Raw genomic sequence first — 57007 nt, forward strand, 5'->3', positions numbered from 1 at the left:
AGTCCTTTTAGTTTTACCTTAATTCGTTTGTTGTTGTAATAATCAATATAGTCTACAATGGCTTGTTCCAATTGCTTAAGCGACTGAAACGACTCCTCATAACTGTAAAACATCTCCGACTTCAAAATACCAAAGAACGACTCCATCATGCCGTTGTCTGGGCTGTTGCCCTTGCGTGACATGGAGGCTTGAATTCCCTTACTCTCTAGGAACCGATGATAAGAATCATGTTGGTATTGCCAGCCCTGGTCGCTGTGTAAAATGGTATTTTCATAGTGTTTCTCTGTGAATGCCTGTTCTAACATACTCTTCACTTGTTCTAAGTTTGGTGAAGTTGAAAGATTATAGGCGATAATTTCGCTATTAAAGCCATCTAAAACTGGTGATAAGTAAAGCTTTTGAGTACTTGCTGGAATGGCAAACTCCGTTACATATGTATAGCACTTTTCCATTGGTTTGGTTGCTTCAAACTGGAGTTGAATGAGATTATCTGCTTTCTTGCCAATCTCTCCTCGGTAGGAAGAATACTTCCGTTTCCGACGAATTCGAGCCGTTAAACCAAGAATTCTCATCAACCGTTGAACTTTCTTATGATTCACTACAAAACCACGATTTCTGAGTTCGAGAGTAACTCGGCGATAGCCATAATTTCCTTTATGTTCATTATAAATGGCCTGAATTTCGGTTTTAAGCTCTTTATCTTTATCAACCCCATCCAGTTGTTTCAACTGATAATAGTAAGTTGGGCGAGCTAAACGTGCTGTTTCAAGAAGTAAATCTAGTCGAAATCCTCCTGAAGCCATTTCTCTAACTGTTTCTGCCTTTCTCGCTCTAGGGCTTCGTCCCTTTCCTCTAACTCTTTTAACTTTTTTAGGTAGGCCACCTCAGTCCGTAAGCGTTCATTCTCCTCCTGGAGTCGTTCTAATTCTGTCATTTCTTCCCAAGTTTTCTTTCGTTTACGTCCCATTTTAGCTGGTCTCCCTCTTGTTTTCTCAACAATAGTATACCCGTTTTTCTTGTATTGCGCCAGCCAATTTGGAAGCATACCACGATTTGGGAGAGCATATTTGAGAGAAACTCTATCTTGAGACCAGTTTTCATGTAAAACTTTATCAATCATTTCTTGTTTTAATTCTGGGGAATAGTATCGATTCTTCCCCTTTTTAACGAACTCTATTCCGTAACGATCAATCAATTTAATCATGTACCTAAGATTAGAATTGTTTATCCCAAATTTATTTGAAAGCTGCTCTAAGCTATATCCTTGTTTTCTAAGTTCATAGATCTGAACTTTATCATCATAACTCAATTTCATAGTAAAAACACCCCAAAAGTTAGATTTTTTCTGTCTAACTTTTGGGATGCAGTTCAATCTCAGTCTCTTTTAGTATTGGAAAATCCTCTGACAAGGACCAGAGGATTAGAGTTTATTTCATTGTTGGGAAAAGCAATACATCACGGATAGTAGTTGTGTCTGTGAGGAGCATGCAGAGACGGTCGATACCGATTCCCAAACCACCTGTTGGTGGCATACCGTATTCAAGAGCCTCGATGTAATCGTAATCGATGCCAGTTGCTTCATCGTCCCCAAGTTCTTTAGCTTTTGCTTGAGCTTCAAAACGGCTAAGCTGATCGATTGGGTCGTTCAACTCGGTAAAGGCATTACCGTATTCCTTAGTCATGATAAAGAGCTCGAAACGGTCAGTAAAGCGTTCGTCTTCAGGATTTTTCTTAGCGAGTGGAGAGACAGCTACTGGATGTCCATAGACAAAGGTTGGTTGGATCAAGGTTTCTTCGACAAATTCTTCAAAGAAGGCATTAATGATGTGACCAACTTCAGTGTAATGTTTTTCAACTGGAACCTTCTTCTCAGCAGCGATAGCTTTAGCTTCCTCGAAAGTCATGTCTTGCCAGAAGTCTACACCAGTAATTTCCTTGATAGCATCTACCATGTGAACACGTTTAAATGGTTCATTGATCTTAATTTCAGTACCTTGATAGTTAACTGGACCATCACCCTTAACTGCCTTAGCAGCGTGTTGGATAATACCTTCCGTCAAGTCCATGATATCTTGGAAGTCTGCATAAGCTTGGTAAACTTCGATAGAAGTGAATTCAGGGTTGTGAGTAGCGTCCATTCCTTCGTTACGGAAGATACGGCCAATTTCATAGACACGTTCCATACCCCCAACGATAAGACGTTTCAAGTGAAGCTCAGTAGCGATACGGAGCACCATGTCAATGTTTTGGGTATTGTGGTGAGTGATAAATGGACGGGCAGCAGCACCACCGGCTTCATTATGAAGAACAGGTGTTTCCACTTCAAGGAAACCTTTTTGGTCTAGATAACGACGGATTTCAGAGATGATTTTTGAACGAGTGACAAAGCGTTCAAAGCTTTCACGGTTAGAAATCAAGTCAAGGTAACGTTTACGGTAAATCGTTTCAACGTCTGTCAAACCGTGGAATTTCTCTGGAAGCGGACGAAGTGCTTTAGACAAGTGTGTAATGTGAGTTGCCTTGATAGAGAGCTCTCCCATATCTGTACGCATGACTTCACCTTCGACACCAAGGAAGTCACCAAGGTCAGCCTTTTTGAAGATTTCGTAGTTTTCTTCACCAACTTCATCTTTACGAACGTAGATTTGGATTTGACCTTCTCGGTCTTGAAGATGGGCAAAGCCGACTTTCCCTTTTCCACGTTTAGTTACTAAGCGTCCAGCGATAGTAGCAGTTTCGTTTAATTCATGTAATTGTTCTTTATCAAGTTCTGCAAATTTGTCTTTTAGTTCTTGAGAGTTAGCAGTACGTTCAAAACGTTTTCCGAAGGGATCGATTCCTTGTTCACGGAGCGCAGCCATTTTTTCACGGCGAACGATCTGCTGGTCATTTAGTTCTTCCATATGTTCTGTAGACATGGGTTCCTCCTAATTTTACTCAAAATTTGATACGATGAGTCATTTTTTGCGATACTCCCATTTTATCATAAATAGCAGAGAAATTCACGGATATTCTTTGAAAACTAAAAAGAACTTGACCGCTGGGATCAAGTTTCATTATTTTCTTTGATAAGAAGTGTCATTCCATCTTTCCAGAGTGAAGGTTTCAAAATCATCGGTCTCTAAAACTGTCAGACTAGCATTGGCCAAGCCTCCATCTTTGCGAAGGTGAGTCTCTTTATAGCCTAAGAGAGTACGTAGACTAGCAGTGAGATTTGCACCATGACCAACGATTAGAATGTTTTCAGCTGGACTTCCTTTCAGAGATTTGATAAATTGAATGGTTCGCTGAGTCGTAGAGTAGAGGGACTCGGCTTCAAACATCTTCGTATCAAACTGGGCCAGATTAGAGCGAAAGGCCTTTATTTGTTGTGGGTAAATGGCATTGAGCGTAGCGATTTTTAATCCCTCTAGTTTGCCAAGTTGCCATTCACGTAGGTCAGGAATGCTCTTCAAAGGACAAGGGGATTGGAGTTGACTTTGGATAATTTCAGCAGATTTGACCGCTCTGGGTAAATCACTAGAATAAATCGTATCAAAAGGAATTTCCTTGAGATACTGACCAAGTTGCTTTAGGGTGTCAATGGATTCTGGAAGAAGGGGAGAGTCACCGCTAGCACCTTGAAAACGTCCTTCAAGATTCCAGAGGGTGCGCCCATGGCGAACAAAATAGAGTTTCATCAGTTGTTTTCCTCCAAGATATCTGCAAAATCTGCTTTCACAAAGCTAGCCAAATCTTGTGGAGCAATAATGATACTATGCCCGACTTCCCCAGCAGAGACGATCATTTTGTCTAAATCTAAAGCTGTTTTATCAATAAAAATAGGATAGTTGTGTTTTTGGCGAATGCCGACGGGGTTATTAGCTCCATGAATGTAGCCTGTCGTTTTTTCTAGGTCTTTTTGTGGAATCATACTCACTTTTTTATTAGCAGAAACCTTTGCTAATTTTTTTTCAGCGAGGTGTTCTGTTATGGGGACGATTCCGATAATTGGGCCTGTCTTGTCCCCCAGCAGAGCCAAGGTTTTAAAGATATGTGTTCGATCATATTCCGAAGGAAGTTCACCCTCAAGCGCATTGATTTGAATCCCTGTATGCTCAATTCCTGCTTTGGTTAAGATTTGCTCGACAAGAGTTTTTTTAATTTTTACTTTTTTTGCCATTATTTATACTTATCCTCCAATTGACTCATCCAGATACCAAGCCAAATGCCAAGTGCAAAGAAGAAGGCGATGAGAACATAGCTCACGATAGAAAGTCCAGTGTATTGGATACTTTCAGCACTTCCAGCATTTGGAATCAAAATCAAGAGAGTGCTTGATAGCACAATCCCAATAATAAAGTGATAAACACGGGAGTGGTAATTGTTCAAGGCATGGTCCATTAATTTTGAAAAGATAATGAGAGTTGCTCCTGCACCAATCCCGATAGGAAGGAAGGTACCAAATAAATCAAAGGTCTTAAAGCCAGTTAGCATTGGAGCGTACAGTCCTAAAATCAAGAGTAGATTTGATGGACTTAAACCAGGCACCAAGACACCAAGAGCTAAAAGAACACCTGCCAAGATGAAACTAGCGAAACTGGCGCTGAGAGAACCAAGAACAAAGTTTAGCGCGTAGAGCCCTAGACCTGAAAGGATAAAGGTAGTCCAGAACCAGACTAGGTCAATCTTGTCACGATCAGATTCTCGAGTAGATTCTCTAAGGAGGCTAGGAACTGTACCGATGATAGCTCCAGCAAAGCTCCATAAAACATAGACTTGGTAATTTTCTAGCAAATACTCAATTGGATAGGAAAACAAACCAATACCTAGCAACATCCCGATGGCTACTGGGATAAAGTATAGGACATTTTCTTTAAAATCTTTAAAGGGATGGGCAAGAAAGCCAATCATTCGCTCGTAGATCCCCAAAATCGCTGCTAGAACACCACCAGAAATTCCAGGTAGGATAAATCCTAAGGCGATGACGATTCCTTTGATAACTCTTGCAATCCATGAAAACATATTAGACTCCTCAATTTCATAAATTTCTTTCTCTATCTTATCAATTATAACACAGACAGCAAAAAAATGAAAAAGCAAGTGAAAAAGTTGCGACTTTCACTTGCTTTATGGTCTTAAAAATAGCTTTCTGAAGGTTTCTTCTTTTTCCTTATCAGTAGAAATGAGATTGATGTCTAGGTGATGTTCAAATCCTGCAATTTTTCCTTTGGAAGTATACTGATGGAGGTCATAGTCTAAATCAGTATTTGGCTTAGTTTCAAAATAACCAGAGTCAGTTCCATAGGAAGGAATCCAAATAGCAGTGAACTTATCTGTATTGATACTGTGTTCTTGCATGAAATAAACACCAATGTAAATCCCGATATTTTTAGCGCCCAGCGATTCAAGTTTAGCTCGAAAAGCTTCGACTCCGTCATTCATATCTGCCATTGTTTTTTTCTCAACGTCAAGCCAGTAATAACTAGGGTTGTATGGAGAAGCAGAATTGTAGAAAACTTCAGCCGCTTTTTCCATTTCTTCTTTGTTCGTACCAGCTAGATAAGCATAGACGGCTACGGGAACATTGCGCTTTTGAAATTCTGAAATGTGATTTTTATAGGCTTTATCGACCCCGTTGATAAAGGCTGCATCATTTGCTTCCGTGTGTTGAGTACCACTGTGTACGCGAACAATAGCTCCAGAAATATTTTGAGATAAAATATCGTAGTTTATCTCCTCCGGTCTTTGCCAACCAGAAATGTCAATAATAGGTTTATCAAGATTATGCAAGGCCTGGTTTTCAACTTGGACAGTGTTACTTTTTGACTTGACCGAATGGTCTTCATAAGCTGGTTTATTAAAGATTAAAATAGCTATAACAATGGTGAATAGACTAAAAATAATAGCTGGATGAATCTCTTTTCTCATATCTAATTAGTTTAACGTAAATAGATAAAAAAATCAAAGAAAACGTTGAAAAGATGAATGAACTAGCATGTTTTCCCCTATTTCTCTGTTTGTTTACTCCTAAGGAAGTAAATTATGGTATAATATAAGGGAATTTTTACAGAAAAGAGAATAGTATGTCAAATTATGCCATTATCTTAGCAGCGGGTAAAGGTACTCGCATGAAATCAGATCTTCCAAAGGTACTTCATAAGGTAGCAGGAATTTCGATGTTGGAACATGTTTTTCGTAGTGTTGGTGCTATTCAACCTAAAAAAACAGTCACTGTTGTGGGACACAAGGCGGAGCTAGTTGAGCAAGTATTGGCTGGTCAGACAGACTTTGTTACCCAATCAGAACAACTAGGAACTGGGCATGCTGTCATGATGGCAGAGCCTATTCTCCAAAATCGTATCGGCCACACCTTGGTTATCGCTGGGGATACTCCTCTGATCACAGGTGAAAGTTTGAAAAATCTCTTGGATTTCCATATCAATCACAAAAATGTGGCGACTATTTTAACGGCTGAAGCAGCAGATCCTTTTGGGTATGGTCGTATCGTCCGTAACGATAATGCTGAAGTTCTTCGCATTGTGGAGCAGAAAGATGCCACAGATTTTGAAAAGCAAATTAAGGAAATCAATACAGGAACATATGTATTCGACAATGAACGTCTTTTTGAGGCCCTTAAAAACATCAACACCAACAATGCCCAAGGTGAATACTATATTACTGATGTGATTGGTATTTTCCGTAACGCAGGTGAGAAGGTTGGCGCCTATACTCTCAAGGATTTTGATGAAAGTCTTGGAGTAAACGACCGTGTGGCTCTTGCCACTGCGGAAGAAGTGATGCGCCGCCGTATCAATCAAAAGCACATGGTTAATGGTGTTAGCTTTGTCAATCCTGAAGCAACTTACATTGATATTGATGTCGAGATTGCACCTGAAGTTCAAATCGAAGCCAACGTTACCTTGAAAGGTCAAACGAAGATTGGGGCGGAAACTGTTTTAACAAATGGAACTTATATCGTGGATAGCGCTATCGGAGCTGGAGCTGTGATTACGAATTCCATGATTGAGGAAAGTACAGTTGCAGATGGTGTGACAGTCGGTCCGTATGCTCATATTCGTCCAGGCTCAAGTCTTGCTTCTCAAGTTCACATTGGAAACTTTGTTGAAGTAAAAGGATCTTCAATCGGTGAAAATACCAAGGCAGGTCATTTAACCTATATCGGAAACTGTGAAGTGGGTAGCCATGTTAACTTTGGTGCAGGTACGATTACAGTTAACTACGACGGGAAGAATAAGTACAAGACTGTCATTGGCAACAATGTCTTTGTTGGATCAAACTCAACCATCATTGCTCCAGTAGAACTTGGTGATAATTCACTAGTTGGAGCTGGTTCAACGATTACAAAAGATGTTCCAGCTGATGCCATTGCTATTGGACGTGGACGTCAAGTTAATAAAGATGAATATGCATTACGTTTGCCTCATCATCCTAAGAATCAGTAGGAGTCTATCATGGAATTTGAAGAAAAAACGATTAGCCGGAAGGAAATCTACCAAGGTCCTATTTTTAAGCTAGTGCAAGATCAGGTGGAACTACCAGAAGGGAAGGGAACTGCCCAACGTGATCTGATTTTTCACAATGGAGGCGTATGTGTTCTAGCTGTAACAGCTGAGGACAAAATCGTCCTTGTTAAGCAATACAGAAAAGCTATTGAAGCTATCTCTTATGAAATTCCTGCTGGTAAACTGGAAATTGGTGAAAATGCAGATCCCATGTCGGCGGCCCTTCGTGAATTGGAGGAGGAGGTTGCCTATACGGGTAAGTTAGAGCTTCTATATGATTTCTACTCTGCTATTGGTTTTTGTAACGAAAAATTAAAACTCTACCTCGCAAGAGATTTAACTAAGGTGGAAAATCCTCGTCCGCAAGATGATGATGAAACCTTGGAAGTTCTAGAGGTCAGCCTTGAAGAAGCAAAAAACTTAATTCAGTCTGGCCATATCTGTGATGCCAAGACGATTATGGCAATCCAGTACTGGGAATTGCAAAAGAAATAGAGGAGTAGCCCATGGGAAAACCTTTGTTAACAGATGAAATAATCGAACGTGCCAATCGTGGGGAGAAAATCTCTGGGCCACCTCTTCAAGATGACGAGGAAACTAAAATTTTATCAACTTCTTCACAAAACTTTGGTTATTCACGTTCTAGAGACTATAATTCTATTCAAGATACTTTAACAATCGAAGTAGAGCCAACGATTCATAAGAGCCGTCGCATTGAGAATACCAAGAGAAATGTTTTTAACTCGAAATTAAATAGAATCTTATTTACAGTCATCCTACTCTTGATTTTACTTGTGTTGGCGATGAAACTTTTGTAATAGAAAAGGAAATAAAATGAAAATTGGAATCATTGCAGCAATGCCAGAAGAACTCGTACACTTGACTCAGAATTTAGACCGAGCACAAGAAGTCCAAGTCCTCGGAAATACTTACTACACTGGCACTGTTGGCAAGACAGAAGTTGTTCTAGTTCAGAGTGGGATTGGAAAGGTCATGTCAGCTATGAGTGTAGCGGTGTTAGCTGACCACTTCCTAGTAGATGCCGTTATCAATACAGGATCAGCAGGTGCTCTTGCAGAAGGGATTGCCGTTGGAGATGTAGTGATTGCGGATAAATTGGCTTACCATGATGTGGATGTAACTGCTTTTGGCTATGCTTATGGTCAGATGGCTGGTCAACCTCTTTACTTTGAATCCGATAAGAAGTTCATCGCTGGGATTAAAGAAAACTTATCTCAATTAGAGCAGACATGGCACCTAGGCTTGATTGCTACAGGGGATAGCTTTATAGCTGGAGATAATAAGATTGCTAGTATCAAATCCCACTTTCCAGATGTTTTAGCAGTTGAAATGGAAGGGGCAGCGATTGCACAGGCAGCTCAGGCTCTTGGCCTACCTTTCTTAGTCATTCGTGCCATGAGCGACAATGCCAATCACGAAGCTTCTATCTCTTTTGATGAGTTTATTATCGAAGCTGGACGCCGTTCTGCCCAAGTATTACTAGCCTTTTTAAAAGCCTTAGATTAAGCGGAAATTTGACAGTTTATCTAGCTTATGATAAGATTTAAGTAAAGAAAAGCTAGAAAACGTTTCAGAGGATATTATGAGTATTGAAATGACCGTCAGTGAGATTGCAGAGGTCCTAGGACTTTCTCGTCAAGCAATCAACAATCGTGTCAAAGAACTTCCAGAAGAGGACACGAAAAAAAATGACAAAGGTGTAACTGTAGTTACTCGAAGTGGCTTGATTAAGCTAGAAGAAATCTACAAAAAAACGATTTTTGAAGATGAACCAGTCAGTGATGATGTCAAACAACGTGAACTGATGGAAATCTTGGTCGATGAGAAAAACGCTGAAATTCTTCGTTTATATGAGCAACTCAAGGCCAAAGACCAGCAGTTGGCAGAAAAAGATGAACAGATGCGTGTTAAAGATCGACAGATTGCTGAAAAGGACAAACAATTGGACCAACAGCAACAATTAACTCTTCAAGCTATGAAGGATCAAGAAAGTTTAAAACTAGAGTTGGACCAAGCAAAAGAAGAAGTTCAAGCTACCAAAAAAGGCTTTTTTGCTCGCTTATTTGGAGGAAAATAAAGAAGCTGTTTGGGTTATTCACTAACCTGATAGCTTCTTTTATTATTTATGGTTTAGGTTTAAATCGAGTCGGAACTGAGGTAAAAAATGGAAAAATTAAGAGATTATATTGCCTTTGATTTGGAGTTCAATCAATACGAAGGGGTTACCCATTTAATTCAAGTATCAGCAGTTCGCTTTCAAAATGGTCAAGAAATAGGTGCCTTTGATTCTTATGTTCATACTACAGCACCTTTGAAGAGTTTTATCAATGGCTTAACTGGAATCACAGCTGAAACCTTGAAAGATGCGCCAATGGTGGAACAAGTTTTAAGGGATTTTCAGACCTTTGCTGGTAATTTACCTATGGTTGGTTACAATGCGGCCAAGAGTGATCTGCCTATTCTCTTGGAGCACGGTATCGATTATCGTGACCAGTATAAGGTTGATCTATATGATGAGGCTTTTGAACGGCGTAGTTCTGACCTACACGGGATAGCTAATCTTAAATTACAAACTGTCGCGAATTTTTTAGGTTTTCACGGGAAGTCTCATAACAGTTTAGAGGATGCCCGCATGACGGCGCGTGTTTACGAAGCCTTTTTAGAATCGGATGAAGGAAAGCTATTAATAGAAGACCAGAGTAGTTTTTCTCTGAATAATCCTTTCGGTGGCTTAGATTTATCTCAATTTTTAGACTAGGAGTGCCTATGAAACCTGAAAAACCTAAAAAGCTAGGTTTTAGGAAGATATACTATAACCTAGATAAAATACTATTTCTATTTTTCTTGATTTTCATGATGGTAGAGTTTGTTTGGTTGCCATTGAATTCATGGATAGCTGCCATACTTCTAAGACAAACAGGTTACTTGTTTATCTCCTACAATAACTTTTGGGCGATTATACAAGGCTCGCCTTTTGTCAGTTTAGCCTTTCTCATTTTAATAGTAATCAATCTTTTAGTGGCTTATTTTCAAATCTGTCTTTTGTTCATTGGGGCGCGTCACCTTCTCTACCATGAAAAGAGAACCCTGATTGAATATAGTCGAAAAGTCTTTCACCAGAGTTTTCTATTTGTCAAACGATTGAGCTTTTGCAAGATGGCCTTTGTCTTCTTTTATGTAGCTCTACTTTTTCCTTTTATTAGGAAAATTTTAAAAATCTACTATCTCAATAAGATTATTATCCCTGATTTTATCGTTACATACCTAGAAGATAAGAACTGGCTGGTAGGGCTGTTGATCATAGCATCCGCTTGGATCTTTCTCTACATTTCTGTTCGCTTCATGTTTGCCCTTCCTAAGATACTCTTTGAAAGAAAGACAGTAAGAGAAAGTGTGAAATATAGTCTCCAAAAGACGAAGAAAAACGTCCTTTTCTTCTCTTGGCATCTTCTACTCATTATCATTAAAACCTATCTCTTCTTCTTTGTCTTGTTAATTCCCTTGCTCTTTGCTCAGGCGGTAATGGATAATTTTACTCAAAAAGAATCCTTGATTCTTGGTGTGATTAATTTTATCTTGATTAAAAACCTCCATTACATGACTCTGACTTATTTCCTAGTGAAGTTTGTTTCCTTCCTGACAGGAGAAGAGTTGGAGATCATGCCAAGGCGAAAGAAAGACCATTTGATGAGGTGGGGAGTCATGGGGTGTGCAAGTATCTTCTTTGCTTTAGAAGGTTACATCTATTTGGAGTCTCCGGATACCAATACACCTTTAGTGATTTCGCACAGAGGAGTAAGTAATAAAAATGGTGTTCAAAATACTGTGCAGTCTTTGGAAAAAACAGCTCAACTAAAACCAGATCTCATTGAAATGGATGTTCAGGAAACGAAAGACGGTCAGTTCGTGATGATGCACGATGCTAACCTTAAATCGCTAGCAAGAATTAATGCTACACCGCAAGACTTAACTCTGGATGAATTAACAAATACAGATATTTACGAGAATGGCTATCAAACAAAGATTTCAAGTTTTGATGATTATTTAGAACGCGCAAATGCTTTAAACCAAAAATTGCTGATTGAGATTAAAACCAGTAAAAAAGATAGTCCACAAATGATGGACCATTTTCTCGAAAAGTATGGAGCGACTATCAAGAAATATGGCCACCAGATGCAGTCACTAGACTATCATGTGATTGATAAGGTCTTGGCTTATGATTCTGAAATTCCAGTATACTTCATTCTGCCATATAATAGTGTGTTTCCGAGAACCAAGGCGACTGGCTATACCATGGAGTATTCAACTTTGGATGAATACTTTGTCAACAAGCTCTGGACAACAGATCAGAAACTATATGTTTGGACTGTGAATAGTTCTGAGTCCTTTGATAAGGCAGTCAGACTTGGAGCAGATGGCATGATAACGGATGATCTTGAAATGGTCCAGTCACAAGTCACAATGGCTCAAGATGATCCGGAATACACGGAATTACTCTTAAAGAAAGCAATGGAATTCTTTGATTTCTAAGAAAAAAAGAGAAACAGATGTTTCTCTTTTTTTGTGGATTAGAAAGGCAATTTTCCAGCGAAAGCACCTAGTTTCTTCTTAGTAGTTTCATCAATTTGTTCAAGAGCAGCGTTAATCGCTTGAACAGTCATGTCAGAAAGGGTTTCGAGATCTTCTGGATCTACAACTGCTGAGTTGAAGTCAATGCTGACAACTTTTTTGTCTCCAGTCAGAGTTGCTTGGACAAGGTCCTGAGCTGATTTTCCAACAAATTCCATGGCAGCGAGTTCTGCTTGACTTTGTTCCATTTGTTTTTGAAGTTTTTGTGCTTGGCGCATCATGTTCTGCATGTTCATCATGACGGTTTACAGTTTCCTTTTTCTATTATTTTCTTTTTATTTTACCAATTTTAGGGGCAAAAGTCTAACAATAGTTTAAAACATCGTAGAGATAAGTGTAAACAATTATATTCTTAAATTTACAAAAATGGATGCCATAATTTTCCTAGCTTTTTCTTGTATTTCAAAAAATATGTTTAAGTTTTCTTTAAGGTTTCTATTATATTCTAAAGAACTCTATATTAACCGAACGTTGAATGAGGTGGTATAGAGAATAACCTAAATTTATTTCTTAATTTGTTATGATTTTTCAGATTTTGTTGAATATTGTTCATTTTTCATCCTAAATAATGAGCCGATTCATATAGTGGCTCTTTATCTTTTCTTCATGATAGGTATATATTGTGATATAATAGTTGGTAATGAGTTTTTTAGAATAAACTAAAGGAGAATATAAATGATCTATGCAGGAATCCTAGCCGGAGGAACTGGCACACGCATGGGAATTAGTAATTTACCAAAACAATTCTTGGAGTTGGGTGATCGACCTATTTTGATCCACACAATCGAAAAATTTGTCTTAGAACCAAGTATTGAAAAAATTGTGGTTGGAGTTCATGGAGACTGGGTGTCACACGCTGAGGACCTAGTTGACAAGTATCTTTCTCTCCACAAGGATCGCATCATCATTACCAAAGGTGGGGCTGATCGCAATACCAGTATCGAGAAGATTATAGAAGCCATTAATGCCTACCGTCCAATCACTCCAGAAGATATCGTGATTACACATGACTCTGTCCGTCCCTTTATCACACTTCGCATGATTCAGGACAATATCAAACTGGCGCAAAATCATGATGCGGTTGACACAGTAGTAGAAGCAGTTGATACCATTGTTGAAAGTACTAATGGTCAGTTTATCACTGATATTCCAAATCGTGCTCACCTCTATCAAGGACAAACGCCTCAGACTTTCCGTTGCAAGGATTTCATGGATTTGTATGGTTCCCTATCTGACCAAGAAAAGGAAATCCTGACGGATGCATGTAAGATTTTTGTTATCAAAGGGAAGGATGTTGCCCTAGCTAAAGGGGAATATTCAAACCTTAAAATCACAACTGTGACAGACTTGAAAATCGCGAAAAGCATGATTGAGAAAGACTAAGGCTATGATTAATCAAATTTATCAACTGACAAAACCAAAGTTTATCAATGTAAAATACCAAGAAGAGGACATTGATCAGGAGAATCATATCCTTATTCGTCCAAATTATATGGCGGTTTGTCATGCAGATCAACGTTATTATCAAGGGAAACGCGATCCAAAGATATTGGCTAAAAAGCTTCCAATGGCCATGATTCACGAGTCTTGTGGAACTGTTATTTCAGATCCAACTGGGACTTATGAAGTCGGTCAAAAGGTAGTTATGATTCCCAATCAACCGCCTATGCAGAGTGACAAGGAGTTCTACGAGAACTACATGACAGGAACTTACTTCCTATCTAGTGGTTATGATGGCTTTATGAGAGAATTTGTCTCTCTTCCAAAAGACCGAGTCGTTTCTTATAATGATATCGAAGATACAGTTGCTGCCATCACCGAGTTTGTAAGTGTCGGTATGCATGCCATGGATCGATTCCTGCATCTTGCTCATAGCAAGCGAGAGCGCATCGCTGTTATTGGAGATGGTAGTTTGGCCTTTGTGGTTGCCAATATTATTAATTACACACTACCGGAAACAGAGATTATCGTTATTGGTCGCCATTGGGAAAAATTGGAGCTCTTCTCTTTTGCAAAAGAGTGCTACATTACTGATAATATTCCAGAAGATTTGACCTTTGATCATGGATTTGAGTGTTGCGGTGGTGATGGTACAGGACCAGCTATCAATGACCTGATTCGCTATATTCGTCCACAGGGAACGATTCTCATGATGGGAGTGAGCGAGTACAAGGTTAATATCAATACACGAGATGCTTTGGAAAAAGGATTGTTATTAGTAGGCTCATCTCGTTCAGGACGCGTCGATTTTGAGAAGGCCATTCAAATGATGGAAGTTAAAAAGTTTGCGAATCGTCTGAAGAATATCCTTTATGTTGAAGAACCTGTGAGAGAAATCAAGGACATTCACCGTGTCTTTGCTACAGACCTTAATACTGCTTTTAAAACAGTATTCAAGTGGGAAGTGTAGAAGATGGAGGTTAATTATGGAGAAACTCATCAAAGAAAAAATTTCTTCTTTACTATCTGATGAAGAGGAAGTACTCAGTGTTGAACAGCTGGGAGGCATGACCAACCAAAACTATTTGGTTAAAACAACCAACAAACAGTATATTGTGAAATTTTTTGGTAAAGGGACTGAAAAACTCATCAATCGTCAAAATGAAAAGTACAATCTTGAACTTTTAGAGGATTTAGATCTAGATGTCAAAAATTATCTCTTTGATATTGAGTCAGGGATCAAAGTAAATGAGTACATCGAATCAGCAGTAACTCTTGATTCAACATCAATTAAGTCCAAGTTTGAAAAGATTGCACCAATTTTACAAACCATCCACGCTTCAGGGAAAGAATTAAGAGGAGAATTTGCTCCTTTTGAGGAAATCAGCAAATATGAATCCTTGATTGAGGGAGCTATCCCTTATGAAAACTATGAAGCTGTAAGAAAAGATGTATTTTCACTAGAAAAGAGATTGGCTGATTTGGGTGTTGATAGAAAATCCTGTCATATCGATTTGGTACCAGAAAACTTTATCGAGTCACCACAAGGTCGTTTGTACTTGATTGACTGGGAATACTCTTCTATGAATGACCCGATGTGGGATTTGGCAGCTCTTTTCTTAGAGTCTGAATTTACAAAGCAAGAGGAAGATGCTTTCCTTTCCTACTATGAAAGTGACAAAACGCCTGTATCACGTGAGAAGATTCGTATCTATAAAATCTTGCAAGATACTATTTGGAGTTTGTGGACAGTGTACAAAGAAGCTCAAGGGGCTGATTTTGGAGATTACGGTGTCAATCGTTACCAAAGAGCTGTCGAAGGTTTGACTTATTATGGAGGTTAGGATGAAGAATAAAAATGGTGTTTCCTTTGGTCTGCTCTCTGGTATCTTCTGGGGATTAGGTCTAACAATTAGTGCTTATATCTTTTCAATTTTTACAAATCTTTCACCTTTTGTGGTGGCTGCTGCTCATGATTTCTTGAGTATCTTTATCTTGTTAGCTTTTCTTTTGGTAAAAGAAAGAAAAGTTCGTCTTTCGATTTTCTTAAATATTCGAAATGTGAGTGTAATTATCGGTGCTTTACTAGCAGGACCTATTGGTATGCAGGCCAATCTTTATGCGGTTAAATATATTGGTAGTTCTCTAGCTTCATCTGTATCGGCTATTTACCCAGCAGTTTCAGTTTTACTAGCCTTCTTCATTTTGAAACACAAGGTTTCAAAGAATACTGTATTCGGTGTTTTCTTGATTATTGCAGCGATCATTGCTCAAACCTACAAGGTTGAACAAGTAAACTCGTTTTACATTGGGATTCTTTGTGCCCTTATCTGTGCCATTGCCTGGGGGAGTGAAAGTGTTCTTAGTTCCTACGCCATGGAAAGTGACTTGAGTGAAATCGAAGCACTATTAATCCGCCAAGTAACCTCATTCTTGTCCTATCTTGTGATTGTGCTCTTTTCTCACCATTCATTTGCAGAAGTGGCAGATGGGCAATTACTAGTCCTTTTGATTGTCTTTGCAGCCTTTGATATGATTTCCTACTTAGCTTATTATATCGCTATTAATCGTTTGCAACCTGCGAAAGCGACAGGTTTGAATGTGAGCTATGTAGTTTGGACTGTCTTATTTGCAGCTATTTTCTTAGGTGCACCGCTAGATATGCTGACAATTATCACTTCACTTATTGTTATGGCTGGTGTTTATATTATTATTAAAGAATGAAGGAGATTCATGTGAAAGCGATTATTTTAGCAGCGGGATTAGGAACTCGTCTGCGCCCTATGACTGAAAATACCCCAAAAGCTTTGGTTAAGGTTAATCAAAAACCTTTGGTAGAATACCAAATCGAGTTTTTGAAAGAGAGAGGAATTGATGAGATTATCATCGTTGTCGGTTACCTCAAAGAACAATTTGACTACCTAAAAGAAAAATATGGTGTCCGTTTAGTCTTTAACGACAAGTATGCTGATTACAATAACTTTTACTCACTTTATCTAGTAAAAGAAGATTTGGCTAACAGCTACGTCATCGATGCAGATAACTATCTTTTCAAAAATATGTTTCGAAACGATCTTAAACGTTCTACCTATTTTAGCGTTTATCGTGAAGACTGTACGAACGAGTGGTTCTTGGTTTACGGTGATGACTACAAGGTTCAAGATATTATTGTTGACAGCAAAGCTGGTCGCATTCTGAGCGGAGTTTCATTCTGGGATGCACCAACTGCTGAGAAGATTGTTGGCTTTATTGACAAAGCATATGCAAGTGGTGAATTTGTAGATCTCTACTGGGACAACATGGTTAAGGATAATATCAAAGAATTAGATGTCTATGTTGAAGAATTAGAAGGTAATAGCATCTATGAAATTGATAGTGTAAAAGATTACCATAAGTTAGAAGAGATTTTATCTACTGTTGAGTAAGGAAAGAGAAGAAGGTTTTAGCCTTCTTTTTTTGTCGATTTTAAAACAGAAATGTTTGATATTGATTGTATTCTTTAAACAAAACAAAAATTACAAAAAATAAACAAAATAAAACAAAAACATATTGACAACGATTTCATATAGTGTTATACTTATAGCATAAAAGATAATTGAAAGAAGGGAAAAGGTTATGGGATTAGATCATTTCTTTGACAAAAACCTAGTGTTTTGCTTAGAAGCGGATAATCAAGAACAACTCTTTGATCAAGTAGCAACCTTATTGGAAGAACGAGAAATCGTCACTCCAACTTATCATGAAGCCTTGATCGCGCGTGAGAAGTCATTTCCAACTGGCTTAGATATGGAATTTCTAGGAAAGGATTTGCCAAATGTAGCGATTCCTCATACAGATATTGTTCATAATCTAGCTGAGAAAGTAGTGGTTGTTCGATTAGAAAAACCAGTAACTTTTCACAATATGATTGCTCCTGATAGAGAGGTTGAAGTTTCATTGCTCTTCTTTATCATTAACAATTCAAGTTCAAGTCAAACGAATATTCTGGCTCAGTTGATGGATTTCTTTACAGGGAAGGATCATCTAGAAGATCTATCAAAAATTTCTAAACCAGAAAAACTTTATGCTTATATTGCTGAAGCAACAGCTTAATCTTGTCTATTAAAATATAAAATCGGAGGAAATCCAAATGATTAAAATTCTTGCTGCCTGCGGTGCAGGTGTTAACTCAAGTCACCAAATTAAAAGTGCTCTAGAAGAAGAACTCTCAAATCGTGGTTATGACGTTCACTGTGATGCAGTCATGGTGAAAGATGTAAACGAAGACCTTATCAAGGGATACGATATCTTCACGCCAATCGCTGCAACTGACCTTGGTTTTGAACCAGGAATTCCAGTAATTGAAGCTGGACCAATCTTGTTCCGTATTCCAGCGATGAGTGCTCCAGTATTTGACAATATTGAAGCAGCTATCAAAGAACATGGACTAAGCTAATTTATCCTTTATTTTGTTAACATTCATATAACTTAGAAAAACGGGAGGAACTATTATGGATGTCATTATCAATCTGGCCAACGATATCTTCAAACCTATCTTGGCTATGGGTGGCCCTATCATCATGCTGATCATTTTGACAGTATTGGCCCTACTTTTTGGAGTGAAATTCTCCAAAGCGCTTGAAGGTGGTATCAAGCTCGCCATCGCCCTTACTGGTATCGGTGCCATCATCGGTATGCTCAATGGAGCTTTCTCAGCATCACTTGCGAAATTCGTTGAAAACACTGGTATCCAATTGAACATCACCGACGTTGGTTGGGCACCACTTGCTACCATCACTTGGGGATCTGCTTGGACACTCTATTTCTTGCTTGTAATGTTGATTGTCAACGTTGTGATGCTTGCAATGAAGAAAACAGACACACTTGACGTTGATATCTTCGATATCTGGCACTTGTCAATCACTGGTCTTTTGATCAAATGGTACGCAGACAACAATGGAGTTAGCCAAGGGGTTTCACTTTTCATCGCAACTGCAGCAGTTGTCCTTGTAGGTATTTTGAAAATCATCAACTCTGACTTGATGAAACCAACATTCGACGACCTTCTTAACGCACCAAGTTCATCTCCAATGACTTCAACTCACATGAACTACATGATGAACCCAGTTATCATGGTTTTGGATAAGATTTTTGATAAAGTATTGCCTGGTCTTGATAAATACGACTTTGACGCTGCAAAATTGAACAAAAAAATCGGTTTCTGGGGATCTAAATTCTTCATCGGTTTCATTCTTGGTATCGTTATCGGTTTGATGGGAACTCCACATCCAGTTGCTGGAGTAGAAGAAGCAGCATCTTGGGAACTTGTTATTAAAGGTTGGTTGAGCCTTGGTTTGACTGCCGGTGTCAGCTTGGAGCTCTTTTCACTTATCGGATCTTGGTTCATCGCAGCCGTAGAACCACTTTCACAAGGTATTACAAACGTTGCTACTAAACGTCTTCAAGGACGTAAATTCAACATCGGTCTTGACTGGCCTTTCATCGCTGGTCGTGCTGAAATCTGGGCTTGTGCCAACGTACTTGCTCCAATCATGCTAGTAGAAGCTGTACTTCTTTCTAAAGTCGGAAATGGTATCTTGCCACTTGCAGGTATCATCGCAATGGGTGTAACTCCAGCTCTCTTGGTAGTTACTCGTGGTAAATTGCTCCGTATGATCATCTTCGGAACACTCTTGTTGCCACTCTTCCTTCTTTCAGGTACACTTATTGCACCATTTGCAACTGAACTTGCTAAAGGTGTGGGTGCCTTCCCAGAAGGTGTGAGTCAAACTCAATTGATTACTCACTCAACTCTTGAAGGACCAATCGAAAAACTTCTTGGTTGGGCAATTGGTAATGCCACAACAGGTGATATTAAAGCAATCCTTGGCGCAGTAGTCTTCCTTGTATTCTATGTAGGTATCTTTGCTTGGTATAGAAAACAAATGATTAAACGTAATGAAGAATACGCAGCAAATGCTAAATAATTCGCTCCTATAAAATGTAAATTGTGAAAACTAGGTTGTCAGTTTCCTAATGGGGAGTGACAGCCTAGTTTTTTATAAACCATCAAGAAATCGGAGAAAATAATGGTAATTGAAATAAAATCAGAGCAATTGACGGTCCAATTTAAAACCTTAGGTGGCGCATTGTCGTCAATTAAAGACCGAGATGGTATTGAATACTTGTGGCAAGGGGATGCCGCCTATTGGAGTGGACAAGCTCCAGTACTTTTTCCAATCTGTGGCTCTTTGAGAGAAGATACAGCCTTCTATAATCATGCTGATGGAACAGAAACAAAAGGAACTATTCCGCGTCATGGTTTGGTCCGTAAAAATGAATTTGAATTAGTTGAACAAACAGAAAATAGCGTAACTTTTGCTATCGAAGATAATGAGAATACCTATCAAAACTATCCTTATCATTTCCGCCTAGAAATCACTTATAGCCTTACTGGCAAGACAGTACGGACTCAATACAAGATTTTCAATAAAGAAACCAGCAAGCTCATGCCATACTTTATTGGTGGACATCCAGGCTTTAATTGTCCTCTACTTGATGATGAAGTCTATGAAGATTACTATTTAGAGTTTGAGAAAGAAGAGATTTGTTCTGTTCCACGTCCTTTCCCAGAAACTGGTATGTTGGATTTCCAAGATAGAAGTCCATGGTTGGATTCTCAAAAGGAAGTGGACCTCAGTTACGATCTGTTCAATGTTGACGCAGTGACACTCGATGAGTTGCAATCTAGAACAATTGCGCTTCGTTCTCGCAAACATGAGAAGGGATTGAAAGTAAACTTCCAAGAGTTTCCAAATCTCATCATTTGGTCTACTCTAAATAAAGGTCCTTTCATCGCTTTTGAACCCTGGTCAGGCTTGTCAACTTCACTTGAAGAAGGAAATCATTTAGAAGATAAGAAGAACGTTCGTCTCTTGGAACCCGGTCAAGTAGACCAAATTGGCTTTGATATTGAAATATTTTAGATAAAAAAACCACAAAAACAAACATTTACTGTTGACTTTCTATAAAAATAGGAGTATATTATGTTTGTAAACAACAAATGATGTTTGTAACAAACAAATAATCTCTTGTTATATTCTTTCTGATTGAGGGAGTATCATTTCTAGGAACTTGATTTCCTAGACTTGGATAAGATGTCGAACAACTTATCCAATTAAATTTGTCAATAAACTGCTAGGAAGCCTTTTGTACTTATCATACTAGTAATAAAAGTCTTTACTGGCCTAGAAAAATAAAAAGGAGTAAACAATATGTCTATTGTTATCGGTGCAGATGCTGCAGGTTTGAGATTGAAAGAAGTTGTGAAAGACTTCTTGGAAAAAGAAAACTTCCACGTTGTGGATGTTACAGCTGAAGGTCAAGACTTTGTTGATGTGACTCTTGCTGTTGCTGCAGAAGTCAACAAAGAAGAACAAAACCTTGGTATCGTGATTGATGCTTATGGTGCTGGTCCATTCATGGTGGCAACTAAAATCAAAGGAATGGTTGCTGCAGAAGTTTCAGATGAACGTTCAGCCTATATGACTCGTGGACACAACAACTCACGTATGATCACTATGGGTGCACAACTTGTTGGTGATGAATTGGCTAAAAATATTGCTAAAGGTTTTGTTAACGGTAAATACGACGGTGGTCGTCACCAAATTCGGGTTGATATGTTGAACAAAATGTGCTAATTAGATTACAGTAAGAAAGGTAAATTAAAAATGAGAATTGCAATTGGATGTGACCACATCGTAACAGATGAAAAAATGGCGGTTTCAGAATTTTTGAAATCAAAAGGATATGAAGTCATCGACTTTGGTACATATGACCACACACGTACTCACTACCCAATCTTTGGTAAAAAAGTTGGTGAAGCCGTTACAAGCGGTCAAGCTGATCTTGGGGTATGTATCTGTGGTACTGGTGTTGGTATCAACAACGCTGTAAATAAAGTTCCAGGAGTTCGTTCTGCCTTGGTTCGTGATATGACAACAGCTCTTTATGCCAAAGAACAATTGAACGCCAACGTTATTGGTTTTGGTGGTAAAATCACTGGTGAATTGCTCATGTGTGATATCATTGAAGCTTTCATCAATGCTGAATACAAACCATCAGAAGAAAACAAAAAATTGATTGCGAAAATTGAGCACGTTGAAACTCACAATGCTCATCAAGCAGATGCAAACTTCTTTACAGAATTCCTTGAAAAATGGGATCGCGGTGAATACCACGACTAAGAGGTGACGCATGATTTTAACAGTCACAATGAATCCATCCATTGATATTTCTTATCCTTTGGATGAATTGAAAATTGATACTGTCAACCGTGTGGTGGACGTGACCAAGACAGCTGGTGGTAAAGGGCTCAATGTTACACGAGTTCTTTCAGAATTTGGTGATTCTGTTGCTGCTACTGGTCTAGTTGGTGGTAAACTTGGTGAGTTTTTAGTAGATCATATTGACGATAAAGTAACGAAACGTTTCTTCTCCATTCAAGGAGAGACTCGTAACTGTATCGCTATTTTGCACGGAGACAACCAAACAGAAATCCTTGAAAAAGGGCCTGAAGTTCTTGAACAAGAAGGGCAAGATTTCTTGGCTCATTTCAAAAATCTCCTTGACACTGTGGAAGTAGTTGCTATCTCTGGTAGTCTTCCAGCTGGCCTTCCAGTTGATTATTATGCGAGATTGGTAGGGCTTGCTAATCAAGCAGGGAAACCAGTTGTTCTGGATTGCTCAGGTGCTGCCCTTCAGGCTGTCCTTGAATCATCGCACAAACCAACAGTTATTAAACCAAATAACGAAGAATTGTCTCAGCTTCTTGGAAAAGAAGTTTCAGAGGATTTGGATGAATTAAAAGAAGTTCTTCAAGAGCCTCTATTCGCAGGGATTGAGTGGATTATCGTTTCACTTGGTGCAAATGGTGCTTTTGCAAAACATGGTGATACTTTCTACAAGGTAGATATTCCAAGAATTCGGGTAGTCAATCCTGTCGGGTCTGGAGATTCTACTGTTGCAGGTATTTCATCAGGACTTCTTCATAAGGAATCGGATGCAGAACTCCTCATCAAGGCAAATGTCCTTGGTATGCTCAATGCTCAAGAAAAGATGACAGGTCATGTCAATATGGCTAACTATCAAGCTCTATATGATCAATTAACAGTAAAAGAGGTATAAAATGGCTTTAACAGAACAAAAACGTGCACGCTTAGAAAAACTTTCAGATGAAAATGGAATCATTTCAGCTCTTGCCTTTGACCAACGTGGTGCTTTGAAACGCCTCATGGCTCAATACCAAACAGAAAAGCCAACAGTGGCTCAAATGGAAGAACTCAAAGTCTTGGTTGCAGATGAATTGACAAAATACGCCTCATCTATGCTCCTTGATCCTGAGTATGGTCTTCCAGCGACAAAAGCGCTTGATGCCAATGCTGGTCTTCTCCTTGCTTATGAAAAAACTGGTTACGACACAACTAGTACTAAACGCTTGCCTGACTGCTTGGATGTTTGGTCTGCAAAACGTATCAAGGAGCAAGGTGCAGACGCTGTTAAGTTCTTGCTTTACTATGACGTAGATAGCTCTGACGAACTCAACCAACAAAAACAAGCCTACATTGAACGAATTGGTTCTGAGTGTGTGGCGGAAGACATTCCATTTTTCCTTGAAATCTTGGCTTACGATGAAAAAATCGCTGACGCAGGTTCTGCAGAATACGCAAAAGTGAAACCACACAAGGTTATCGGTGCTATGAAGGTCTTCTCAGACCCACGCTTCAACATCGATGTCTTGAAAGTGGAAGTTCCAGTCAACGTTAAATATGTTGAAGGATTTGGTGATGGAGAAATCGTTCATACACGTGAAGAAGCAGCAGCCTTCTTCAAAGCTCAAGATGAAGCGACTAACTTGCCATATATCTACTTGAGTGCAGGTGTGTCAGCTAAGCTTTTCCAAGAAACTCTTGTCTTTGCCCACGAATCAGGCGCAAACTTCAACGGCGTTCTTTGCGGTCGTGCAACCTGGGCTGGATCAGTTGAAGCCTACATCAAAGATGGTGAGGCAGCAGCCCGTGAATGGCTTCGCACAACTGGATTTGAGAACATTGACGAACTCAACAAAGTTCTTCAAACAACAGCGACTTCATGGACTGAACGCGTGTAAAATAAGAATTTGACTGTTTGAGCATTTTTGTCTAAAAATGGAATTTTATTGATTGAAAGTGTTTACAATCTTTTATCTTAGTGATATAATTAAACCATAATTTAATAGTAGTGAGTGTTACTAAGTAATATTAGGCATGATCACAGATGGATTAGAAATCAAAAGAATTTCTAGTTCATTTGTGGTCATTTTTTGTACTCGTATACCTTTATGATGCAAAAGGAGGTTATCATGTATCGAATTCTAAACCCAATGAATCACAATGTCTCGCTTGTCAGAAATGACAAGGGAGAAGAAGTGATTGTGATTGGTAAGGGGATTACATTTGGAAAAAAGAAGGGGGATTTGATTGCTGAGGATCAGGTTGAAAAAATCTTTCGGATGAAGACAGAAGAGTCCAGAGAAAACTTTATGGCTCTCCTCAAAGATGTTCCGCTTGATTTTATCACAGTGACCTATGAGATCATTGATAATCTTTCTAAGAAATATCACTATCCGATTCAAGAATATCTCTACGTTACTTTGACTGACCACCTATACTCCGTCTATAAGAAATTATTAAGTGGTTCGTATCAAAAAAGTCATCTTCCTGACATTTCAAGTGAATATGTCACAGAATTTTCAATGGCTCGAGATACAATTAAAATTTTAAATAGAAAATTATCGATTGTGTTTCCTGAAGATGAAATTGCTAGGATTGCCTTGCATTATATCAATGCAAAAGGTGAGTATGAATTATCAGAAGAGTTAGCCGAGAATGTTGCAAAGAGAGTTTTAAGCATAGTTGAAAATGAACTATCAAAATTTCATATTGAGAGAAATACTGAAAATAGTAATTTATATGATCGCTTGATGATCCATTTATCCTATCTAGTAAATCGTCTTCAGAATGATAAACAGGATATGACTCCGTTAATACCATTGGAAGAGCATGTTAAGTTGGATTATCCTAAGGCCTATCAGATTGGACAGAGAATTCACCAAGTGATTGAAAGAGAACTAAACATTGATTTATCGAGAAGTGAGCGTGTATATCTCGTTTTACATATTCAACGCTTGTTAAAATAAGGAGAAAAACATGTACAAATTACCAGAAGATTTTATTTTTGGTGGGGCAACAGCTGCCTACCAAGTTGAAGGTGCTACTAAAGAGGGCGGTAAAGGTCCAGTAGCTTGGGATGATTTCTTAGCAGAACAAGGGCGTTTCAGTCCAGACCCTGCTAGTGATTTTTATCATCAGTATCCAAAAGATATTGAACTTTGTGAAAAGTTTGGTGTCAATGGGCTTCGGTTATCCATTGCTTGGAGCCGTATCTTCCCAAATGGTACTGGTGAAGTAAATCAGGAAGGTGTGGATTATTATCATAGAGTATTTGCAGAATGTAAAAAAAGACAGATTACAGCTTTTGTAACCCTCCATCACTTTGATACGCCAAAAGTATTATTTGATAATGGCGATTTTCTAAATAGGGATACAATTGAAGCATTTGTAGATTATGCGAAGTTCTGCTTTGAAGAATTTACAGAAGTTCTACATTGGAGTACCTTCAATGAAATCTATCCAGTAGCAACAAATCAATACCTTCTCGGTATTTTTCCACCAGGAATTAAATATGACCTTTCAAAAGTAATTCAATGTCTGCACAATATGATGTATGCACATGCCAGAGTAGTTAACTTGTTTAAAGATGGTGGCTATCAAGGAGAGATTGGAGTAGTACATTCTCTTGAAACGAAATATCCTGCGAGTGATAGTGAAGAAGACAAACATGCTGCTTTCTTAGATGACGCTCTTTCTATTCGATTCTTACTGGATGCTACATACTTAGGCTATTACTCAAAAGAGACTCTTGATGCACTAGAGGAGATTTGTCAAGCAAATCAGGCAACATATGAATTCTTAGATAGTGATTTTGAAGAAATGAAAAAAGCCAGTCACCGCAACGATTATCTTGGTATCAATCATTATCAATGCCACTTTGTGAAAGCTTATACAGGTGAAAATGCTATTCACCATAATGGTACTGGTGATAAAGGGACCTCTGTTTATAAAGTAAAAGGAATTGGAGAACGTATATACAAGGAGGAAATTCTAAGAACCGACTGGGATTGGATTATTTATCCGGAAGGACTATATGATTTATTGCTTCGAATCAAATCGGACTATCCTCATTATAATAAGATTTTCATCACTGAAAATGGTATTGGGTATAAAGATCAATTTGATAATGGAATCATCATGGATCAACCTCGGATTGAATATCTTAAAGTTTATCTACAAGCAATTTCAAAAGCAATTAGCGCAGGTGTTAATGTTAAAGGTTACTTCTTATGGTCATTGATGGATCTGTTTTCTTGGTCAAATGGATACAATAAACGTTATGGTCTGTTTTATGTCGATTTTGAAACACAGAAACGGTATCCTAAAGCATCGGCTTATTGGTACAAGCACATTAGTACGACTAAAATTGTAGAATAGAGGAACTGAAACATGAAAAGAAATGAATTACAAATGCTTGGATTTGAAATTGTTGCATACTCGGGTGACGCTCGCAGTACACTGTTGCAACTATTAAAAGAAGCAAGGTCTGGAAACTTTGAAAATGTAGAGCGAGCTATGCGTGATGCTGACGAGAATCTAGCGAAAGCCCATAATGCTCAGACAAAACTATTAGCAGAAGAAGCCGCTGGTGGAGATTTGGATATTGGTTTTATCTTTATCCATGGTCAGGATCATCTGATGACAACCTTGTTGCTTCGTGATTTAATTCAGGATTTTATAGAACTTTATAGAAATCATTAATTTAAAAGAAAGGATATAACCAATGCCTACTAGAATTTTCCTCCCTTTCTACTAGGCATTGATTGTAGGGAGTTTTATCATGAATAAACTCATTCAACAAATTGAAAAAGGAAAACCCTTTTTCGAGAAGATCTCACGTAATATTTATCTAGGCGCTATCCGTGATGGTTTCCTAGCAGCTATGCCAGCGATATTATTTTCAAGTATTTTTATCTTGATTGCTTCCATACCGGATGTTCTTGGTGTTAAATTGCCTGAAGACGTTTCAGCTTGGCTTTGGAAAATATATAACTACTCAATGGGAGTAGTTGCTCTCCTAGTTTCTGCCACAACCGCACGTTGTTTAGCTGAATCTGTCAATAGAAAAATGCCTGCAAATAAAAAGATTAATGCAGTATCCGTGATGCTAGCTTCTATCGTTAGTTTTCTCCTATTAAGTGTTGATCAAATAGAAAGGGTCTTGCTAGTGGTTACATGGGGACAAAGGGAATTCTAGCAGCATTCGTAGCAGCTTTTATCACAGTAAATATGTATAAATTCTGTGTTTTGAAAGATATTACGATTAAGGTGCCTAAAGAAGTGCCAGGGACTATATCCCAAACCTTCCGAGATATCTTCCCATTCTCATTTGCAGTTTTTGCAGCAGTCATTATTGATACGCTTGTCCGCCATTTCTTTGGACATTCATTTGCGGAAGCTGTAATCACTTTAATGCAACCGTTATTCAGCGCCGCTGATGGTTATCTAGGAATTGCCATTATCTGGGGTGCGATGGCTCTCTTCTGGTTTGTAGGTGTACACGGACCATCTATCGTAGAACCAGCGATTGTAGCAGTTATTTATGCAAATGTTGAAACAAACCTTCAATTGGTTAAGGCAGGAGAACAGGCTTCAAATGTTTTGACAGTTGGTTTGGGTAATTTCGTTGGTACCATGGGTGGTACAGGTGCAACGTTAGTTGTTCCCTTCTTATTCCTCCTTTTTGCAAAATCAAAACAATTAAAAGCTGTAGGTAAGGCTTCCTTCATTCCAGTAAGTTTCGCAGTTAATGAACCTTTACTTTTTGCCACACCAATTATTTTAAATCCATATTTCTTTGTACCATTTCTATTTGCACCAATCGCAAATGTTTGGATCTTCAAGTTCTTTGTAGATGTCTTAAAAATGAATAGTTTTATGTACGTTCTACCTTGGGCTACACCTGCTCCAATAGGATTGATCCTCGGTACTGGTGTAAGCGTTCTCACAATTGTCTTAGTATTTGTCTTAATTTTTGTGGATAGTATTATCTATCTTCCATTTATCAAGGCTTATGATGCCTCACTTCTTGAAGAAGAAAAACAAAACACAAGCGAAGAAAGAACAGAACAGTCTAATCCTGAAACAGTATCAACTAAAGAAGTTGTTACCAAATTAGGCAATCAATCAATCAATGTGTTGGTCCTCTGTGCTGGAGCAGGCACGAGCGCTATGCTTGCAAATGCAATCACTGAAGGAGCCAAAGAAACAGGAGCCACTATTTCAGCATCAGCTGGCGCTTATGGATCTCATTATGAAATCATGAAGAACTTTGACATGATTATACTGGCTCCACAGGTAAATTCATTCTATGAAGATATCAAGAAAGACACAGATGCCCTGGGTATAAAACTTGCTGCTACAAAAGGTGCTGAATACATTAAATTAACACGTGATCCTAAAGGAGCCATTTCATTTGTGCTATCCTATTTCGATTAATGTTTAGGTGATGATATGAGATATAATTCTAAATTGGTCAATTTCATCTCGATGACTTTTCTGTTAGCATTTCTCTTTATCTTACCAGTTAAAAATGTCTTTGCAGATGATGATTTTTATGTCGAAAAGGTTGAAAACTTACCCAGTGATTTTATTAAAGGAGCTGATATTTCAACATTAATAGCTCAGGAGGAGAGTGGTGTTCGCTATTATGATGAGAATGGTAACGAGAAAGATTTAATCACTATTCTGGCAGAAAATGGCGTCAATTATGTTCGTGTTCGAATCTAGAATAACCCATATGATGACAAAGGTCATGGGTACGGTGCTGGTAATAGTGACCTCTCTAAGGCGATTGCAATTGGGAAAAGAGCTACTGCTGCAGGGATGAGAGTTCTGGTGGATTTTCACTATTCAGATTTCTGGGCAGATCCGGGTCGTCAGGTCTCTCCAAAAGCTTGGGCCAATATGACGATTGATGAAAAATCTAAAGCTTTATATCAATTTACAAAAGAAAGTTTGAACACACTGCGTACTTCGGGTGTTGATGTTGGTATGGTTCAAGTTGGGAATGAAACAACTAGCAGTGGCATGGCAGGAGAAGCAGGTGACGAACGTTATCAGTTATTTAAAGCGGGTACGCAGGCTGTCAGGGATGTTGATAAATCCATATTGATAACCTTACACTTCACCAATCCAGAAAAGAAATCAACGATCTTGTATTATGCAGAAAAGCTAAAGGAGAATCAGATTGATTATGATGTTTTTGCAACGAGTTACTATTCATTTTGGCATGGAAGTCTTGAAAACTTAAGTTCAGTTTTGACAGAGATCAGAGAAAAATATGGAAAACAAACTTTAATCGCAGAAACAAGTTATGCTTATACACTGGAAGATGGTGATGGTCAGAATAATGTAATCAAATCTGAGCAACAAACGAAGAATGGAGGGTATCCTCCAACTGTGCAAGGCCAGGCCAATAATTTGCGTGATGTGATTGCTACAAGTCAATCTGCAGGTGCTTTAGGAGTGTTCTATTGGGAACCTGCTTGGATACCAGTCGGTAAAGTTGATAGAAATTCGAATCTCCCTATTTGGGAGCAATATGGTTCTGGCTGGGCTTCATCATGTGCCATCTCTTATGATCCTAATGTTGATGAATCAAATTATGGAGGATCTGAATGGGATAATCAAGCACTATTTGATTTCAATGGGAAAGCCCTTCAATCATTAAAGGTATTTAAATTTGTCAATACAGGTTATGGCACAGTACCTGAGAAAAAGGATAATCAAAATAGAGAAAAAGAAGATGAAGATACCACAAATTTACTTTAAAATGGAAGTTTCGAAGAAGAGAACCTAGGAGCCTATAAGATCAGTCAAAGCTATGTTGAGCGTCAGAATGATACCCCTAAAACGGGTCAATATGCCCTTCATTTTTGGTCAGATAAGAGTATTGATTATCAAGTAGAGCAAGCAGTTACTCTTGAACCAGGAACCTATCGTTTCTCAATTCAAATGCAAGGGGACAAAACAGGTAGTCGTGAAAGAATCTTCTCTTATGTGAGGTTCAATGATACAACTTCAGAAGGGAATCAACTACACTTGGAAGGTTATGCTATTTGGAAAGAAAGTGTTATTGAGTTTAAACTTACTGAAAAGACTCAGGTAAATGTGGGTCTATCAGTTACAGCGGATGCGGGAGCTTGGGGAACAACTGACGATTGGAACTTGAAAAAATCAATGCAACCGAAAATTCCCAAACCCCATCGGAACAAACTCAAACTGATGATAGCCATGAAGGAAAGCTAGAACTACCATTATCTCCATCAGAAGATCCAAAGTCTCTAAAACAGAACCATCAACTTCCTCCCAAGAAGTGACTACTAACCAGTCTCAGTCTGTTCGAAAAGATGAAGGTAGTAGAACCCAGAATGATAAACGTAAAAATCTTCCTAAAACGGGAATGAGAGATCAAAAGATATTGTTCATATTGGGATTGGGAGGTATCGTATTAGCTTTAGGAACAAATTTGTATCGTAGGAAAAAATAGTTGAAATTTTAACTTATCGATTAAACATTCATATAAAAATTCCCCGCTGAAAAGCAGGGGAATTTTTATGGTTTTGATAAAAGAATGGTTGTTTGTTTCGACAGATCTTCAAATGTCTCCTGACTCAGTTTGGAATCTGAAACGATGATATCAATCTCTGAGATATTGTAGAAGGTGTAAAAATCAAACTTATTAAACTTGCTGTGGTCTGCCAGTAGGTATTTTTTATTAGCGTTATTCAAGGCGATTCGTTGTACCTCGCCCTCTTCCTCGCTGAAAGTAGCAATAGCCTTATCTTTGATACCATTACAGCTAACAAAAGCCTTAGAGAACTGAAGGTTGGTCAAATCCTGCAAGGTAAGTGTCCCCACAAAAGCACCAGTGATAGAGCGATAATTTCCGCCAATCAAGATCAAATCTGTTAGTTTTCGTTCGTTTAGGATGAGAAAAACAGGAAGACTGTTTGTTACAACACGAATATTATCAATTGGGAGCTCACGAGCAAAACACTCCAAGGTTGTTCCTGGGCCGATAAAAATGGTTTCACCCTCATCAATCAAATGACCTGCAAAACGACTAATTTCTTGTTTTTCAGCAATCTGCAATCCTTGTTTTTCAACGTTTGAGCGTTCGTTGTTTAAGAGAGAACCTGTACGAAGTTTTTCAGCCCCACCATGCACGCGTACCAGCAAATCCTTATCTGCTAGTTCTTGTAAATAGCGGCGAGCTGTCATATCTGACACATCAAGACTCTCCATAATCTCTTTTACAGTAATAGTGCCTTTTGTGTTTACTGCTTCTAGAATACTATCTAGTTTTTCTTGCTTTAGCATCCTTATCACCTCGATTTCTACTATTATTATCTTACCATAAAACGCTCAATCAATCAAATAGAAAAAAACAAAATAAAACAAAAACAAAAACAAAAATCTCACAGTCTGTTTAAACAAACTGTGAGAAGTATAGATTAAAGCTTATTTTTAATCTAAACCGTAGTTGTAGTCATCATCTTGCATGGCTTCAACTTCGCCAAGAAGGTAACCATTTCCGACTTGAGAGAAGAAGTCGTGATTGGATGTTCCAGTTGAGATTCCGTTCATGACGATAGGATTGACATCATCAGCCGAATCTGGGAAGAGTGGATCTTGTCCAAGGTTCATCAGAGCTTTATTGGCATTGTAGCGAAGGAAGGTTTTGACTTCTTCCGTCCAACCAACACCGTCATAGAGACTTTCAGTGTAACCTTCTTCATTCTCGTAAAGGGTGTAGAGTAGGTCGTACATCCATTCTTTGAGTTTTTCTTGCTCTTCTTCAGGTAGTTCATTAAAACCAAGTTGAAATTTGTAACCAATGTAGGTTCCATGAACAGACTCATCACGGATAATCAACTTGATGATTTCCGCAACGTTGGCTAGTTTGTTATTACCGAGATAGTAAAGTGGTGTAAAGAAACCAGAGTAGAAGAGGAAAGTTTCAAGGAAGACACTGGCAACCTTCTTCTCAAGAGGACTACCATTGAGGTAGATTTCATTGATAATTTCCGCTTTTCTTTGTAGGTAAGGGTTGGTGTTAGTCCATTCAAAAATTTCTTCGATCTCAGCCTTGGTGTTTAAGGTAGAGAAGATTGATGAATATGATTTTGCGTGGACAGATTCCATAAATTGGATGTTATTGAAAACAGCTTCCTCATGTGGTGTACGGATGTCTGCACGAAGAGCCTGAACCCCTGTTTCAGATTGCATGGTATCAAGAAGCGTTAAACCACCAAAGACTTTTCCTACTAGGTCTTTTTCTTTGTTTGATAGTTTTCTCCAGTCGTCTAGGTCATTTGACAAGGGGATACGAGTGTCGAGCCAGAATTGCTCTGTTAGCTTTTCCCAAGTTGATTTGTCAATGACATCTTCGATGGCATTCCAGTTAATGGCTTTGTAGTAAGTTTCCATTTGAAATCTCTTTCTGTATGTAATAATGCGATTATAGGATCATCTCTAGTTTATCATAGTCTGAGAAGAGTATCGCACAAAAAGTCGAAAGACCGACTTTTCATTTTTCCTAGTATTTTAGATGCTTATCCAAATTTATTCTAGTGTAATCATTTATTCAGTAGTTTGAGAGAATTTAGTAGGCTTAGAGTAAAACTAGATTACACAGCTTTCACATTGGTTCGCACCAACTTCTCCACCATCGTCTGTAAAAGTACGGACGTAGTAGATAGACTTAATGCCCTTGTTAAAGGCATAGTTACGAAGGATAGACAAGTCACGTGTCGTTTGTTTATTTTCTTTCTTCCATTCGTAAAGACCTTTTGGAATATCACTACGCATGAAGAGGGTGAGTGAAAGTCCTTGGTCCACGTGCTCTGTTGCAGCAGCGTAAACATCAATCACCTTACGCATATCCATATCGTAAGCAGAAGTGTAGTAAGGGATAGTATCTGTTGACAACCCTGCAGCAGGATAGTAGATTTTACCGATTTTCTTCTCTTGGCGTTCTTCAATACGTTGCGTAATCGGGTGGATAGATGCAGAAACATCGTTGATGTAGCTGATCGAACCATTTGGAGCAACAGCTAGACGGTTTTGGTGATAAAGACCATCTGCTTGAACCTTGTCGCGAAGTTCAGCCCAGTCAGCAGCACTTGGGATAAAGACGTCTTTGAATAGTTCTTTAACACGGTCTGATTTTGGAACAAATTCGCCTGTCACATACTTGTCGAAGTAGCTTCCGTTAGCATAGTCTGATTTTTCAAAGTTGTGGAAGGTGATACCACGTTCGCGGGCGATGTTATTAGATTCTACTAAGGTCCAGTAGTTCATAAGCATAAAGTAGATGCTTGTAAACTCAACAGACTCAGGCGACCCATATTCGATCAGTTGTTGCGCTAGATAGCTATGAAGCCCCATGGCACCAAGACCAAAGGTGTGAGCCAAACTGTTTCCGTGGTCGATAGTAGGAACAGCTACGATGTGCGAACTATCTGTAACGAAAGTAAGAGCACGAACCATAGCACGGATTGAACGACCAAAGTCAGGTGAGGTCATCATGTTGACCACGTTGGTTGATCCAAGGTTACATGAAACGTCCGTTCCCATTTGAATGAATTCTTGAGCATCGTTGATCAAGCTTGGTTCTTGAACTTGAAGAATCTCAGAACACAAGTTACTCATGATAATCTTTCCGTCAACCGGATTTGCACGGTTAGCCGTATCAATGTTGACTACATAAGGATAGCCAGACTCTTGTTGCAATTTAGAGATTTCTGTTTCCAAGTCACGCGCTTTGATTTTTGTCTTGCTGATGTTTGGATTTGCGACTAGTTCATCGTATTTTTCAGTGATATCGATGTAGTTGAATGGCACACCATATTCAAGTTCTACAGAGTATGGGCTGAAGAGATACATTTCTTCATTTTTTCGAGCCAATTCGTAGAATTTATCGGGTACTACAACACCGAGTGAAAGAGTCTTAACACGAACTTTTTCATCAGCGTTTTCTTTCTTAGTGGAAAGGAAAGCGATGATATCTGGGTGAAAGACGTTGAGGTAGACAACACCTGCACCTTGACGTTGTCCGAGTTGGTTTGAGTAAGAGAAGCTGTCTTCAAAAAGCTTCATAACTGGTACGACACCAGAAGCGGCACCCTCATAGCCCTTGATAGGAGCTCCAGCTTCACGAAGGTTGCTGAGGGAAATTCCCACGCCACCACCGATACGTGAAAGTTGAAGGGCTGAGTTGATAGAACGTCCGATAGAGTTCATATCATCCGTTACTTGAATCAAGAAACAAGATACCAACTCCCCACGACGAGCACGACCTGCGTTCAAAAAGGAAGGAGTAGCTGGTTGGTAGCGTTGGTGGATGATTTCATTGGCAATATCAGTCGCAATCGCTTCATCCCCGTCAGCAAAATAAAGTGCATTAAAGAAGACACGGTCTTCCATGCTTTCAAGGTAATATTCACCGTCATTAGTCTTCAAGGCATATTGATTGTAAAACTTATAGGCTGCCATAAACGACTTGAATTGGAAGTTTTGGTCCTTGATAAATTGATGCAATTCTTCCAAAAACTCTGGACGGTATTTCTTGAGAAATGCAGTTTCGATGTAGTTATGTTCAATAAGGTAGTTGATTTTATCAGTAATTGAATCAAAAACCATAGTGTTTGGAACTACATTTTCTTTAAAGAAAGCATCCAAGGCTTCCTTATCTTTATGAAGCATGATTTGTCCATTAACAGGACGGTTGATTTCGTTATTGAGACGGAAGTAAGTCACGTCTTCAAGATGTTTTAATCCCATAAAATTTTCCTTATCTAACCTGATTACAAAAGAAAGGCCTCTAAGTTAGCCCTAGAAGCAATTTCTTCTGGATGATGTACTAAGATTATGCTAACTGTTTTAGTTTTCCTGGTTGGAAACCTGAAAAGACTTCAGTTGGTGTTTGGATGACAGGAGCAGCGCTGAAACCGAGCTCTTTAACTTGATCGATATACTCAGGTTGCTCGTCAAGATTGATCTCACGATATGCGATATTATTACTGTCCAAGAAACGCTTGGTCATCTTACATTGGACACAGTTATTTTTAGAATAAACGGTTACCATTTTCGTAACTCCTCTTTCAAAATAGATTACTTTCTTAGTATATCAGAAAAAAAAACTTTGTCAAACTTTTTAAACTAAATCTTGTGCTAAAAAGTTACGGTTTTGAAATAAAAACACAAGATATAGTGTTTTTGAAAACATAAATTTTGATTTCCGTTGAACTGTCAAACTTTCTCAAAATAAAAAAACTACATACTGTATATTGGCAATATAAATAGAAGATTTTCAGCAAGTTATCAGAAAGGAAATAGAAGAAAGTCCATAAAATACTTGAAAAATTATCTAGAAGGTGATATAATACAGTCTTGTAAGGGTTATCACATATAATCCAAAAAAGAAATAACTAAAGGAGAGTCAAACTATGGCTTCTAAAGATTTCCACGTAGTGGCAGAAACAGGTATTCACGCACGTCCAGCAACATTGTTGGTTCAAACAGCTAGCAAATTTGCTTCAGATATCACTCTTGAATACAAAGGTAAATCAGTAAACCTTAAATCTATCATGGGTGTTATGAGTCTTGGTGTTGGCCAAGGTGCTGACGTTACAATTTCAGCTGAAGGTGCAGATGCTGATGACGCAATCGCTGCTATCACTGAAACTATGGAAAAAGAAGGATTGGCATAAGGAAAATGACAGAAATGCTTAAAGGAATCGCAGCATCAGACGGTGTTGCAGTTGCAAAAGCATATCTACTCGTTCAACCGGATTTGTCATTTGAGACTGTTACAGTCGAAGATACAAACGCAGAAGAAGCTCGCCTTGATGCCGCTCTAAAAGCATCACAAGACGAGCTTTCTGTTATTCGTGAGAAAGCAGTAGGTACGCTCGGTGAAGAAGCAGCTCAAGTTTTTGACGCTCACTTAATGGTTCTTGCTGACCCAGAAATGATCAGTCAAATCAAGGAAACAATCCGTGCGAAGAAAGTGAATGCAGAAGCAGGTCTGAAAGAAGTGACAGACATGTTTATCACTATCTTTGAAGGCATGGAAGACAACCCATACATGCAAGAACGTGCAGCGGATATCCGCGACGTGACAAAACGTGTATTGGCAAATCTCCTTGGTAAAAAATTGCCAAACCCAGCTTCTATCAATGAAGAAGTGATCGTGATTGCGCATGACTTGACTCCTTCAGATACAGCTCAATTGGACAAAAACTTTGTAAAAGCTTTTGTAACCAACATTGGTGGACGTACAAGCCACTCAGCTATCATGGCGCGTACACTTGAAATCGCGGCAGTATTAGGTACAAACAACATCACTGAAATTGTTAAAGATGGTGATATCCTTGCTGTTAACGGTATCACTGGTGAAGTGATTATCAACCCAACTGATGAGCAAGCGGCAGAATTCAAGGCTGCTGGTGAAGCTTATGCGAAGCAAAAAGCTGAATGGGCACTTTTGAAAGATGCTCAAACAGTGACTGCTGATGGTAAACACTTTGAATTGGCTGCTAATATCGGTACTCCAAAAGACGTGGAAGGTGTCAATGCCAACGGTGCCGAAGCTGTTGGTCTTTACCGTACAGAGTTCTTGTACATGGATTCTCAAGACTTCCCAACAGAAGACGAGCAGTATGAAGCATACAAGGCTGTTCTTGAGGGAATGAATGGTAAACCAGTAGTTGTTCGTACAATGGATATCGGTGGTGATAAGGAACTTCCTTACTTCGATATGCCACACGAAATGAACCCATTCCTTGGATTCCGTGCCATTCGTATCTCTATTTCTGAAACTGGAGATGCAATGTTCCGTACACAAATCCGTGCCCTTCTTCGTGCTTCTGTTCATGGTCAATTGCGTATCATGTTCCCAATGGTTGCGCTCTTGAAAGAATTCCGTGCAGCTAAAGCAGTTTATGAAGAAGAAAAAGCAAACCTTCTTGCTGAAGGTGTTGCAGTTGCGGATGATATCCAAGTTGGTATCATGATTGAAATCCCTGCAGCAGCTATGCTTGCAGACCAATTTGCAAAAGAAGTAGACTTCATGTCAATTGGTACAAACGACTTGATCCAATACTCAATGGCGGCAGACCGTATGAATGAGCAAGTTTCATACCTTTACCAACCATATAACCCATCAATCCTTCGCTTGATCAACAACGTTATCAAGGCAGCACACGCTGAAGGTAAATGGGCTGGTATGTGTGGTGAGATGGCTGGTGACCAAAAAGCTGTTCCACTTCTTGTCGGAATGGGCTTGGATGAATTCTCTATGTCAGCAACATCTGTACTTCGTACACGTAGCTTGATGAAGAAATTGGACACTGCTAAGATGGAAGAGTACGCTAACCGTGCCCTTACAGAATGCTCAACAATGGAAGAAGTTCTTGAACTTCAAAAAGAATACGTTAATTTTGATTAATCGAAAAGTCCTTGCAACTAAGTTGCAGGGATTTTTTGATTTTTTAAGTTGGGGAAATGAGAGTTAGACTTCATAGCTCGTATCTGAAACAATTATTAAAAAGTAAAAAAATAGTAAAAATACTTAACTGGTTCATAAAATGCTTGACAAGGCGAAAATTTTGGAGTAAACTGTTAACCAGTTAAGTAATAGAGAGGAGTTTCTGCTATTTAGAAATGAATTGCAACTAGAAATAACAAAAAGAAAGAGAGTTTCGATGAAAATTAATAAGAAATACCTTGCTGGTTCTGCGGCAGCTTTGATTTTAAGTGTTTGTTCTTACGAATTGGGACTGTATCAAGCAAGAACGGTTAAGGAAAATAATCGTGTTTCCTATATAGATGGAAAACAAGCGACGCAGAAAACGGAGAATTTGACTCCTGATGAGGTTAGTAAACGTGAAGGCATCAATGCCGAACAAATCGTCATCAAGATAACTGACCAGGGATATGTCACTTCACACGGCGACCACTATCATTATTACAATGGTAAGGTTCCTTATGATGCTATCATCAGTGAAGAGTTGCTGATGAAGGATCCAAACTATACACTAAAAGACGAAGATATTGTCAGTGAAATCAAGGGTGGTTATGTTATCAAGGTAGATGGAAAATACTATGTCTACCTTAAGGATGCAGCCCATGCGGATAATGTCCGTACGAAAGAAGAAATCAATCGACAAAAACAAGAGCATAGTCAGCATCGTGAAGGTGGGACTTCAGCAAATGATGGTGCAGTAGCCTTGGCACGTTCACAAGGACGCTACACCACAGATGATGGTTACATCTTTAATGCCTCTGATATCATTGAAGATACAGGTGATGCTTACATTGTTCCTCATGGCGACCATTACCATTATATTCCTAAAAGTGAGTTATCAGCCAGCGAATTGGCTGCCGCAGAAGCCTTCCTATCTGGTAGAAGTGGTCAATCAAATACGCCTACCTATCGCCGTACCAATAACAACAGTGCTAGTTACGATGTAGATAGATGGACCCCATCCTATAATAACCAAGGCAACAGCTATACGAACACAGCTAACAACAGTAGCGACGATAGCCAAGCAAGTCAAAGTGATGAGGATATTGATAGCCTTCTGAAACAACTTTATGGCTTGCCACTCAGCCAGCGACACGTGGAATCAGATGGCCTTGTTTTCGACCCAGCGCAAATCACAAATCGAACAGCTAGAGGAGTTGCTGTGCCTCATGGGAACCATTACCATTTCATTCCTTATTCACAGATGTCTGAATTGGAAGAACGAATCGCTCGTATTATTCCTCTACAGTACAGTTCGAACCATAGGGTGCCGGATTCAAGACCAGAACAACCAAGTCCACAACCGACTTCGGAACCTAGTCCAAGCCCGCAACCTGCACCAAATCCTCAACCATCTCCAAGCAATCCAATTGACGAAAAATTGGTTAAAAAAGCGGTTCGAAAAGTAGCTGATGGTTATGTCTTTGAAGAGAATGGAGTTTCTCGTTATATCCCAGCCAAGGAACTTTCCACAGAAACAGCAGCAGCCATTGATAGTAAACTGGCCAAGCAGGAAAGTTTGTCTCATAAACTCGGAGCTAAGAAAACCAACCTCCCATCTGGTGATCGAGGATTTTACAATAAGGCTTATGATTTACTAGCAAGAGTTCATCAAGACTTACTTGATAATAAAGGGCGCCAAGCTGATTTTGAGGCTTTGGATAAACTCTTGGAACGACTCAATGATGCTTCAAGTGATAAAGTCAAGTTAGTGGATGATATTCTTGCTTTCTTAGCACCCATTCGTCATCCAGAACGTTTAGGAAAAGCGAATGCGCAAATTGCTTACACAGATGATGAGATTCAAGTAGCCAAGTTGGCAGGCAAGTATACAACAGAAGATGGATATATCTTTGACCCTCGAGATATCACTAGTGATGAGGGGGAGGCCTATGTAACTCCACATATGACCCACAGTCATTGGATTAAGAAAGATAGTTTGTCTGAAGCTGAAAGAGCAGCAGCCCAGGCTTATGCCAAAGAGAAAGGTTTGACGCCTCCTTCGACAGATCATCAGGATTCAGGAAATAGTGAGGCTAAAGGAGCAGAAGCTATCTACAATCGAGTAAAAGCAGCTAAGAAGGTGCCACTTGATCGTATGCCTTACAATCTCCAACATACTGTGGAAGTCAAAAACGGAAGCTTGATTATTCCTCATTATGACCATTACCATAACATCAAATTTGAGTGGTTTGACGAAGGTCTTTATGAGGCTCCTAAGGGCTATACTCTAGAGGATCTCTTTGCGACTGTCAAGTACTATGTCGAACATCCAAACGAACGTCCGCATTCAGATAGTGGTTGGGGCAATGCAAGTGACCATGTTCAAAGAAACCAAAATGGTCAGGCTGATAACAATCATACGGGAAAACCATCAGAGGAGAAACCTCGGCCAGAAAAACCTGAGGAAGAAAAACCTCGCGAAGAGAAGCCGCAAAGCGAGAAACCAGAGTCTCCAAAACCAACTGAGGAGCCAGAAGAAGAATCGCCAGAGGAAGCAGAAGAACCTCAGGTTGAAACTGAAAAGGTTGAAGAAAAACTGAGAGAGGCTGAGGATTTACTTGCAAAAATCCAGAATCCAATTATCAAGTCCAATGCCAAAGAAACTCTCACAGGATTAAAGAATAATTTACTATTTGGCGCCCAGGACAACAATACCATTATGGCTGAAGCTGAAAAGTTGTTGGCTTTATTAAAGGAGAGCAAGTAAAGGTAGTAGTATTTTCTAGATCCTAAAAACAGGATAGGAGAGCTAGAAAAGATAAAATCGAAAAATGAGAGCAGAATGTGAGTTCTAGTTCTCATTTTTTTCATGAAAATGTGCAAAATATCTTGACATATAGTGTAAATAAAGATAAACTATTTACTAGTTAATTAAATGGTTAAATACTAGTTAAGGAGTAATGATGAAAAAAAGAACAATACTATTATTAATGGCCAGTGTGTTGGCTCTTGTCTTAGGAGCATGTGGTCAAAAAGAAAAACAAGAAGCAAAAGGGATGAAGATTGTCACAAGTTTTTACCCAATCTATGCCATGGTCAAAGAGGTGTCAGGTGACTTGAATGATGTTCGGATGATTCAGTCAAGTAGTGGAATTCACTCATATGAACCTTCAGCGAATGACATTGCTGCTATTTATGACGCGGATGTATTTGTCTACCACTCGCATACACTGGAGTCTTGGGCGGGAAGTCTGGATCCAAATTTGAAAAAATCAAAAGTTAAAGTTTTAGAAGCCTCTGAAGGGATGACCTTGGAGCGTGTACCAGGCTTGGAAGATGTAGAAGCTGGTGATGGTATTGATGAAAAAACACTCTACGACCCTCACACTTGGTTAGATCCTGAAAAAGCAGGCGAAGAGGCACAGATTATTGCGGACAAACTTTCGGAGATTGATAGTGCTAATAAGGAAACGTATCAAAAGAATGCTAAAAACTTTATTAATAAAGCCCAAGAATTGACTAAGAAGTACCAGCCTATTTTTGAAAAAGCGAGCCAAAAGACTTTTGTTACGCAACACACAGCCTTTTCATACCTCGCTAAACGCTTTGGTTTGAAACAACTTGGTATAGCAGGGATTTCCCCTGAACAAGAGCCAAGTCCGAGACAACTAACAGAAATCCAAGAATTTGTCAAAACCTATAAGGTCAAAACCATCTTTACTGAGAGCAATGCTTCTTCTAAAGTCGCTGAGACCTTGGTAAAATCAACAGGAGTTAGCCTAAAGACACTCAATCCTTTGGAAGCAGACCCTGAAAATGATAAAACTTACTTAGAAAATCTAGAAGAAAATATGAATGTTCTTGCAGAAGAATTAAAATGAGGAGATTATGAAAATGAAGAAAAAGTATCTTGCGGCGGGTTCGGCTTTAGTCCTTTCCCTAAGTCTTTGCATCTATGCATTGAACCAACACCAGCTAGAAGGAAACAAAGATAATAATCGTGTGTCTTATGTTGATGGGAAGCAAGACTCTCAAAAAACAGAGACCCAGACACCAGATCAAGTTAGTAAAAAAGAAGATATTCAGGCTGAGCAAATTGTAATAAAAATTACAGATCAGGGCTATGTGACGTCACATGGTGATCACTATCATTACTATAACGGGAAAGTTCCTTATGATGCCCTCTTTAGTGAAGAACTCTTGATGAAGGATCCAAACTACCAACTTAAGGATGGAGATATCGTCAATGAAGTCAAGGGTGGTTATATCATCAAGGTAGATGGAAAATATTATGTCTACCTGAAAGATGCAGCTCATGCCGATAATGTTCGAACTAAGGATGAAATCAACCGTCAAAAACAAGAACACGGTAAAGAAGATAAAGGGACTAGTGCAGAAGTATCAGTAGCTAAATTACAGGGGCGTTATACTACTGATGACGGTTATGTCTTTAACGCTTCAGATATCATTAAAGACACAGGTGATGGTTATATAGTACCACATGGTGGTCACTATCATTTCATTCCTAAGAGTGACTTGTCGGCAGGTGAATTAGCGGCCGCAAAAGCATATTTATCAGGGAATACTACAGCTCTCAGTCAACCTTTGTCAGTGACACCGAATAATGGTGTTACCGCAGCAGATGATGGTTATGTCTTTAACCCTAATGATATTGTCAGAGATACAGGTGATGCTTATATAGTAAGACATGGGGACCACTATCATTATATTCCTAAGTCATCTCTAAACAATCCTACATCACAATCTGATACGGTAGAGTTAGGAAATCCTTCTAATACTGGATCAAGTAATGAGACCTCACATGTCCACCATGAGGAAGAAGATGGTCATGGTTTTGATGCCAATCGAATTATAAGTGAAGATTCAGAAGGTTTTGTCATGACCCATGGCGACCACCATCATTACTTCTTTAAGAAGGATTTGACACCAGAACAAATCAAGGCAGCTCAAGATCATTTGAGAGGTAAAACGCCAGTAACACCAAGTCCAGCACATGATGACGATGATGATCATGATGAAGATGCCCATGGTCATCACCATGAAGAACATGGTCATGATTTTGATGCCAATCGAATTATCAGTGAGGATGCGGCAGGATTTATCATGAGTCACGGTGACCACAATCATTATTTCTTCAAGAAGGACTTGACAGCTGAACAAATTAAGGCCGCACAAGACCATTTGAAAACACATCATGATGCAGAGCCTGTAAAACCTCTTGCTAAAACGGTAGAGTCTTTCTCAAGAGATGCTAGCGATGAAGAAAAGATTGCTTATATTTCTAAGACCTACGGTGTTCCACTTGAAGCTATTAAAATTTCAAACGGATTCTTTGTCTTTGGAAATCCAGACCAAGCCTATGATCCAACTCATATCCATCCATATGCTGTTCGTAAGGAACATGTGCGTCTTCCGCTACAAACTGGCAATCCAGAACTTGATTTCCTAAATGAACTCTATACCACTGCTTTGCGAGATGGTGTGTCTCCTTATAGCTTACAGGTAGAAAATGGTAGTTTTGTGATTCCTCATGGTGACCACAATCACTACATCAAGGTTCAAACTAAGGGCTATGAAGTGGCTTTGAAAAACAAGATTCCAGCTCTCCAATCCAACTATCAACCTGGAGCTTTTGATGAAAAGGCAGTCTTGGCGAAAGTAGATCAACTTCTGGCTGAAAGTAGATCGCTCTATCAAAATCAACCAATCAAACAAAGACAGATTGAGTTAGCTTTAGGTCAGTTTACTGAAAACATGAAGAAATTGGCAACTAACTCTACAGCAGGTTATCTTGCGACACTGGATCTCTTTGATAAGCAATATATCCATATTGATGAAAGTGTTAAACCAGTTGAAACAAGCGCTCTAGATAAGAAATATCAGGCCTTGATTGATAAAATCAATACCTTGGATACAGACTCTTATGGCCTTCCAAAGAAAGATCTTCTCGTTCGACTCCAAGAATCTAAATTGGCTAAAGATGAGGCTGGTTTAGCAGCGGTTGAATCACAACTTCAAGCCTTGCAAGACTTTAATGATCGAACAGGTGTTACAACTGTAGAATACATCAAGTATTTCTACGAACACGTAAATGATGGTCGTTTGAGTGATGAACTGCGAAATAAAGTAGCTCAGTTGACTTGGACCTTATATCAATCTCAATCCTTCCTTAAGGCAGCAGAATTGAACAAATTATTCCCAAGCATCTATCAGGCAAAACAAGAAGTGGAAGAAGCTTTGAAAGCTCAACCAACTACTGCAAAATCAACGCAAACAGTTCTAGATACTGAAAAAGTCGATAATCAAAGTGCCAAAACAGCTATTTATGGCTTCTTGAAAGAATTGTACGGAGACTTTATGCCTGAAGAACATGTCAACCATGTTAGCAAGGAACAAGTAGAAAGTCTCCTGAGCAAGGCAAATCAACTCTTGGAGCAAATCCAAGAAGAAGGAATCAGACAATCCTTGGCAGAAGAAGTAGAAAATCTCAAAGCTGCTACAAACAAGGCTGATGCAGACTTGGATGAAGTAAATAGTCAGGTGAAAGATGTTTTGACTCGTATCGCTAGCGCTCTTCAACAAGAGAAGGAAAATGCTGAGCAAGACCCTCAGACACTTGTGCTCTATCAAAAACTTTACGATATTCTTATGTCACTTCACTCATATTTAGAAAATAATAAGGGTTCTGATGCAGAATTTGATAAGGTTGATGCTCTACTAGATCAGCTATCTGCTAAGAGTAAAGATAAAGCCGCTTTACTTGAATTGACAAAAGCTATTCTGGTCTTGAATCAAGAAATCAAGTCAAAATCAAGCGCAGGTGAAGAAGCAACCCCAGCAAGAAATGCTGAAGCAAATAGTAGTAAGACAAGTACCGAAACTGAAACATCAGCAACTGCAGAATCTAATAGCGAAACTGCCAGCGACGAAAACAAACCGAGTAATGCAACAGATTCTAAACCAGCTGAATCAACTTCAGAAAAGGAAACAACAGAATCTACAACAAGTACTGGAAATCAAGAAAAACCAGCTCAATAAATAAAGAGGCGAAGTAGCAAAGCTACCTCGTCCTTTTTAGTCTTTATAAGATACAATTCCAATGATAGTATCTACTGCACGCTCCATGGTTTGAAGACTCACGTATTCAAAACGTCCATGCATGTTTTCACCACCTGCAAAGATATTAGGAGTTGGGATTCCCATAAAGGAAATCTTAGAGCCGTCTGTCCCTCCACGGATTGGTTCAATAATAGGCGTGATACCTAAATCTTCCATAACGGCTTTAGCAATAGTAATAGGTGTCATATCTTTCTCAATGACTTCTTTCATATTGCAGTACTGGTCTGTCAGAGTTAAGGTCACGCGATCATTCCCAAGTTCTTGATTCATCTTGCCAGCAATGTCCTGCATAGCTTCCTTACGAGCTTCAAAGGCATCTTTTTCAAAGTCTCGAATGATATAGCTTGCACGCGCCTCCTCAACACTACCTGACACCTCCATAAGATGATAGAAACCTTGGTAACCTTCTGTCAGTTCAGGACGATCATTCTCAGGAAGTTGATTATGAAAATCAATTGCTAGCTGAAGGGCATTGACCATCTGTCCTTTGGCAGTACCAGGGTGGACATTACGCCCTTGGAAATGGAGCTCAGCGCCAGCTGCTGAGAAAGTCTCGTACTGGAGTTCCCCTAGTGGCCCACCATCAACCGTGTAGGCAAAGTCAACATCAAAGTCAACTGCATCAAATTTATTAGCACCGACGCCAATTTCTTCATCTGGTCCAAAACCAACACGAATCTCACAGTGTTTGATTTCAAAGTGAGCAGTCAGATATTCGATAGCAGTCATAATTTCAGCAATCCCTGACTTGTCATCAGCACCTAGCAAGGTCGTACCATCTGTTGTGATAAGCGTTTGACCTGGATATTTTTCAAGGCTCTTGAAATCAGCAGGATCCAGTTTAAATCCAGAATTCCCCAGTTCAATCGCACCTCCATCGTAGTTTTCGATGACTTGTGGATTAACTCCCTCAGCATTAAAATCAGCTGTATCCATGTGGGAGATAAACCCAATCTTGCGTGTCAGGCTGGGATCATTAGCTGGCAAGGTACCAATAGCAAAACCATTTGGAAGGTAGTAAACATTTTGCAGACCGACACGTTTCATTTCGGGAATAAGAACATTGGTCGCAAAATCTACCTGGCTTTGCGTACTTGGAGTAGTAGTAGAGTGTTCATCAGAACGCGTATTTACCTTAACGTAGGTCAAGAAACGATCTAAAAGGTTCGGATAAGTCATAAAAACTCCTTTATTATCATTTTTTTCATTGTATCATAGAATGGAGAGAAAGACAAAGAGAAGTAAATAAAAATAAAATGAATGAAAGCGTTTATTTATGATATATTTCATGATAGAATGGATAGAGAAAATAATATCATAAGGATGATAATATGAAAAAAGCAATATTGATGATGACCTTTGGATCTCCAGAGGAGATTAGTTTTGAAGGAGTAGCAGAATTTTTTACAAACATTCGTCGTGGAGTTAGACCCCAAGACCACGAAATCCAGACTCTCTATGACAACTATGTTCGTATCGGTGGGACGCCTTTGCAGCGGATTACACGTGAGGAGGTCAATTTACTCAAAGAACGTTTAGGGGAGGAGTACGGTATCTACTTTGCCAACAAATTTTCTCGTCCCTTTATTCCAGACGTGATCAAGCGGATGGAAACTGATGGTGTTGAAGAATGTATCTGTTTGATTTTGGAACCTCATTATTCCTTTTACTCAGTCATGGGGTATGAAAAGTTTTTGGAAAGCCAGCAGATCCGGTTTTTAGTCATTAAGGATTGGTATCAACAACAGCCTTTGCTGGACTTCTGGACTGACGAGATTAGCAAAATTTTACAAGACCAGGTGGGAGAAGAAGCTTTCAAGGTAATCTTTTCGGCACACAGTGTTCCCATTTTTGCCTTGGATTATGGAGATCCTTATATCGACCAGATTTTCGATAATAGCAAGTTAATCGCTGAACAACTCGGCCTAAAAGCCGACCAGTATACCAATACTTGGCAGAGTGAAAGCGATATTGGAATCCCTTGGATCAAGCCAGATGTCTTAGAATATCTACGAGAACAAAAGCAACATCCAGAGCATTATATTTTTGTCCCGATAAGTTTTATCAGTGAGCACATCGAAGTTTTGTTTGATAATGATGTGGAATGTTATGATTTGTGTCAAGAAATAGGTGTCACCTACCATCGTCCACCTATGCCCAATACGGATAGCCGTTTAATTGACGCTTTAGTTGCTACTGTAAGAGCCAACGAACACAAAGAATTTAAAGCTTTTCTCCCAGAAGAAGAAACCTTCGATGAGTTAGCTCCTTCAGCAACCACTAAGGATATTATGGAGGAAACAGATGATCTCCAAATGCCAGAATTTGTGAAAAAACTCATTGAGAAAAAAGGCCGTGAAAATGTGAAGATGCCTTACTTAATTAAAAAAATGCTAGAAAAGGCAGGTAAGTTGCCGAAAGACTAAAGAAAAAAGGATTTAGCATGAAGCTAGATCCTTTTTTGTCTTATTTTTTCTCAAGAAGGGCTTTGATTTCTTGAAGAACTTCTAGTTCAGTTGGAGCAGTAGGTGTATCTTCAGCTGGCTCTTCTTTCTTAGTAAGGTTTTGCGCTTTTTCAACAGCTTTGATAACGAAGAAAAGAACAGTACCAATCACTAAGAAGTTGATAACAGCACTCAAGAAGCTACCGTAACCAACGCCATTCCATGAAAGTTCAGCGATGCGTTCAACGTTCGCCGCTTTCAAAGCTGGGTTCAAGATAAGTGGAGTGATGATATCATTTACAAGTGAAGTAACAATAGCACCAAAAGCAGAGGCGATGATCACACCGACAGCGAGATCAACGACATTGCCACGAAGCAAAAATTCTTTAAGATCTTTTAACATTTTCATAATTTCCTTTCAAAAACTAATCTTAATTGTACCTGAAATACCTAAATATTACAACCTTAATACTTACTGATACCTATTTCATTTATAAAAAACGTATACTTTACTAAAAATATAGTTAAGAATGATAATCAAAACCTGCGCAATTAGCGTTTCGATGGCATTAACCTGATCTAGTTGATCGTTGACAAATTGCCCGATAATACCGGGAAAAGATGTAACAAAGATATAAGTTAAAAGGACATCGAGACCCAAAGTAAAGAGACGAGCTAAGAAAAACTTAGCCAGGCGAGTTGGCCAATTTCTTCTCTCTTGTTTAAAGACGATTGTATCATTTGTAAAAAAGGCAAAGAGAATCCCGATAAGATTTGCGAGTACGGTTGCCAGGATTTCCTGGTGGCTGATGTGGTAAATAACCAAACGCGATAAGATAGAAACCAGAGTAGTAGCAGCACCGAAAAATAGGTAGGAGAGGATTTCGTTATCGAAGAATGCCTTTATTATTCTTTTCATGGTTTTAGTATAGCATAAAGTCCTATATTGTGCTATACTAGTAAGGTTGATAATCTCAACCCTTGGTGCTTAACTTCTTTCACCAAGCATATTTTACGCGGGAAACCGCCAAAGGAGAAAACATGAAAAAATTAACTGTTCGTGATATGGCAGATATTGCTATCGTTGCTGCTATCTATGTGGTTTTGACCATTACCCCACCGTTGAATGCCATTAGCTACGGCGCTTACCAGTTCCGTATTTCTGAGATGATGAATTTCTTGGCCTTCTACAACCCTAAATACATCATCGGTGTGACGATTGGTTGTATGATTGCTAATTTCTTTAGCTTTGGTCTAATAGATGTCTTTGTCGGCGGGGGATCTACCCTAGTTTTCCTTAGTCTAGGTGTATGGCTATTTAGCAAGTACAAGAAAGACTATCTGTTCAATGGTTTGATTCGAAAAGATCATTTCTTCTTTTCAATCCTGTTCTCCATTTCAATGATTACCATTGCAGCGGAACTCTATATTGTCGCAGAAGCTCCATTCTTCTTGACATGGTTTTCTACTGGAATTGGAGAGTTTGCATCACTTATCGTTGGTGCAATCTTAATCGGAAAATTAGGACGCCGAATTGATCTAACAAAATAAGAAGTTTATAAGCTAGATTTAGCAAGAATCTAGCTTTTTTCATTCCATAAAATTAAAAGAGAGCGCTTGACAAGAACTAGGAACTATAGTATACTTTTTAGGTAAGCTGATTTAGCTCAGTTGGCAGAGCGCATCCATGGTAAGGATGAGGTCGCCGGTTCAATCCCGGCAATTAGCATTAGATAGACAGGAAAACTCTTGATATTCGAGAGTTTTTTATATTTCCCCCGCATTAGCCTTGACAAAGTCAGCAAAGCATAGTAGAATAAAACCTGCGATGAGTCGATAGGTAGTCTTCGGACTGCTATTGAGCATAAGGAGGTCATAACGCAGGAGCGGACCTTGATGAGTTGTGTGAACCTGCTCATCACATGAAGATGCCTCTTAGTCCCTAGTCAATGACTAGGGATTTTTAGTTTTCAGAAAATATAGTCTAAAAATGCTTTTCAATTTCTTGAAAAAGTAGTATAATACATCTATTATAGAAATTTTTAGAAAATTCCGAAAGAGGTTATTTATGGGATATACAGTTGCTGTAGTCGGCGCGACAGGTGCTGTCGGAGCTCAGATGATAAAAATGTTGGAAGAATCAACACTTCCAATCGATAAAATTCGTTACCTTGCTTCTGCACGTTCAGCAGGCAAGACTTTGAAATTTAAAGACCAAGATATTACGATTGAAGAAACGACTGAGACCGCTTTTGAGGGTGTTGATATTGCACTCTTCTCAGCAGGTGGTTCGACATCAGCTAAGTATGCACCATACGCAGTTCAAGCTGGAGCGGTAGTAGTAGATAACACATCTTATTTCCGTCAAAATCCAGATGTACCATTGGTTGTTCCAGAAGTCAATGCTCACGCACTTGATGCCCACAACGGGATTATTGCTTGCCCTAACTGTTCAACAATCCAAATGATGGTGGCTCTTGAGCCTGTTCGTCAAAAATGGGGTTTGGACCGTATCATCGTTTCAACTTATCAAGCCGTTTCAGGTGCTGGTATGGGAGCGATTCTTGAAACACAACGTGAACTTCGTGAAGTCTTGAATGATGGTGTGAACCCACGTGATTTGCATGCGGAAATCTTGCCTTCAGGCGGAGATAAGAAACACTATCCTATCGCCTTTAACGCTCTTCCACAAATCGATGTCTTCACTGACAATGATTACACTTACGAAGAGATGAAGATGACCAAGGAAACTAAGAAAATCATGGAAGATGATAGCATCGCAGTTTCTGCAACATGTGTACGTATTCCAGTCTTGTCTGCTCACTCTGAGTCTGTTTACATCGAAACAAAAGAAGTGGCTCCAATCGAAGAAGTGAAAGCAGCTATCGCAGCCTTTCCAGGTGCAGTTCTGGAGGATGATGTGGCTAACCAAGTCTACCCACAAGCCATCAATGCTGTTGGTTCACGTGATACCTTTGTTGGTCGTATCCGTAAAGACTTGGATGCTGAAAAAGGAATTCACATGTGGGTTGTTTCAGATAACCTTCTTAAAGGTGCTGCTTGGAACTCTGTACAGATCGCAGAAACGCTTCATGAGCGTGGTTTGGTCCGTCCAACAGCTGAGCTGAAATTTGAATTGAAATAATGGTTTAGGAGTTCGAATGAACTCCTTCTTTGAAATAGAGAGGTGTTTCACATGTCTTACCAAGATTTAAAAGAGTGTAAAATCATCACGGCCTTCATTACCCCTTTCCATGAGGATGGTTCCATCAACTTTGATGCTATTCCAGCCTTGATTGAGCATCTGTTGGCGCATCATACAGATGGCATTCTTCTTGCAGGGACGACTGCTGAGAGTCCGACTCTGACCCACGATGAAGAGTTGGAACTCTTTGCGGCTGTTCAAAAGGTTGTCAATGGACGTGTTCCTTTGATTGCGGGTGTAGGTACCAATGACACACGTGACTCAATTGAGTTTGTCAAAGAAGTAGCAGAATTTGGTGGTTTCGCAGCTGGACTTGCTATTGTGCCTTACTACAATAAACCTTCTCAAGAAGGAATGTACCAGCACTTTAAGGCTATTGCAGACGCTTCTGACTTACCTATTATCATCTATAACATTCCAGGCCGTGTAGTAGTGGAATTAACTCCAGAAACCTTGCTTCGTTTAGCTGATCATCCAAATATCATCGGTGTCAAAGAATGTACCAGCTTGGCCAATATGGCTTACTTGATTGAGCACAAGCCAGAAGAATTTTTGATTTATACAGGTGAAGATGGGGATGCTTTCCATGCCATGAACCTTGGTGCAGATGGGGTTATTTCTGTTGCCTCTCATACAAATGGGGATGAGATGCACGAGATGTTTACTGCCATTGCAGAAAGCGATATGAAGAAGGCTGCAGCTATTCAGCGTAAATTCATTCCTAAGGTCAACGCCCTCTTCTCTTATCCAAGTCCTGCTCCTGTTAAAGCAGTACTTAACTACATGGGATTTGATGCTGGACCAACTCGTTTGCCATTAGTCCCAGCGCCAGAAGAAGACGCAAAACGTATTATCAAGGTAGTTGTAGATGGCGACTACGAAGCGACTAAAGCAACTGTGACTGGTGTCTTACGTCCAGATTACTAATAAAGACAATAAAATCCATGACCGAATGAACGATCATGGATTTTTCTTATTTTCCTAAACAGAATTGGCTAAAGAGTTGGGTGATGAGTTCATCAGGAGCTGCATCACCTGTGATTTCTCCGAGGATTTCCCAAGTACGGGTCAAGTCAACTTGAAGCAAATCAACTGGCATCCCCAGTTCCAGCCCTTCATTAACAGCTTGTAAGCTTTCAACGGCCTTTTCAATCAAGGAAATATGACGAGCGTTAGACAAGTAAGTAGCATCTTGCTCGACCAAACCAGCATTTTCAAAGAAGAGGTTGTTGATTCTATCCTCAATCTTATCAATGTTTTGATTTTTAAGAACTGAAATACGGATGACATCTTCAGGGAGTTCTGAAGTTTCAATTGCTTCAGGAAGATCAGTTTTGTTAAGCAGAATAATGCGATTAGTATCTTGGCTGATTTCTAAGAGTTGGCGATCTTGGGCGGTTAGTGGTTCGCTAGCGTTTAAGACAAGAAGTACCAAGTCAGCTTCCTTGAGGGCTTTCTTGGAGCGTTCAACCCCGATTTGTTCCACGATATCATCTGTATCCCGGATACCGGCTGTATCAATCAATTTGAGAGGAACACCATTGATATTGACGTATTCTTCGATGACATCTCGAGTAGTACCAGCAATGTCTGTAACGATAGCCTTGTCTTCACGTAGGAGATTGTTTAGGAGGCTCGATTTCCCAACGTTGGGACGGCCGATAATGGCAGTTGAAATTCCCTCACGAAGGATTTTACCACGACGAGCTGTTCTAAGGAGATTGGTTAGCAATTGTTCAAACTCCATAGTCTTCTCGCGGACAACAGCAGTAGTAGCTTCCTCAACATCATCATACTCAGGATAGTCGATATTGACCTCTACTTGGGCAAGCGTATTGAGGATTTCTTGGCGAGTATTATTGATAAGATCAGAAAGGGAACCGTCTAATTGCTTAACAGCAATGTTCATGGCCTTATCTGTCTTGGCACGGATGATGTCCATCACCGCCTCAGCCTGTGTCAAGTCCACACGACCATTGAGGAAGGCACGCTTGGTAAATTCTCCAGGTTCTGCCAAACGAGCTCCTTCACGGATAGCTAGTTGGAGAATCTCATTAGTCACCGCAATCCCACCGTGGGTGTTAATCTCGATAATATCCTCACGAGTGAAGGTCTTTGGAGACTTCATAGCCCCAACCATAACCTCGTCCATGACCTCACCAGTTTGAGGATCAACAATGTGACCGTAGTTAAGAGTGTGGCTAGCAACCTTGCTTAAGTCTTTGCCTTTGAAAATCTTTTGCGCAATGGCAAAACTGTCAGTTCCGCTCAAACGGACAATACCAATAGCCCCTTCACCTAGTGGAGTAGAGATAGCAGCGATGGTATCAAATTCACATGTAATCATACTAATTCCTTTTGTATTTCTTTTCTTAGGATATGGTATCCAAGCATCTCTTCAAATTGTAACAAATTTAAACTATTTCTTCAATGGATGCTACCTGGAGATTGAAAAAGCCTAAGCAATTCTGCTTAAGCTAGTTTATTTGGTGCGCATTTCTCCTTGAGGGAAGTAAGTTCCTTCAGGCATGTCGTTGATAATGACATGAACGGCTGATTGAGGGGCTCCAGTATTACGAACAACAGCTTCCGTTACTTCCTTAGCAAGAGCTTTCTTTTGCTCGAGCGTGCGTCCTTCAAATAAATCGATGCGTACAAATGGCATAATAGCTTCCTCCAGTAGTTTTTGATTTCTTCTATTTTACCACATTTTGCCGTTTAAAGCTTCAGAAAATTATGATATACTAGAATGTAGCAAAAATTTAGAATGGACGTGAATTAGAAGCATGGCACAGTTGTATTATCGTTATGGGACCATGAACTCTGGTAAGACGATTGAGATTCTCAAGGTGGCCTATAACTACGAGGAGCAAGGAAAGGGAGTTGTGATTATGACTTCGGCTCTGGATACGCGTGACAGTGTTGGCTATGTGTCGAGTCGAATCGGTATGAAACGCCCAGCCATTGCGATTGAGGAAACGACGGATATCTTTGGTTATATCCGAGACTTACCTGAAAAACCTTACTGTGTGTTGGTCGATGAGGCCCAGTTTCTCAAGCGTCACCATGTTTACGATCTAGCTCGTGTTGTTGATGAGCTAGACATACCTGTCATGGCTTTTGGTTTGAAAAATGACTTTCGAAATGAATTGTTCGAAGGTTCAAAATACCTCTTGCTCTTAGCAGACAAGATTGAAGAAATCAAGACCATCTGTCAGTACTGTAAGAAAAAGGCGACCATGGTGTTGCGAACTCAAGATGGTGTGCCAGTCTATGATGGCGAACAAATTCAGATCGGTGGCAATGAAACCTATATCTCAGTCTGCCGTAAACATTATTTTGCGCCAATGATAACATCTAACAAGGAGCACAACTATGACAATTGAACTAAGAGATGTTACAATGGAAAATTATTTTGATGTTTTGAATTTGGATGTCAAGGAATATCAAAAACAATTCATTGCAACCAATGCAATTAGTTTAGCTGAAGCATATGTCTACACTAAAAATGGAGATTTTGTAGCTCCATTGGCAGTTTATGATAATAATGCAATTATAGGTTTTGTGATGATAGCTTATGATAAAAAGATCGGAATTAGTAGTGAAAATTATTTACTATTTCGTTTTATGATTGATAAGAATTTTCAAAATAAAGGATATTTTAAACCAATTATGGATAAAGTGCTGGACTATGTTCGGACAGCGCCAGCAGGTTTAGGCAATAAACTTTGGTTGTCTTATGAACCAGAAAATGAACATGCAAGATCTTGTTACCTCAGTTATGGATTTAAAGAAACTGGGGAAATATTTGAGAACGAAGTAGTAGCAATTTATGATTTAACACTTGAGAACTAAGGAGAAAAAATGAACATCTATGATCAACTACAAGCTGTAGAAGACCGTTATGAAGAATTAGGAGAATTGCTCAGTGACCCAGATGTCGTCTCAGACACCAAGCGTTTCATGGAGCTTTCGAAAGAAGAGGCTTCTACTCGTGATACGGTAACTGCCTACCGTGAGTACAAACAAGTCCTTCAAAATATCGTTGACGCCGAAGAGATGATTAAAGAATCAGGCGGAGATGCGGACTTGGAAGAAATGGCCAAGCAGGAACTCAAAGATGCTAAGGCAGAAAAAGAAGAATACGAAGAAAAACTAAAAATCTTGCTCCTTCCAAAGGATCCAAATGACGACAAGAATATTATCCTTGAAATTCGGGGAGCAGCGGGTGGTGACGAAGCGGCGCTTTTCGCTGGAGATTTGCTAACCATGTACCAAAAGTATGCTGAAGCCCAAGGCTGGCGCTTTGAAGTCATGGAAGCTTCTATGAACGGTGTCGGTGGTTTCAAAGAAGTGGTTGCCATGGTTTCAGGTCAATCTGTATATTCTAAACTTAAGTACGAATCAGGTGCCCACCGTGTGCAACGTGTCCCTGTGACAGAAAGCCAAGGCCGTGTCCATACATCAACTGCGACAGTCCTTGTCATGCCTGAAGTGGAAGAAGTAGAATACGATATTGATCCAAAAGACCTTCGTGTTGACATCTACCACGCATCAGGTGCTGGTGGACAGAACGTCAACAAGGTTGCGACTGCTGTTCGTATCGTTCACTTGCCAACCAATATCAAGGTTGAGATGCAGGAAGAACGTACCCAGCAGAAAAACCGTGAGAAGGCTATGAAGATTATCCGTGCGCGTGTTGCTGACCATTTTGCTCAGATTGCTCAAGATGAACAAGACGCTGAGCGTAAGTCTACTATCGGTACTGGTGACCGTTCAGAACGTATCCGTACTTACAATTTCCCACAAAACCGTGTCACAGACCACCGTATTGGCTTGACCCTCCAAAAACTAGATACCATCTTGTCAGGTAAATTGGATGAAGTTGTGGATGCCTTGGTGCTCTATGACCAAACGCAAAAATTAGAAGAATTGAACAAATAATGAAACTAGCTCAAATTATTAAAGATTTTGAGGATAAGTTACTAGCACAAGGAGAGGAAGTTGAAAGCCTCTCTTTTGTCTATCGTAGCCTAAAAAATCTCTCTTTTACTGACTTTGTCTTTGCCCTTCAGCAAGAGCTATCAGAGGAAGAAAAACAATTTGTAGAAGAGATTTACCAGCAGTTAGCGGCTCACAAACCTGCCCAGTACATCATTGGACAGGCAGATTTTTATGGAATGAAGCTAAAAGTGGATGAGCGGGTTTTGATTCCTCGTCCAGAAACAGAAGAGTTGGTGGAACTCATCCTCACAGAAAATCCTGAGGAAAATCTTAAGATTTTGGACATCGGTACGGGAAGTGGTGCCATAGCCCTTGCACTAGCAAAAAACAGACCAGATTGGTCAGTGACAGCAGCAGATATTTCCCAAGACGCCTTAGAGCTCGCATCAGAGAATGCTAAAAATCAAAATCTTAATATATTTTTTAAAAAATCTGATTGTTTTGCAGAAATTTCTGAAAAATATGATATAATTGTATCCAATCCACCCTATATCTCTCGTGAAGATGAGTCAGAGGTTGGTTTGAATGTTTTGCATTCGGAGCCTCATCTAGCTCTCTTTGCAGATGAGGATGGTCTAGCTATTTACCGCAGAATTGCGGAAGATGCAAAAGACTATCTCACAGATGGTGGTAAGATTTACCTTGAAATTGGATACAAGCAAGGCCAAAGCGTTCCTGCGTTTTTTATGAAATATCTTCCTGAAAAACGAGTACGAACACTCAAGGACCAATTTGATCAAGATAGGATGGTTGTGGTTGATGATGTACAGGATTAAACAAGAGTTGGAAAATGGTGGAGCTGTCGTTCTACCTACAGAGACAGTTTACGGTATTTTTGCCAAGGCTCTAGACGAAAAAGCAGTTGATCATGTATACCAACTTAAACGTCGTCCTAGAGATAAGGCGCTCAATCTCAATATCGCCTCTCTAGGGGACATCTTGCACTTTTCAAAGAATCAGCCAGCTTATCTACCCAAACTTGTCGAGATCTTTTTACCAGGTCCCTTGACCATTATTCTCGAAGCCAATGACAGAGTTCCCTATTGGGTCAATTCTGGACTTGCAACGGTGGGATTTCGGATGCCGAGTCACCCCATTACACTTGATTTGATTCGAGAGACAGGTCCTTTGATTGGTCCGTCTGCCAATATTTCAGGTCAGGCAAGTGGAGTGACCTTTGCTCAAATTCTAGAGGATTTTGACCAAGAGGTTCTGGGTCTGGAGGACGACGCTTTTCTAACTGGACAGGATTCGACTATTTTGGATTTGTCTGGAGACAAGGTGAAAATCTTGCGCCAAGGCGCAATTAAACGAGAAGATATTCTTGCTCGGTTGCCAGAGATTTCTTTTGAGGAGGAATGAGATGCTAAGAAATTTGCAAGAAACAGATGTGAATGCTATATGTGAGATTAACAAAGAGGCTTTGGGCTACTCTTTTAGTCCAGAGGACACAGCTAGTCAACTAGCTAAATTATCTCAGGATTCTCATCATTTCCTACTTGGCTATGAGGATGCAGCTAGTCATATCTTGCTTGGATATGTCCATGCTGAGGTCTATGAATCCCTCTATTCCAAAGCAGGATTTAATATCTTAGGCTTAGCAGTTTCACCTCAAGCACAAGGACGAGGCATCGGTAAAAGCTTACTGCAAGGGTTGGATCAAGAAGCCAAAAGACGGGGCTATGAGTTTATCCGCTTAAACTCTGCTGATCATCGTCTGGGAGCTCATGCATTTTATGAAAAAGTTGGTTATACTTGTGATAAAGTGCAGAAACGGTTTATTCGCATCTTTTAGTATATTTTCTTAAACTAAAAGACCTGTCATATTATAAAGGAGAAGACCTATGATTTTTGACAAAGATGATTTTAAAGCATACGATGCTGATCTCTGG

Annotated in this window: 59 protein-coding genes, 1 tRNA gene, 1 pseudogene and 1 riboswitch (1 of these 62 cut by a window edge); of the genes and pseudogenes, 45 read left to right on the top strand and 16 right to left on the bottom strand. The window is 39.4% G+C overall.

Going from position 1 to position 57007, the window contains the following annotated elements; translation table 11 throughout:
• The 6 genes from ACXYSL_RS00005 to ACXYSL_RS00030 all read right to left on the bottom strand — a co-directional run.
• A protein-coding gene (locus tag ACXYSL_RS00005) for an IS3 family transposase (RefSeq protein WP_458623593.1) occupies positions 1-1315 on the bottom strand; the annotation gives its coding sequence in 2 pieces (ribosomal slippage) (positions 1-874 and positions 874-1315; 1316 coding nt annotated over the 2 pieces). This gene is flagged as partial in the annotation.
• A gap of 112 nt (positions 1316-1427) precedes the next feature.
• Positions 1428-2918 carry a lysine--tRNA ligase gene (gene lysS / locus ACXYSL_RS00010; RefSeq protein WP_458623594.1) on the bottom strand — a complete coding sequence of 497 codons (1491 nt, stop codon included), beginning with the start codon at positions 2916-2918 and terminating at the stop codon, positions 1428-1430.
• 138 nt (positions 2919-3056) lie between these two features.
• Positions 3057-3680, bottom strand: a complete 624-nt coding sequence (locus ACXYSL_RS00015) for a histidine phosphatase family protein (RefSeq protein ID WP_070535217.1) — start codon at positions 3678-3680, stop codon at positions 3057-3059.
• Entirely contained in the window at positions 3680-4162 is a 483-nt protein-coding gene (locus ACXYSL_RS00020; RefSeq protein WP_458623595.1) for an aminoacyl-tRNA deacylase, read from the bottom strand. The genes ACXYSL_RS00015 and ACXYSL_RS00020 overlap by 1 nt, the downstream gene beginning before the upstream one ends.
• Positions 4162-5004, bottom strand: a complete 843-nt coding sequence (locus ACXYSL_RS00025) for a DUF368 domain-containing protein (protein WP_458623596.1) — start codon at positions 5002-5004, stop codon at positions 4162-4164. The genes ACXYSL_RS00020 and ACXYSL_RS00025 overlap by 1 nt, the downstream gene beginning before the upstream one ends.
• Positions 5005-5109: 105 nt before the next feature.
• On the bottom strand, positions 5110-5910 hold the full coding sequence (locus tag ACXYSL_RS00030; protein WP_458623597.1) for a glycoside hydrolase family 25 protein: 801 nt from the start codon (positions 5908-5910) through the stop codon (positions 5110-5112).
• A 155-nt stretch (positions 5911-6065) separates the two neighbouring features.
• On the opposite strand from ACXYSL_RS00030, the gene glmU reads away from it, so the two are divergent.
• From glmU to ACXYSL_RS00065, 7 genes are all read left to right on the top strand, one after another.
• Positions 6066-7445, top strand: a complete 1380-nt coding sequence (glmU, locus tag ACXYSL_RS00035) for a bifunctional UDP-N-acetylglucosamine diphosphorylase/glucosamine-1-phosphate N-acetyltransferase GlmU (protein WP_195215631.1) — start codon at positions 6066-6068, stop codon at positions 7443-7445.
• Positions 7446-7454: 9 nt separating this feature from the next.
• Positions 7455-8000: an NUDIX hydrolase gene (locus tag ACXYSL_RS00040; RefSeq protein WP_000393798.1), complete on the top strand. Its 546-nt coding sequence runs from the start codon at positions 7455-7457 to the stop codon at positions 7998-8000.
• 11 nt (positions 8001-8011) lie between these two features.
• Entirely contained in the window at positions 8012-8323 is a 312-nt protein-coding gene (gene macP / locus ACXYSL_RS00045; protein WP_000517856.1) for a cell wall synthase accessory phosphoprotein MacP, read from the top strand.
• A 16-nt stretch (positions 8324-8339) separates the two neighbouring features.
• Positions 8340-9032 carry a 5'-methylthioadenosine/adenosylhomocysteine nucleosidase gene (locus ACXYSL_RS00050; RefSeq protein WP_458623598.1) on the top strand — a complete coding sequence of 231 codons (693 nt, stop codon included), beginning with the start codon at positions 8340-8342 and terminating at the stop codon, positions 9030-9032.
• Positions 9033-9108: 76 nt separating this feature from the next.
• Positions 9109-9603 (top strand): chromosome segregation protein RocS, encoded by a 495-nt coding sequence (gene rocS, locus ACXYSL_RS00055; RefSeq protein ID WP_000021249.1) that lies wholly within the window; start codon positions 9109-9111, stop codon positions 9601-9603.
• An 87-nt stretch (positions 9604-9690) separates the two neighbouring features.
• Positions 9691-10284: a 3'-5' exonuclease gene (locus ACXYSL_RS00060; RefSeq protein ID WP_458623599.1), complete on the top strand. Its 594-nt coding sequence runs from the start codon at positions 9691-9693 to the stop codon at positions 10282-10284.
• 8 nt (positions 10285-10292) lie between these two features.
• Positions 10293-12056, top strand: coding sequence for a glycerophosphoryl diester phosphodiesterase membrane domain-containing protein (locus ACXYSL_RS00065; RefSeq protein WP_458623600.1), 1764 nt, complete (start codon positions 10293-10295; stop codon positions 12054-12056).
• A 38-nt stretch (positions 12057-12094) separates the two neighbouring features.
• Here the strand turns inward: ACXYSL_RS00065 and ACXYSL_RS00070 are convergent, their stop codons facing one another.
• The gene (locus tag ACXYSL_RS00070; protein ID WP_458623601.1) at positions 12095-12394 is read right to left on the bottom strand and encodes a YbaB/EbfC family nucleoid-associated protein; all 300 of its coding nucleotides are present in this window, start codon (positions 12392-12394) and stop codon (positions 12095-12097) included.
• A 436-nt stretch (positions 12395-12830) separates the two neighbouring features.
• On the opposite strand from ACXYSL_RS00070, the gene ACXYSL_RS00075 reads away from it, so the two are divergent.
• The 21 genes and pseudogenes from ACXYSL_RS00075 to ACXYSL_RS00175 all read left to right on the top strand — a co-directional run bounded on the left by ACXYSL_RS00075 (position 12831) and on the right by ACXYSL_RS00175 (position 30335).
• Positions 12831-13538, top strand: a complete 708-nt coding sequence (locus tag ACXYSL_RS00075; RefSeq protein WP_000638516.1) for an IspD/TarI family cytidylyltransferase — start codon at positions 12831-12833, stop codon at positions 13536-13538.
• Between the two features lie 4 nt (positions 13539-13542).
• Positions 13543-14565 carry a ribitol-5-phosphate dehydrogenase gene (locus ACXYSL_RS00080; protein WP_458623602.1) on the top strand — a complete coding sequence of 341 codons (1023 nt, stop codon included), beginning with the start codon at positions 13543-13545 and terminating at the stop codon, positions 14563-14565.
• A 16-nt stretch (positions 14566-14581) separates the two neighbouring features.
• The gene (locus ACXYSL_RS00085) at positions 14582-15439 is read left to right on the top strand and encodes a phosphotransferase family protein (protein WP_084851960.1); all 858 of its coding nucleotides are present in this window, start codon (positions 14582-14584) and stop codon (positions 15437-15439) included.
• Position 15440: 1 nt separating this feature from the next.
• Positions 15441-16319 carry a DMT family transporter gene (locus tag ACXYSL_RS00090; protein ID WP_084851961.1) on the top strand — a complete coding sequence of 293 codons (879 nt, stop codon included), beginning with the start codon at positions 15441-15443 and terminating at the stop codon, positions 16317-16319.
• A gap of 11 nt (positions 16320-16330) precedes the next feature.
• The gene (locus ACXYSL_RS00095; protein WP_458623603.1) at positions 16331-17020 is read left to right on the top strand and encodes a sugar phosphate nucleotidyltransferase; all 690 of its coding nucleotides are present in this window, start codon (positions 16331-16333) and stop codon (positions 17018-17020) included.
• Positions 17021-17210: 190 nt separating this feature from the next.
• Positions 17211-17687: a PTS sugar transporter subunit IIA gene (locus tag ACXYSL_RS00100; protein ID WP_162278906.1), complete on the top strand. Its 477-nt coding sequence runs from the start codon at positions 17211-17213 to the stop codon at positions 17685-17687.
• Positions 17688-17724: 37 nt separating this feature from the next.
• Positions 17725-18030, top strand: coding sequence for a PTS sugar transporter subunit IIB (locus ACXYSL_RS00105; RefSeq protein ID WP_000590551.1), 306 nt, complete (start codon positions 17725-17727; stop codon positions 18028-18030).
• Positions 18031-18085: 55 nt separating this feature from the next.
• Positions 18086-19561 (top strand): PTS galactitol transporter subunit IIC, encoded by a 1476-nt coding sequence (locus ACXYSL_RS00110; protein ID WP_000382525.1) that lies wholly within the window; start codon positions 18086-18088, stop codon positions 19559-19561.
• A 102-nt stretch (positions 19562-19663) separates the two neighbouring features.
• Positions 19664-20560 (top strand): aldose 1-epimerase family protein, encoded by an 897-nt coding sequence (locus ACXYSL_RS00115; RefSeq protein WP_458623604.1) that lies wholly within the window; start codon positions 19664-19666, stop codon positions 20558-20560.
• 288 nt (positions 20561-20848) lie between these two features.
• The gene (lacA, locus tag ACXYSL_RS00120) at positions 20849-21274 is read left to right on the top strand and encodes a galactose-6-phosphate isomerase subunit LacA (RefSeq protein WP_000029277.1); all 426 of its coding nucleotides are present in this window, start codon (positions 20849-20851) and stop codon (positions 21272-21274) included.
• Positions 21275-21304: 30 nt separating this feature from the next.
• On the top strand, positions 21305-21820 hold the full coding sequence (gene lacB / locus ACXYSL_RS00125) for a galactose-6-phosphate isomerase subunit LacB (protein WP_001216921.1): 516 nt from the start codon (positions 21305-21307) through the stop codon (positions 21818-21820).
• 10 nt (positions 21821-21830) lie between these two features.
• On the top strand, positions 21831-22760 hold the full coding sequence (locus ACXYSL_RS00130) for a tagatose-6-phosphate kinase (protein WP_458623605.1): 930 nt from the start codon (positions 21831-21833) through the stop codon (positions 22758-22760).
• Position 22761: 1 nt separating this feature from the next.
• The gene (lacD, locus tag ACXYSL_RS00135; protein ID WP_458623606.1) at positions 22762-23742 is read left to right on the top strand and encodes a tagatose-bisphosphate aldolase; all 981 of its coding nucleotides are present in this window, start codon (positions 22762-22764) and stop codon (positions 23740-23742) included.
• A 231-nt stretch (positions 23743-23973) separates the two neighbouring features.
• Positions 23974-24810: a PRD domain-containing protein gene (locus tag ACXYSL_RS00140; RefSeq protein WP_458623607.1), complete on the top strand. Its 837-nt coding sequence runs from the start codon at positions 23974-23976 to the stop codon at positions 24808-24810.
• Positions 24811-24820: 10 nt separating this feature from the next.
• Entirely contained in the window at positions 24821-26221 is a 1401-nt protein-coding gene (gene lacG, locus ACXYSL_RS00145) for a 6-phospho-beta-galactosidase (protein ID WP_458623608.1), read from the top strand.
• Between the two features lie 12 nt (positions 26222-26233).
• Positions 26234-26545, top strand: a complete 312-nt coding sequence (locus tag ACXYSL_RS00150; RefSeq protein WP_458623609.1) for a PTS lactose/cellobiose transporter subunit IIA — start codon at positions 26234-26236, stop codon at positions 26543-26545.
• 79 nt (positions 26546-26624) lie between these two features.
• The gene (locus tag ACXYSL_RS00155) at positions 26625-27041 is read left to right on the top strand and encodes a PTS transporter subunit EIIC (RefSeq protein ID WP_458623610.1); all 417 of its coding nucleotides are present in this window, start codon (positions 26625-26627) and stop codon (positions 27039-27041) included.
• Entirely contained in the window at positions 27020-28282 is a 1263-nt protein-coding gene (locus ACXYSL_RS00160; RefSeq protein ID WP_458623611.1) for a PTS lactose transporter subunit IIBC, read from the top strand. Before ACXYSL_RS00155 ends, ACXYSL_RS00160 begins: the two co-directional genes overlap by 22 nt.
• Before the next feature lie 51 nt (positions 28283-28333).
• Positions 28334-29617, top strand: a pseudogene (locus tag ACXYSL_RS00165) (glycoside hydrolase family 53 protein).
• 228 nt (positions 29618-29845) lie between these two features.
• A complete protein-coding gene (locus tag ACXYSL_RS00170) occupies positions 29846-30094 on the top strand; it encodes a hypothetical protein (protein ID WP_458623612.1) in 249 nt (82 codons plus the stop codon).
• Between the two features lie 154 nt (positions 30095-30248).
• Complete coding sequence (locus ACXYSL_RS00175) at positions 30249-30335, top strand: hypothetical protein (RefSeq protein ID WP_458624005.1); 87 nt, start codon at positions 30249-30251, stop codon at positions 30333-30335.
• Positions 30336-30400: 65 nt separating this feature from the next.
• Here ACXYSL_RS00175 and ACXYSL_RS00180 read toward each other — a convergent pair whose 3' ends face one another.
• The 4 genes from ACXYSL_RS00180 to nrdH form a co-directional block, all read right to left on the bottom strand.
• Positions 30401-31168, bottom strand: coding sequence for a DeoR/GlpR family DNA-binding transcription regulator (locus tag ACXYSL_RS00180; protein WP_458623613.1), 768 nt, complete (start codon positions 31166-31168; stop codon positions 30401-30403).
• A 147-nt stretch (positions 31169-31315) separates the two neighbouring features.
• Complete coding sequence (nrdF, locus tag ACXYSL_RS00185) at positions 31316-32278, bottom strand: class 1b ribonucleoside-diphosphate reductase subunit beta (RefSeq protein ID WP_042769195.1); 963 nt, start codon at positions 32276-32278, stop codon at positions 31316-31318.
• 195 nt (positions 32279-32473) lie between these two features.
• A complete protein-coding gene (gene nrdE, locus ACXYSL_RS00190; RefSeq protein WP_458623614.1) occupies positions 32474-34633 on the bottom strand; it encodes a class 1b ribonucleoside-diphosphate reductase subunit alpha in 2160 nt (719 codons plus the stop codon).
• An 85-nt stretch (positions 34634-34718) separates the two neighbouring features.
• Entirely contained in the window at positions 34719-34937 is a 219-nt protein-coding gene (nrdH, locus tag ACXYSL_RS00195) for a glutaredoxin-like protein NrdH (protein ID WP_308688582.1), read from the bottom strand.
• A gap of 361 nt (positions 34938-35298) precedes the next feature.
• Between nrdH and ACXYSL_RS00200 the strand changes: the two genes are divergently transcribed.
• The 5 genes from ACXYSL_RS00200 to ACXYSL_RS00220 all read left to right on the top strand — a co-directional run bounded on the left by ACXYSL_RS00200 (position 35299) and on the right by ACXYSL_RS00220 (position 44381).
• Positions 35299-35562 (top strand): phosphocarrier protein HPr, encoded by a 264-nt coding sequence (locus ACXYSL_RS00200; protein WP_000146948.1) that lies wholly within the window; start codon positions 35299-35301, stop codon positions 35560-35562.
• Positions 35563-35567: 5 nt separating this feature from the next.
• A complete protein-coding gene (gene ptsP / locus ACXYSL_RS00205) occupies positions 35568-37301 on the top strand; it encodes a phosphoenolpyruvate--protein phosphotransferase (RefSeq protein ID WP_458623615.1) in 1734 nt (577 codons plus the stop codon).
• A gap of 256 nt (positions 37302-37557) precedes the next feature.
• Positions 37558-40089, top strand: coding sequence for a pneumococcal-type histidine triad protein (locus tag ACXYSL_RS00210; protein WP_458623616.1), 2532 nt, complete (start codon positions 37558-37560; stop codon positions 40087-40089).
• 196 nt (positions 40090-40285) lie between these two features.
• Complete coding sequence (locus tag ACXYSL_RS00215) at positions 40286-41203, top strand: metal ABC transporter solute-binding protein, Zn/Mn family (RefSeq protein WP_458623617.1); 918 nt, start codon at positions 40286-40288, stop codon at positions 41201-41203.
• A gap of 7 nt (positions 41204-41210) precedes the next feature.
• Entirely contained in the window at positions 41211-44381 is a 3171-nt protein-coding gene (locus ACXYSL_RS00220) for a pneumococcal-type histidine triad protein (RefSeq protein ID WP_458623618.1), read from the top strand.
• Positions 44382-44417: 36 nt separating this feature from the next.
• Here the strand turns inward: ACXYSL_RS00220 and pepT are convergent, their stop codons facing one another.
• A complete protein-coding gene (pepT, locus tag ACXYSL_RS00225; RefSeq protein ID WP_458623619.1) occupies positions 44418-45641 on the bottom strand; it encodes a peptidase T in 1224 nt (407 codons plus the stop codon).
• 152 nt (positions 45642-45793) lie between these two features.
• On the opposite strand from pepT, the gene hemH reads away from it, so the two are divergent.
• Complete coding sequence (gene hemH, locus ACXYSL_RS00230) at positions 45794-46888, top strand: ferrochelatase (RefSeq protein ID WP_458623620.1); 1095 nt, start codon at positions 45794-45796, stop codon at positions 46886-46888.
• 40 nt (positions 46889-46928) lie between these two features.
• Here hemH and mscL read toward each other — a convergent pair whose 3' ends face one another.
• On the bottom strand, positions 46929-47309 hold the full coding sequence (mscL, locus tag ACXYSL_RS00235; RefSeq protein WP_458623621.1) for a large conductance mechanosensitive channel protein MscL: 381 nt from the start codon (positions 47307-47309) through the stop codon (positions 46929-46931).
• An 84-nt stretch (positions 47310-47393) separates the two neighbouring features.
• Positions 47394-47825 (bottom strand): GtrA family protein, encoded by a 432-nt coding sequence (locus tag ACXYSL_RS00240; protein WP_458623622.1) that lies wholly within the window; start codon positions 47823-47825, stop codon positions 47394-47396.
• Between the two features lie 28 nt (positions 47826-47853).
• Positions 47854-47950, top strand: a riboswitch (PreQ1 riboswitch).
• Here ACXYSL_RS00240 and ACXYSL_RS00245 point away from each other — a divergent pair.
• The 4 genes from ACXYSL_RS00245 (at position 47948) to dapA (ending at position 51038) form a co-directional block, all read left to right on the top strand.
• Positions 47948-48457 (top strand): QueT transporter family protein, encoded by a 510-nt coding sequence (locus tag ACXYSL_RS00245; RefSeq protein ID WP_195215651.1) that lies wholly within the window; start codon positions 47948-47950, stop codon positions 48455-48457. It overlaps the preceding riboswitch by 3 nt.
• 105 nt (positions 48458-48562) lie before the next feature.
• Positions 48563-48635 (top strand) — tRNA-Thr (locus tag ACXYSL_RS00250).
• Positions 48636-48974: 339 nt separating this feature from the next.
• The gene (locus ACXYSL_RS00255; RefSeq protein WP_061598421.1) at positions 48975-50051 is read left to right on the top strand and encodes an aspartate-semialdehyde dehydrogenase; all 1077 of its coding nucleotides are present in this window, start codon (positions 48975-48977) and stop codon (positions 50049-50051) included.
• Between the two features lie 51 nt (positions 50052-50102).
• A complete protein-coding gene (dapA, locus tag ACXYSL_RS00260) occupies positions 50103-51038 on the top strand; it encodes a 4-hydroxy-tetrahydrodipicolinate synthase (RefSeq protein WP_458623623.1) in 936 nt (311 codons plus the stop codon).
• A gap of 46 nt (positions 51039-51084) precedes the next feature.
• Here the strand turns inward: dapA and mnmE are convergent, their stop codons facing one another.
• Positions 51085-52458, bottom strand: coding sequence for a tRNA uridine-5-carboxymethylaminomethyl(34) synthesis GTPase MnmE (mnmE, locus tag ACXYSL_RS00265; protein WP_458623624.1), 1374 nt, complete (start codon positions 52456-52458; stop codon positions 51085-51087).
• Between the two features lie 135 nt (positions 52459-52593).
• Positions 52594-52776 carry a 4-oxalocrotonate tautomerase gene (locus ACXYSL_RS00270; protein WP_001117401.1) on the bottom strand — a complete coding sequence of 61 codons (183 nt, stop codon included), beginning with the start codon at positions 52774-52776 and terminating at the stop codon, positions 52594-52596.
• A 121-nt stretch (positions 52777-52897) separates the two neighbouring features.
• Between ACXYSL_RS00270 and ACXYSL_RS00275 the strand changes: the two genes are divergently transcribed.
• The 7 genes in view from ACXYSL_RS00275 to glyA are tightly spaced (at most 49 nt apart) and all read left to right on the top strand, a layout consistent with a single transcriptional unit that may run on beyond the window.
• Positions 52898-53497: a thymidine kinase gene (locus ACXYSL_RS00275; RefSeq protein WP_458623625.1), complete on the top strand. Its 600-nt coding sequence runs from the start codon at positions 52898-52900 to the stop codon at positions 53495-53497.
• Positions 53487-53966, top strand: a complete 480-nt coding sequence (locus tag ACXYSL_RS00280; RefSeq protein WP_458623626.1) for a GNAT family N-acetyltransferase — start codon at positions 53487-53489, stop codon at positions 53964-53966. Before ACXYSL_RS00275 ends, ACXYSL_RS00280 begins: the two co-directional genes overlap by 11 nt.
• 9 nt (positions 53967-53975) lie before the next feature.
• Positions 53976-55055 carry a peptide chain release factor 1 gene (prfA, locus tag ACXYSL_RS00285; RefSeq protein WP_001028815.1) on the top strand — a complete coding sequence of 360 codons (1080 nt, stop codon included), beginning with the start codon at positions 53976-53978 and terminating at the stop codon, positions 55053-55055.
• A complete protein-coding gene (prmC, locus tag ACXYSL_RS00290; RefSeq protein WP_458623627.1) occupies positions 55055-55891 on the top strand; it encodes a peptide chain release factor N(5)-glutamine methyltransferase in 837 nt (278 codons plus the stop codon). The genes prfA and prmC overlap by 1 nt, the downstream gene beginning before the upstream one ends.
• A complete protein-coding gene (locus ACXYSL_RS00295; RefSeq protein ID WP_458623628.1) occupies positions 55875-56477 on the top strand; it encodes an L-threonylcarbamoyladenylate synthase in 603 nt (200 codons plus the stop codon). Before prmC ends, ACXYSL_RS00295 begins: the two co-directional genes overlap by 17 nt.
• Before the next feature lies 1 nt (position 56478).
• The gene (locus ACXYSL_RS00300) at positions 56479-56910 is read left to right on the top strand and encodes a GNAT family N-acetyltransferase (RefSeq protein ID WP_458623629.1); all 432 of its coding nucleotides are present in this window, start codon (positions 56479-56481) and stop codon (positions 56908-56910) included.
• Positions 56911-56959: 49 nt separating this feature from the next.
• On the top strand, positions 56960-57007 hold the 5' portion of the coding sequence (gene glyA / locus ACXYSL_RS00305; protein WP_458623630.1) for a serine hydroxymethyltransferase. It continues 1209 nt past the right edge of the window; 48 of the gene's 1257 nt are visible here — the first part of the coding sequence; the start codon lies at positions 56960-56962; the stop codon falls past the right edge of the window.

The sequence above is a fragment of the Streptococcus sp. V913 genome, from assembly GCF_054353455.1.

Excerpts from the sequence above, each read along its gene's own strand:
- ACXYSL_RS00160 (WP_458623611.1), top strand. The coding sequence starts at position 27,020 with ATGGGGACAAAGGGAATTCTAGCAGCATTCGTAGCAGCTTTTATCACA.
- ACXYSL_RS00280 (WP_458623626.1), top strand. The coding sequence starts at position 53,487 with ATGACAATTGAACTAAGAGATGTTACAATGGAAAATTATTTTGATGTT.
- ACXYSL_RS00020 (WP_458623595.1), bottom strand. The coding sequence starts at position 4,162 with ATGGCAAAAAAAGTAAAAATTAAAAAAACTCTTGTCGAGCAAATCTTA.
- nrdF (WP_042769195.1), bottom strand. The coding sequence starts at position 32,278 with ATGGAAACTTACTACAAAGCCATTAACTGGAATGCCATCGAAGATGTC.
- ACXYSL_RS00300 (WP_458623629.1), top strand. The coding sequence starts at position 56,479 with ATGCTAAGAAATTTGCAAGAAACAGATGTGAATGCTATATGTGAGATT.
- pepT (WP_458623619.1), bottom strand. The coding sequence starts at position 45,641 with ATGACTTATCCGAACCTTTTAGATCGTTTCTTGACCTACGTTAAGGTA.
- mscL (WP_458623621.1), bottom strand. The coding sequence starts at position 47,309 with ATGTTAAAAGATCTTAAAGAATTTTTGCTTCGTGGCAATGTCGTTGAT.
- ACXYSL_RS00155 (WP_458623610.1), top strand. The coding sequence starts at position 26,625 with ATGAATAAACTCATTCAACAAATTGAAAAAGGAAAACCCTTTTTCGAG.
- ACXYSL_RS00075 (WP_000638516.1), top strand. The coding sequence starts at position 12,831 with ATGATCTATGCAGGAATCCTAGCCGGAGGAACTGGCACACGCATGGGA.
- ACXYSL_RS00295 (WP_458623628.1), top strand. The coding sequence starts at position 55,875 with ATGATGTACAGGATTAAACAAGAGTTGGAAAATGGTGGAGCTGTCGTT.
- ACXYSL_RS00065 (WP_458623600.1), top strand. The coding sequence starts at position 10,293 with ATGAAACCTGAAAAACCTAAAAAGCTAGGTTTTAGGAAGATATACTAT.
- glmU (WP_195215631.1), top strand. The coding sequence starts at position 6,066 with ATGTCAAATTATGCCATTATCTTAGCAGCGGGTAAAGGTACTCGCATG.
- ACXYSL_RS00110 (WP_000382525.1), top strand. The coding sequence starts at position 18,086 with ATGGATGTCATTATCAATCTGGCCAACGATATCTTCAAACCTATCTTG.
- ACXYSL_RS00275 (WP_458623625.1), top strand. The coding sequence starts at position 52,898 with ATGGCACAGTTGTATTATCGTTATGGGACCATGAACTCTGGTAAGACG.
- ACXYSL_RS00150 (WP_458623609.1), top strand. The coding sequence starts at position 26,234 with ATGAAAAGAAATGAATTACAAATGCTTGGATTTGAAATTGTTGCATAC.
- ACXYSL_RS00080 (WP_458623602.1), top strand. The coding sequence starts at position 13,543 with ATGATTAATCAAATTTATCAACTGACAAAACCAAAGTTTATCAATGTA.
- ACXYSL_RS00105 (WP_000590551.1), top strand. The coding sequence starts at position 17,725 with ATGATTAAAATTCTTGCTGCCTGCGGTGCAGGTGTTAACTCAAGTCAC.
- lacA (WP_000029277.1), top strand. The coding sequence starts at position 20,849 with ATGTCTATTGTTATCGGTGCAGATGCTGCAGGTTTGAGATTGAAAGAA.
- ACXYSL_RS00240 (WP_458623622.1), bottom strand. The coding sequence starts at position 47,825 with ATGAAAAGAATAATAAAGGCATTCTTCGATAACGAAATCCTCTCCTAC.
- ACXYSL_RS00180 (WP_458623613.1), bottom strand. The coding sequence starts at position 31,168 with ATGCTAAAGCAAGAAAAACTAGATAGTATTCTAGAAGCAGTAAACACA.
- ACXYSL_RS00175 (WP_458624005.1), top strand. The coding sequence starts at position 30,249 with ATGAGAGATCAAAAGATATTGTTCATATTGGGATTGGGAGGTATCGTA.
- ACXYSL_RS00070 (WP_458623601.1), bottom strand. The coding sequence starts at position 12,394 with ATGATGAACATGCAGAACATGATGCGCCAAGCACAAAAACTTCAAAAA.
- ACXYSL_RS00015 (WP_070535217.1), bottom strand. The coding sequence starts at position 3,680 with ATGAAACTCTATTTTGTTCGCCATGGGCGCACCCTCTGGAATCTTGAA.
- ACXYSL_RS00085 (WP_084851960.1), top strand. The coding sequence starts at position 14,582 with ATGGAGAAACTCATCAAAGAAAAAATTTCTTCTTTACTATCTGATGAA.
- ACXYSL_RS00220 (WP_458623618.1), top strand. The coding sequence starts at position 41,211 with ATGAAAATGAAGAAAAAGTATCTTGCGGCGGGTTCGGCTTTAGTCCTT.
- ACXYSL_RS00130 (WP_458623605.1), top strand. The coding sequence starts at position 21,831 with ATGATTTTAACAGTCACAATGAATCCATCCATTGATATTTCTTATCCT.
- dapA (WP_458623623.1), top strand. The coding sequence starts at position 50,103 with ATGTCTTACCAAGATTTAAAAGAGTGTAAAATCATCACGGCCTTCATT.
- mnmE (WP_458623624.1), bottom strand. The coding sequence starts at position 52,458 with ATGATTACATGTGAATTTGATACCATCGCTGCTATCTCTACTCCACTA.
- macP (WP_000517856.1), top strand. The coding sequence starts at position 8,012 with ATGGGAAAACCTTTGTTAACAGATGAAATAATCGAACGTGCCAATCGT.
- ACXYSL_RS00140 (WP_458623607.1), top strand. The coding sequence starts at position 23,974 with ATGTATCGAATTCTAAACCCAATGAATCACAATGTCTCGCTTGTCAGA.
- ACXYSL_RS00245 (WP_195215651.1), top strand. The coding sequence starts at position 47,948 with ATGAAAAAATTAACTGTTCGTGATATGGCAGATATTGCTATCGTTGCT.
- ACXYSL_RS00050 (WP_458623598.1), top strand. The coding sequence starts at position 8,340 with ATGAAAATTGGAATCATTGCAGCAATGCCAGAAGAACTCGTACACTTG.
- lacB (WP_001216921.1), top strand. The coding sequence starts at position 21,305 with ATGAGAATTGCAATTGGATGTGACCACATCGTAACAGATGAAAAAATG.
- nrdH (WP_308688582.1), bottom strand. The coding sequence starts at position 34,937 with ATGGTAACCGTTTATTCTAAAAATAACTGTGTCCAATGTAAGATGACC.
- lacG (WP_458623608.1), top strand. The coding sequence starts at position 24,821 with ATGTACAAATTACCAGAAGATTTTATTTTTGGTGGGGCAACAGCTGCC.
- ACXYSL_RS00215 (WP_458623617.1), top strand. The coding sequence starts at position 40,286 with ATGAAAAAAAGAACAATACTATTATTAATGGCCAGTGTGTTGGCTCTT.
- ACXYSL_RS00060 (WP_458623599.1), top strand. The coding sequence starts at position 9,691 with ATGGAAAAATTAAGAGATTATATTGCCTTTGATTTGGAGTTCAATCAA.
- ACXYSL_RS00090 (WP_084851961.1), top strand. The coding sequence starts at position 15,441 with ATGAAGAATAAAAATGGTGTTTCCTTTGGTCTGCTCTCTGGTATCTTC.
- rocS (WP_000021249.1), top strand. The coding sequence starts at position 9,109 with ATGAGTATTGAAATGACCGTCAGTGAGATTGCAGAGGTCCTAGGACTT.
- ACXYSL_RS00100 (WP_162278906.1), top strand. The coding sequence starts at position 17,211 with ATGGGATTAGATCATTTCTTTGACAAAAACCTAGTGTTTTGCTTAGAA.
- nrdE (WP_458623614.1), bottom strand. The coding sequence starts at position 34,633 with ATGGGATTAAAACATCTTGAAGACGTGACTTACTTCCGTCTCAATAAC.
- ACXYSL_RS00025 (WP_458623596.1), bottom strand. The coding sequence starts at position 5,004 with ATGTTTTCATGGATTGCAAGAGTTATCAAAGGAATCGTCATCGCCTTA.
- lysS (WP_458623594.1), bottom strand. The coding sequence starts at position 2,918 with ATGTCTACAGAACATATGGAAGAACTAAATGACCAGCAGATCGTTCGC.
- ACXYSL_RS00030 (WP_458623597.1), bottom strand. The coding sequence starts at position 5,910 with ATGAGAAAAGAGATTCATCCAGCTATTATTTTTAGTCTATTCACCATT.
- ACXYSL_RS00255 (WP_061598421.1), top strand. The coding sequence starts at position 48,975 with ATGGGATATACAGTTGCTGTAGTCGGCGCGACAGGTGCTGTCGGAGCT.
- ACXYSL_RS00210 (WP_458623616.1), top strand. The coding sequence starts at position 37,558 with ATGAAAATTAATAAGAAATACCTTGCTGGTTCTGCGGCAGCTTTGATT.
- hemH (WP_458623620.1), top strand. The coding sequence starts at position 45,794 with ATGAAAAAAGCAATATTGATGATGACCTTTGGATCTCCAGAGGAGATT.
- ACXYSL_RS00115 (WP_458623604.1), top strand. The coding sequence starts at position 19,664 with ATGGTAATTGAAATAAAATCAGAGCAATTGACGGTCCAATTTAAAACC.
- ACXYSL_RS00200 (WP_000146948.1), top strand. The coding sequence starts at position 35,299 with ATGGCTTCTAAAGATTTCCACGTAGTGGCAGAAACAGGTATTCACGCA.
- ACXYSL_RS00270 (WP_001117401.1), bottom strand. The coding sequence starts at position 52,776 with ATGCCATTTGTACGCATCGATTTATTTGAAGGACGCACGCTCGAGCAA.
- prmC (WP_458623627.1), top strand. The coding sequence starts at position 55,055 with ATGAAACTAGCTCAAATTATTAAAGATTTTGAGGATAAGTTACTAGCA.
- prfA (WP_001028815.1), top strand. The coding sequence starts at position 53,976 with ATGAACATCTATGATCAACTACAAGCTGTAGAAGACCGTTATGAAGAA.
- ptsP (WP_458623615.1), top strand. The coding sequence starts at position 35,568 with ATGACAGAAATGCTTAAAGGAATCGCAGCATCAGACGGTGTTGCAGTT.
- ACXYSL_RS00040 (WP_000393798.1), top strand. The coding sequence starts at position 7,455 with ATGGAATTTGAAGAAAAAACGATTAGCCGGAAGGAAATCTACCAAGGT.
- lacD (WP_458623606.1), top strand. The coding sequence starts at position 22,762 with ATGGCTTTAACAGAACAAAAACGTGCACGCTTAGAAAAACTTTCAGAT.